At 63.9% G+C, this 57671-nt stretch carries 45 protein-coding genes (1 of these 45 running past the window's edge); 28 read left to right on the top strand and 17 right to left on the bottom strand.

Translation table 11 applies throughout. The annotated features are described in order from the left end of the window. The 3 genes in view from YUA_RS0103135 to YUA_RS0103125 are tightly spaced (each overlapping or abutting the next) and all read left to right on the top strand, a layout consistent with a single transcriptional unit that may run on beyond the window. A protein-coding gene (locus tag YUA_RS0103135; RefSeq protein ID WP_027529345.1) for an FAD-dependent oxidoreductase crosses the window boundary here: on the top strand, positions 1–444 show its 3' end. 1356 nt of this gene lie to the left of the window's left edge; only the last 444 of its 1800 coding nucleotides appear in the window; its start codon lies off the left edge, out of view; it ends in the stop codon at positions 442–444. Further along, positions 414–2261 carry a 2-oxoacid:acceptor oxidoreductase subunit alpha gene (locus tag YUA_RS0103130; protein WP_027529344.1) on the top strand — a complete coding sequence of 616 codons (1848 nt, stop codon included), beginning with the start codon at positions 414–416 and terminating at the stop codon, positions 2259–2261. Before YUA_RS0103135 ends, YUA_RS0103130 begins: the two co-directional genes overlap by 31 nt. After that, positions 2258–3313, top strand: coding sequence for a 2-oxoacid:ferredoxin oxidoreductase subunit beta (locus YUA_RS0103125; protein ID WP_027529343.1), 1056 nt, complete (start codon positions 2258–2260; stop codon positions 3311–3313). The genes YUA_RS0103130 and YUA_RS0103125 overlap by 4 nt, the downstream gene beginning before the upstream one ends. A 205-nt stretch (positions 3314–3518) precedes the next feature. On the opposite strand, the gene YUA_RS0103120 is transcribed toward YUA_RS0103125, so the two are convergent. Beyond that, on the bottom strand, positions 3519–4103 hold the full coding sequence (locus YUA_RS0103120; protein WP_027529342.1) for an STM3941 family protein: 585 nt from the start codon (positions 4101–4103) through the stop codon (positions 3519–3521). Between the two features lie 197 nt (positions 4104–4300). On the opposite strand from YUA_RS0103120, the gene YUA_RS0103115 reads away from it, so the two are divergent. The 6 genes from YUA_RS0103115 (at position 4301) to YUA_RS0103090 (ending at position 7117) form a co-directional block, all read left to right on the top strand. Beyond that, entirely contained in the window at positions 4301–4921 is a 621-nt protein-coding gene (locus YUA_RS0103115) for a hypothetical protein (protein WP_027529341.1), read from the top strand. Between the two features lie 41 nt (positions 4922–4962). Further along, on the top strand, positions 4963–5412 hold the full coding sequence (locus YUA_RS0103110; protein WP_027529340.1) for a DsrE family protein: 450 nt from the start codon (positions 4963–4965) through the stop codon (positions 5410–5412). Positions 5413–5664: 252 nt separating this feature from the next. Next, the gene (locus YUA_RS0103105) at positions 5665–5988 is read left to right on the top strand and encodes a helix-turn-helix transcriptional regulator (protein ID WP_027529339.1); all 324 of its coding nucleotides are present in this window, start codon (positions 5665–5667) and stop codon (positions 5986–5988) included. Next, a complete protein-coding gene (locus YUA_RS0103100; RefSeq protein ID WP_027529338.1) occupies positions 5985–6416 on the top strand; it encodes an SRPBCC domain-containing protein in 432 nt (143 codons plus the stop codon). Before YUA_RS0103105 ends, YUA_RS0103100 begins: the two co-directional genes overlap by 4 nt. Before the next feature lie 45 nt (positions 6417–6461). Further along, on the top strand, positions 6462–6680 hold the full coding sequence (locus YUA_RS0103095; RefSeq protein ID WP_027529337.1) for a hypothetical protein: 219 nt from the start codon (positions 6462–6464) through the stop codon (positions 6678–6680). Beyond that, a complete protein-coding gene (locus YUA_RS0103090) occupies positions 6677–7117 on the top strand; it encodes a DUF1801 domain-containing protein (protein WP_027529336.1) in 441 nt (146 codons plus the stop codon). Before YUA_RS0103095 ends, YUA_RS0103090 begins: the two co-directional genes overlap by 4 nt. 204 nt (positions 7118–7321) lie before the next feature. Here the strand turns inward: YUA_RS0103090 and YUA_RS0103085 are convergent, their stop codons facing one another. The 4 genes from YUA_RS0103085 to YUA_RS49755 form a co-directional block, all read right to left on the bottom strand. Further along, positions 7322–8857, bottom strand: coding sequence for a SpoVR family protein (locus YUA_RS0103085; RefSeq protein WP_027529335.1), 1536 nt, complete (start codon positions 8855–8857; stop codon positions 7322–7324). Further along, on the bottom strand, positions 8854–10131 hold the full coding sequence (locus tag YUA_RS0103080; RefSeq protein ID WP_027529334.1) for a YeaH/YhbH family protein: 1278 nt from the start codon (positions 10129–10131) through the stop codon (positions 8854–8856). The genes YUA_RS0103085 and YUA_RS0103080 overlap by 4 nt, the downstream gene beginning before the upstream one ends. 19 nt (positions 10132–10150) lie before the next feature. Beyond that, entirely contained in the window at positions 10151–12094 is a 1944-nt protein-coding gene (locus YUA_RS0103075; RefSeq protein ID WP_027529333.1) for a PrkA family serine protein kinase, read from the bottom strand. A gap of 285 nt (positions 12095–12379) precedes the next feature. Next, entirely contained in the window at positions 12380–12829 is a 450-nt protein-coding gene (locus YUA_RS49755) for a hypothetical protein (RefSeq protein ID WP_156947042.1), read from the bottom strand. A 211-nt stretch (positions 12830–13040) separates the two neighbouring features. On the opposite strand from YUA_RS49755, the gene YUA_RS0103065 reads away from it, so the two are divergent. The 7 genes from YUA_RS0103065 to YUA_RS0103035 are packed head-to-tail and all read left to right on the top strand — an operon-like array spanning position 13041 to position 21259. Then, positions 13041–15890 (top strand): bifunctional transaldolase/phosoglucose isomerase, encoded by a 2850-nt coding sequence (locus YUA_RS0103065; RefSeq protein ID WP_027529331.1) that lies wholly within the window; start codon positions 13041–13043, stop codon positions 15888–15890. 13 nt (positions 15891–15903) lie between these two features. Next, complete coding sequence (gene gnd, locus YUA_RS0103060) at positions 15904–16902, top strand: phosphogluconate dehydrogenase (NAD(+)-dependent, decarboxylating) (RefSeq protein WP_027529330.1); 999 nt, start codon at positions 15904–15906, stop codon at positions 16900–16902. Positions 16903–16942: 40 nt separating this feature from the next. After that, positions 16943–18454, top strand: a complete 1512-nt coding sequence (gene zwf / locus YUA_RS0103055; protein ID WP_027529329.1) for a glucose-6-phosphate dehydrogenase — start codon at positions 16943–16945, stop codon at positions 18452–18454. Beyond that, complete coding sequence (pgl, locus tag YUA_RS0103050) at positions 18454–19203, top strand: 6-phosphogluconolactonase (RefSeq protein WP_027529328.1); 750 nt, start codon at positions 18454–18456, stop codon at positions 19201–19203. Before zwf ends, pgl begins: the two co-directional genes overlap by 1 nt. Next, positions 19190–19747 carry a gluconokinase gene (locus YUA_RS43390; protein ID WP_051383086.1) on the top strand — a complete coding sequence of 186 codons (558 nt, stop codon included), beginning with the start codon at positions 19190–19192 and terminating at the stop codon, positions 19745–19747. Before pgl ends, YUA_RS43390 begins: the two co-directional genes overlap by 14 nt. Continuing rightward, positions 19744–20556: a Cof-type HAD-IIB family hydrolase gene (locus tag YUA_RS0103040; protein ID WP_027529327.1), complete on the top strand. Its 813-nt coding sequence runs from the start codon at positions 19744–19746 to the stop codon at positions 20554–20556. Before YUA_RS43390 ends, YUA_RS0103040 begins: the two co-directional genes overlap by 4 nt. Positions 20557–20581: 25 nt before the next feature. Continuing rightward, on the top strand, positions 20582–21259 hold the full coding sequence (locus YUA_RS0103035; RefSeq protein ID WP_027529326.1) for a phytanoyl-CoA dioxygenase family protein: 678 nt from the start codon (positions 20582–20584) through the stop codon (positions 21257–21259). A gap of 12 nt (positions 21260–21271) precedes the next feature. Here the strand turns inward: YUA_RS0103035 and YUA_RS0103030 are convergent, their stop codons facing one another. Then, complete coding sequence (locus YUA_RS0103030; RefSeq protein ID WP_027529325.1) at positions 21272–23071, bottom strand: glycoside hydrolase family 15 protein; 1800 nt, start codon at positions 23069–23071, stop codon at positions 21272–21274. Positions 23072–23116: 45 nt separating this feature from the next. Next, positions 23117–25078 carry a 4-alpha-glucanotransferase gene (malQ, locus tag YUA_RS0103025; protein ID WP_027529324.1) on the bottom strand — a complete coding sequence of 654 codons (1962 nt, stop codon included), beginning with the start codon at positions 25076–25078 and terminating at the stop codon, positions 23117–23119. Between the two features lie 205 nt (positions 25079–25283). On the opposite strand from malQ, the gene YUA_RS0103020 reads away from it, so the two are divergent. From YUA_RS0103020 to treY, 6 genes are read left to right on the top strand one after another with little or no spacing between them, the layout of a single operon-like run. After that, positions 25284–27230, top strand: coding sequence for a maltotransferase domain-containing protein (locus tag YUA_RS0103020; protein WP_027529323.1), 1947 nt, complete (start codon positions 25284–25286; stop codon positions 27228–27230). A gap of 10 nt (positions 27231–27240) precedes the next feature. Continuing rightward, positions 27241–30534, top strand: a complete 3294-nt coding sequence (gene treS, locus YUA_RS0103015; protein ID WP_027529322.1) for a maltose alpha-D-glucosyltransferase — start codon at positions 27241–27243, stop codon at positions 30532–30534. Further along, on the top strand, positions 30527–32674 hold the full coding sequence (gene glgB / locus YUA_RS0103010) for a 1,4-alpha-glucan branching protein GlgB (RefSeq protein ID WP_027529321.1): 2148 nt from the start codon (positions 30527–30529) through the stop codon (positions 32672–32674). Before treS ends, glgB begins: the two co-directional genes overlap by 8 nt. Positions 32675–32677: 3 nt before the next feature. Beyond that, positions 32678–34756: a glycogen debranching protein GlgX gene (gene glgX, locus YUA_RS0103005; protein WP_027529320.1), complete on the top strand. Its 2079-nt coding sequence runs from the start codon at positions 32678–32680 to the stop codon at positions 34754–34756. Further along, positions 34753–36507: a malto-oligosyltrehalose trehalohydrolase gene (gene treZ / locus YUA_RS0103000; RefSeq protein WP_027529319.1), complete on the top strand. Its 1755-nt coding sequence runs from the start codon at positions 34753–34755 to the stop codon at positions 36505–36507. The genes glgX and treZ overlap by 4 nt, the downstream gene beginning before the upstream one ends. 1 nt (position 36508) lies before the next feature. Next, positions 36509–39292 carry a malto-oligosyltrehalose synthase gene (treY, locus tag YUA_RS0102995; RefSeq protein ID WP_027529318.1) on the top strand — a complete coding sequence of 928 codons (2784 nt, stop codon included), beginning with the start codon at positions 36509–36511 and terminating at the stop codon, positions 39290–39292. A gap of 3 nt (positions 39293–39295) precedes the next feature. On the opposite strand, the gene YUA_RS0102990 is transcribed toward treY, so the two are convergent. Further along, positions 39296–39613, bottom strand: coding sequence for a polyhydroxyalkanoic acid system family protein (locus YUA_RS0102990; RefSeq protein ID WP_027529317.1), 318 nt, complete (start codon positions 39611–39613; stop codon positions 39296–39298). 180 nt (positions 39614–39793) lie between these two features. Here YUA_RS0102990 and YUA_RS47705 point away from each other — a divergent pair, with 180 nt between their 5' ends. Then, on the top strand, positions 39794–39958 hold the full coding sequence (locus YUA_RS47705) for a DUF3309 family protein (RefSeq protein ID WP_084292022.1): 165 nt from the start codon (positions 39794–39796) through the stop codon (positions 39956–39958). Positions 39959–40081: 123 nt separating this feature from the next. On the opposite strand, the gene ligD is transcribed toward YUA_RS47705, so the two are convergent. Then, positions 40082–42739 (bottom strand): DNA ligase D, encoded by a 2658-nt coding sequence (ligD, locus tag YUA_RS0102980; protein ID WP_027529316.1) that lies wholly within the window; start codon positions 42737–42739, stop codon positions 40082–40084. Between the two features lie 119 nt (positions 42740–42858). Here ligD and YUA_RS0102975 point away from each other — a divergent pair, with 119 nt between their 5' ends. Continuing rightward, complete coding sequence (locus YUA_RS0102975; RefSeq protein ID WP_027529315.1) at positions 42859–43743, top strand: Ku protein; 885 nt, start codon at positions 42859–42861, stop codon at positions 43741–43743. A 139-nt stretch (positions 43744–43882) separates the two neighbouring features. On the opposite strand, the gene YUA_RS0102970 is transcribed toward YUA_RS0102975, so the two are convergent. The 6 genes from YUA_RS0102970 to YUA_RS43385 all read right to left on the bottom strand — a co-directional run bounded on the left by YUA_RS0102970 (position 43883) and on the right by YUA_RS43385 (position 52089). Next, positions 43883–44572 carry a response regulator gene (locus YUA_RS0102970; RefSeq protein ID WP_027529314.1) on the bottom strand — a complete coding sequence of 230 codons (690 nt, stop codon included), beginning with the start codon at positions 44570–44572 and terminating at the stop codon, positions 43883–43885. After that, positions 44569–47292: a sensor histidine kinase KdpD gene (locus YUA_RS0102965; RefSeq protein WP_027529313.1), complete on the bottom strand. Its 2724-nt coding sequence runs from the start codon at positions 47290–47292 to the stop codon at positions 44569–44571. The genes YUA_RS0102970 and YUA_RS0102965 overlap by 4 nt, the downstream gene beginning before the upstream one ends. A 40-nt stretch (positions 47293–47332) precedes the next feature. Next, positions 47333–47938 (bottom strand): K(+)-transporting ATPase subunit C, encoded by a 606-nt coding sequence (locus YUA_RS0102960; protein WP_027529312.1) that lies wholly within the window; start codon positions 47936–47938, stop codon positions 47333–47335. Positions 47939–48050: 112 nt separating this feature from the next. Continuing rightward, positions 48051–50165, bottom strand: coding sequence for a potassium-transporting ATPase subunit KdpB (gene kdpB / locus YUA_RS0102955; RefSeq protein ID WP_027529311.1), 2115 nt, complete (start codon positions 50163–50165; stop codon positions 48051–48053). Between the two features lie 18 nt (positions 50166–50183). Beyond that, positions 50184–51887, bottom strand: coding sequence for a potassium-transporting ATPase subunit KdpA (gene kdpA, locus YUA_RS0102950; RefSeq protein ID WP_027529310.1), 1704 nt, complete (start codon positions 51885–51887; stop codon positions 50184–50186). Positions 51888–51999: 112 nt separating this feature from the next. Beyond that, the gene (locus tag YUA_RS43385; RefSeq protein ID WP_018641117.1) at positions 52000–52089 is read right to left on the bottom strand and encodes a K(+)-transporting ATPase subunit F; all 90 of its coding nucleotides are present in this window, start codon (positions 52087–52089) and stop codon (positions 52000–52002) included. Between the two features lie 436 nt (positions 52090–52525). On the opposite strand from YUA_RS43385, the gene YUA_RS0102930 reads away from it, so the two are divergent. The 4 genes from YUA_RS0102930 (at position 52526) to YUA_RS0102915 (ending at position 55572) form a co-directional block, all read left to right on the top strand. Continuing rightward, positions 52526–52993, top strand: a complete 468-nt coding sequence (locus tag YUA_RS0102930; RefSeq protein WP_027529309.1) for a hypothetical protein — start codon at positions 52526–52528, stop codon at positions 52991–52993. Between the two features lie 46 nt (positions 52994–53039). Next, positions 53040–53174: a hypothetical protein gene (locus tag YUA_RS52270; protein ID WP_256375356.1), complete on the top strand. Its 135-nt coding sequence runs from the start codon at positions 53040–53042 to the stop codon at positions 53172–53174. Between the two features lie 160 nt (positions 53175–53334). After that, positions 53335–53970 carry a uracil phosphoribosyltransferase gene (upp, locus tag YUA_RS0102920; RefSeq protein ID WP_027529308.1) on the top strand — a complete coding sequence of 212 codons (636 nt, stop codon included), beginning with the start codon at positions 53335–53337 and terminating at the stop codon, positions 53968–53970. Positions 53971–54003: 33 nt separating this feature from the next. Further along, positions 54004–55572, top strand: a complete 1569-nt coding sequence (locus tag YUA_RS0102915) for an AMP-binding protein (protein WP_027529307.1) — start codon at positions 54004–54006, stop codon at positions 55570–55572. Positions 55573–55601: 29 nt separating this feature from the next. Here YUA_RS0102915 and YUA_RS0102910 read toward each other — a convergent pair whose 3' ends face one another. Then, entirely contained in the window at positions 55602–56768 is a 1167-nt protein-coding gene (locus YUA_RS0102910; protein ID WP_027529306.1) for an acyl-CoA dehydrogenase family protein, read from the bottom strand. 39 nt (positions 56769–56807) lie between these two features. Next, on the bottom strand, positions 56808–57671 hold an 864-nt coding region (locus YUA_RS0102905; RefSeq protein ID WP_027529305.1), incomplete at its 5' end, for a TRAP transporter large permease.

Below are 57671 nucleotides of genomic sequence, written 5' to 3'. Positions count from 1 at the left end.
AAGGTGCCGCATCGCGACAAGGTGATCGCGCTGAAGGACATCCGCACCGAGGTCGAGCTTGGCTATGACGTCAAGCTCGCGTTGGGCGAAGCCGAGCGTTGCCTGAACTGCGACGTCCAGACGGTGTTCTCGACCTCGCTCTGCATCGAGTGCGATGCCTGCGTCGACATCTGCCCGATGGACTGCATCACCTTCACGCCAAATGGCGAGGAAGACGATCTGCGCCATCGCCTGAAGGCGCCCTCGCCGCATCCCGACCAGGACCTCTATGTGTCCAGCGACCTCAAGACCGGCCGTGTGATGGTCAAGGACGAGGACGTCTGCCTGCATTGCGGGCTGTGCGCCGAGCGTTGTCCCACCGGTGCCTGGGACATGCAGAAATATTTCATCGAGATGACCTACGCAGGTTCGACATGTCCGACAAAAAGCCGATCAGCAGCGTAAACGACTTCGTCGTCCGCTTCGCCAACGTCAACGGCTCGGGCTCGGCCAGCGCCAACGAGATGTTCGCGCGCGCGATCCTGCGCCATGGCGTACCGGTGTCGCCACGTAATATCTTCCCCTCCAACATCCAGGGCCTGCCGACCTGGTATGAGGTGCGCGTCACCGAAGACGGCCATCTCGGCGCCCGTGGCGGCGTCGACATGATGGTGGCGATGAACCCGCAGACCTGGGACAAGGACGTTGCCGGCATCGAGCCCGGCGGCTATCTGTTCTACGATTCCACCAAGCCGATGCCGTCGACCAGATTCCGCAACGACATCACGGTGATCGGCGTGCCCTTAACCGCCATCACCAACTCGACCTATACCGATCCGCGCCAGCGCCAGCTGTTCAAGAATATCATCTATCTCGGCGCGCTGTCAGCGTTGCTCGACATGGACCCGAAGCTGATCGAGCAGCTGATCGGTGAGCAGTACAAGGGCAAGGAGAAGCTCTTGTCCTCCAACGTCCACGCGCTCCACTTGGGGCGCGACTGGGCGCTGCAAAACCTGAAATGTCCTCTCGGACTGCGCATCAAGAAATCCGACAAGGTCGGCGACCGCATCTTCATCGAAGGCAACAGCGCCGCTGCGCTCGGCGCCGTTTATGGCGGCGCCACCGTGTGCGCCTGGTATCCGATCACACCGTCGTCCTCGGTGGCGGAGGCCTTCACCGCTCATTGCAAGAAGTACCGGCACGATCCTGAGACGGGCAAGGCGAAATACGCCATCGTGCAGGGTGAGGACGAACTGGCCTCAATCGGCATCGTGATCGGCGCCTCCTGGAACGGCGCCCGCGCCTTTACCGCAACCTCGGGCCCGGGCATCTCCCTGATGACCGAATTCATCGGCCTCTCATACTTCGCCGAGATCCCGGCCGTAATCATGAACATCCAGCGCGCCGGCCCTTCCACGGGCATGCCGACCCGCACCCAGCAATGCGACATCATCGCCTGCGCCTATGCTTCGCATGGCGACACCAAGCATGTGCTGCTGTTCCCGGAAGATCCGGCCGAAGCCTTCGAGTTCGCGGCCGCCGCCTTCGATCTCGCTGAGCGGCTCCAGACCACGATCTTCCTGATGCTCGATCTCGACATCGGCATGAACCACAGGCTCTGCCGCCCGCTGAAATGGGACGATGCCAAGCAATATGACCGCGGCAAGGTGATGACCGCGGAAATGCTGGAAGAGGGCCGCGACTTCGGCCGCTATCTCGACGTCGACGGCGACGGCATTCCCTACCGCACCTATCCCGGCACGCACCCGACCAAAGGTTCCTATTTTACCCGCGGCACGTCGCGTGATCGTTATGCGCGCTATTCCGAGGAAGGCTCGGTCTATGCCGACAACATGCAGCGTCTCGTGCGCAAGTTCGAGACGGCGCAGGACCTGGTGCCGCGACCGCTCCAGGCCAACGCGGAACGACCGACCAAATACGGTGTGATCTATTTCGGCTCGACCTCGCCCGCGATGGACGAGGCGATCGGATTGCTGGAGGCGCGCGGACATCAGCTCGACCGCCTGCGCATCCGCGCCTTCCCGTTCCACTCCAGCGTCGCGAGCTTCCTCGCCGAGCACGACTTCGTCTATGTGGTCGAGCAGAACCGCGACAGCCAGCTCCGTCAGCTCATCGTCAACGAGAACGGCATCGATCCCGTCCGTCTCGTGCCGATCGTGCATTATGACGGCACTCCGATCACCGCCCGCTACATCGCAAAAGCCATTGGCGACCACCAGGATCACCTCAAGGTGACCCCGCTCCGCAAGGCCGTGTCATGACCTATATTGCCAAGCCGAAATTCCATCATCCCGGGCTGAAGAAGAACGAGCTCGGCTACACGCATCGCGATTACGAGGGCAAGATCTCGACGCTTTGCGCCGGCTGCGGCCATGACTCGATCACGGCGTCGATCATCGAGGCCTGCTACGAGCTCTCGATCGAGCCGCACCGGGTGGCGAAGATTTCCGGCATCGGCTGCTCGTCGAAGACGCCGGACTACTTCCTCGGCAATTCGCACGGCTTCAACTCCGTGCACGGCCGCATGCCGTCGGTCTTGACCGGCGCCAATCTCGCCAACCGCGATTTGATCTATCTCGGCGTCTCCGGCGACGGCGATTCCGCCTCGATCGGCTTCGGCCAGTTCGCGCATTCGATCCGGCGCGGCGTCAACATGACCTATATCGTCGAGAACAACGGCGTCTACGGCCTGACCAAGGGCCAGTTCTCGGCCACCGCCGACCGCGGCTCGAAGTCCAAGAAGGGCGTGACCAACACCGACAACGCCATCGACCTCGTCGCGATCGCGCTGCAACTGGGTGCGACCTTCGTCGCGCGCTCGTTCTCGGGCGACAAGAGCCAGCTCGTGCCGCTGATCGCGGCCGCGATCGGCCACAAGGGTGCGTCCTTCATCGACGTCATCAGCCCCTGCATCGCCTTCAATAACCACGCCGGCTCGACCAAGAGCTTCGACTATGTGCGTGAGCACAATGACGCCGTGAACCGGCTCGACGTGCTGGTCGGCCGCGATCCGATCGCGGTGGACTACGCGCCGGGTACGGTGCAGGTGGTCGAGCAGCATGACGGCAGCAAGATCGCGCTGCGCAAGATCGACGCCGATTACGATCCGCATGACCGGCTCGGCGCCCAGACCTTCCTCGCGAAGCACGCCGCCAAGGGCCAGATCGTCACCGGGCTGCTCTACGTCGATCCCGACGCGGAAGATCTGCACAGCCATCTCAACACGGTCGAGACGCCGCTCAACACGCTGGAAGCGGACACGCTCTGCCCGGGCTCGGCGGTGCTGGACAAGATCAACGCCAGCCTGCGGTGATGCGCGACCTCCCCTCCCCCAACAGAGATAGGGTGCCGGAAGAGTTCGGCCTGCATGGTTCGAGACGCCCGCTTTGGCGGGCTCCTCACCATGAGGGTCTGATATCTTGCCGCAAAACGTGACCTCATCCTGAGGGCCCGCCGGAGGCGGGCGTCTCGAAGGATGGCCGCAGACAAGAGTCTGGGCCGCACCGATCTTGCTAAATCTAGCTGACAGGCTCGGGCTTAGCCTCAGGCTCCGGCACTGAGTGGTCCACATGGGCCGGTCGTCCGGCGCCCCAGTATTGCTTGCATGTCTCGAGCAATGTTTCGATGTTCATGGTCAGGCCGCCCGCATTGACGATCACCCCGTCGGCGCCAAGGGCCTTGTTCATCATCGACAAGGCCTGCGTCAGAAAGCTGCCGGAGAATCGCTGGGCGACAAGGGGATCGACCTTGAGCACCACGAACTTCTGCGCGCGCTGCTCGAAGAGCGTGATCTTCCGCACCGCGCTCCAGGCGATGGTCTCATCGGCGAGCCTGGTGTCGCGAATGCCGACGCGGCTGATGAAGACCACCGGCTGCCTGGCTGAGGTCAGCCTCCAGAGCATCCGGCAGGTGGCAAGGCCGAAAAACACCGCGCCGATATAGCAGGCGGCGACCTGGAACGTGGTGACGTTCTTGCCTTCCTGCCAGGTGAATGCGAGCACGGCACAGAGCAGCGTCAGCAGCAGGCTGCCGCCGAAAAACATCAGCAGCCGGCCCCGGGGATAGCCGATCGCAAGATTGGGCAAGTTCTGACTTTCGGACATTTTTCACCGCCTCCAGCCATTTCAGACAACCCGGGGTTTATCCGCGCCCCTCCTTTGCAAGGGTTAAGCCTGGAACCTTGCGCGAGGCTGCCGGCAGGAATGCAGTTGAACGCGCGGCGCGCGGCTTGCGACTAACGGCAAGTTGGCCCCCACCGTCCCGATGCGGGCCGTCCACGGCTGACATGCCCGGTGCGATCATGAAGCTTGCCCTCATCCTTCCGCTAGCGCTTGCCGCCTTCATCGGCGCCGCCCGGGCCGATGAGGCCGACGACATCCGCGAGGCGAGCAAGACCGAAACCGAGGCCTTCAACGCGCGCATCTATGCGGGCACGCCCGGCAAGACGGCCTATGCCTGCTTCGTGCGCCGCTACGATGCCGAGCACCTGGCGCGGCATCCGAAGCAGAAGGTCGCCGCAATGAAGCTGCTGGTCTCGGCGGAGATCGACAGCGAGGACAAGCAGCTCCACAACTCCTTCCGGCTCGGCTTCCGGTATCGTCACCGCAGCGGCGATTTCGACTCCAGCGGCTCCTGTCACCACGTGGTGTTCACCAAGGACGGCGGCGAGGTCCGCCTCGGCTGCGGCGTCGATTGCGAGGGCGGCGGCATCGGCGTCGCGCTCGCGAAGGACGACAAATCGGCCATCGTGCGGCTCGCGAGCGTCAGGGTCTGGCTGCACAACAGGCCGGACGAGGAGGCCGAGCGGTCGCTGGTCGCAGGCCACGACGACGGGATTTTCCGGCTCGATCGGACCGACAACAGCGAGTGCGCCGCGCTCGTGACCGACCGCAAGGAACTCGCCGCACTCCGCCACAAGTGATAAGCCCAACGGCAAAGCCGGTCGCTGCGAGGGAGGTCGCCATGAACCGCCGGACCATCTTGTGGAGCACCGTCTCGGCGCTGGGCGCAGCGTTTGCGGCCTCGCGCGCCAAGGCTGCAACTGAAGCGACCAGATCAGACAAGCTGAAGGTCGTCTATCACCTCAGCGACGCCGACAAGGTCAATTTCGTGCTGGGCAATATCCAGAACCACATCGACGGCGTCGGCGGCCCCGACCAAGTCACGATCGCGCTGGTGATCCACGGGCCGGCGTTGAAGGCGTTCCACTCCGCGCAGGCCAACCCGGATATCAGCAAGCGGATCGGCGATTTCTCAAAGGACGGCGTCGAGCTCGCCGCCTGCGGCAACACCATGAAGGCGCAGAACATCACGCTGACGGATTTGCTGCCGGGATTCGTCAGTGCGGAGAAGGGCGGCGTGGTTCGTTTGGCCGAGCTTCAGTCGCAGGGGTATCTGTATTTGCGGCCGTAAGGCGCGCGCCGCGAATTCGGTACGCTCCCTCCCCCGCGTGCGGGGGAGAGCTGGGGAGGGGTGTCTCTGCAACCGAGAACCCCCAAGAGGAGAAAGCCCTCACCCGGCGCTTCGCGCCGACCTCTCCCGCAAGCGGGAGAGGCAAGGTAGAGGCCGCGGATAGTCGTCCCAACTCACCTTCATTGCACGCTTGACTTACCCATAACTCCCTGGTTATGAATTAATCCATAACCTACGAGTTATGGATTTCGCATGTCCGCCGCGCACGACCTTCTGTTCAGGACGCTCGCCGACCCGACGCGGCGGGCGATCTTCGAGCGGCTGTGCCGCGAGGGCGAGCAGACGGTCGGGGCACTGACGCTGCGATCCGGCGTTTCCCAACCGGCGGTCTCAAAACATCTCGGCGCGCTGAAGCAGGCGGGCCTGGTGCGCGACCGCCATGAAGGACGCCAGACCCATTACAGCGCGCAGCCGGGTGCGCTCAATCCGCTGATCGACTGGACCAGCCAGATGGCGGGCTTCTGGCAGAACCGGCTCGATGCGCTCGACGATCTCCTGAAGAGGATGGACCAATGACTGACGCTGCGACCGAAACCCGTTCCGTGGTCATCGAGCGGGAATTTAGCTATCCGCCGGAGCGGCTGTGGCGCGCGCTGACGCAGCCGCATCTGATCGAGGAATGGCTGATGAAGAACGACTTCAAGCCGACCGTCGGTCATCGCTTCAATCTTCGCGGCGAATGGGGCGGCGTGCTGGATTGCGAGGTGCTCGCCATCGAGCCGCAGCGCTCGCTCGCCTACACCTGGAATTTCACGCATGAGGATGCGGCCTACGACCTCAAGAGCGTGGTGACGTTCACGCTCACTCCGCAAGGCACAGGCACGCATCTGCGCGTCGAGCAGGCGGGCTTCCGTCCGAGCCAGAAGCAGGCCTATGGCGGCGCGCATGCCGGCTGGAAGCAGTTTTTCACCAAGCTGGACCAGCTGCTGGCGCGGGCGGAATAGCCCGGTCACTGGCGTCCATTCCCGACATACTCACAGGAGACCTAAATGAGTTCGAACATGTGGATTCGACAAATCCATCGCTGGCTGTCGATTGCTTTCACGATCGCGGTGATCGCCAACATCGTTGCGCTGACCATGCAGATTCAGGCGACGTGGATCGGACTGCTGGCCTTCGTGCCGTTGATCCCGTTGCTCGCGACCGGGCTTTATATGTTCGCGCAGCCCTATCTTGGTCGTCGCAGCGTTAACGGGGCGAGATCATGACGAAAGCCGTGACCGCAAAGAAAAGCAGTGCAAGGGACGCGGACGTGCCGTCGCCCTCCAAGATGATCGACGGCAGGATCAAGGAGCTCGGCGACTGGCGCGGCGAGACGCTCAAGCGCATCCGCGCCCTGATCAAGGAGGCCGATCCTGAAATCGTCGAGGAATGGAAATGGCGCGGCGTTCCCGTCTGGGAGCACGACGGCATCATCTGCACCGGCGAGACCTACAAGGCCGTCGTGAAGCTGACCGTTGCCAAGGGCGCGGCGCTGGACGACCCGGCCGGCCTGTTCAATTCCAGCCTCGACGGCAATGTGCGGCGCGCGATCGACATTCGCGAGGGCGAGAAGATCAACGAGAAAGCATTGAAGGCGCTGATCCGCGCGGCCGTGGAGCTCAACGCGTCCAAGGCGAAGAAGCCGGCGAAGCGATCGGCTTAGAGCACCATGGATTCACATTGATCGCTGTTAGCAGCCGCGGGCTCGATAACCTCTCCCGCTTGCGGGAGAGGTCGGCGCGTAGCGCCGGGTGAGGGCTTTCTCCTCTGGGGGAAACCCACTGCGGAGACACCCTCTCCCCAACCCTCCCCCGCAAGCGGGGGAGGGAGGGCACCTCCGTTGGGGCGTTATAGTTGCCCGGTGGCGTCAGGCCGCCGCCGGGATCGGACGCGGGCTCACGACGTATTCGCGCAGCACCTTGTCGTTGGAATCGACCTCGATCAGCGCGACGTCGTAGGTCCAGAGATCGGCGAGATGCTGGAGCACGCGCTTGGCATCGGTCTCGTTGAGCTGCGAGCCCTTGATGACGCGGTGATGCAGGATCAGCCGGCGGTCGCCGGAGAGATCGACGTCGACCACCTCGATATTGGCGTCGATGAAGCCGACATCGTGCTGCCGCGCCAGCTCGCGGCGAACCCGTCGGAAGCCGCGCTCGTCGTGGATGGCGTCGACCCTGATGCCGGCGCGCTCCTCGGGATCGTCGTGCAGATGGAACATGCGGAAGTGCCGCATCAGCTTCGGGCTCAGGAACTGGCCGATGAAGCTCTCGTCGCGGTAGTTGGCCCAGACGTCACGCAGCACGCCCATCACGTCGTTCTTGCCGGCGATGTCCGGGAACCATTCGCGGTCCTCGTCCGACGGACTGGTGACGATGCGCTCGATGTCCTGCATCATGGCAAAGCCCAGCGCATAGGGGTTGAAGCCCGAGAAACGCTGATCGTCGAATTCGGGCTGGAACACCACATTGGTGTGCGATCCCAAAAATTCGAGGAAGTTGCCGTCGGTGATGCGGCCCTGCTGATGCAGCTGGGTCATGATGCGATAGTGGACGTAGGTCGCCGTCCCCTCGTTCATCACCTTGGTCTGGCTCTGCGGATAGAAATACTGCGCGATGTGACGGACGATGCGCAAGAGCTCGCGCTGCCAGGGCGCCAGCCTCGGCGCGCTCTTCTCCAGGAAGTAGAGCAGGTTCTCCTGCGGCAGACCGAGCAGCTTGCGGCGCCGTTCGAGGGAGATCGCGGACCGGGTCTTCGAGGCGCCCTTGGGCACGGTGCGCCAGAGGTCGTTGAAGACCTCCTCCTCGTGCCGGCGGCGGCGCCCCGCCCGCTTCTCCTCCTCGCGCAGATCGAGCTTCTTCTTGCCGGGATAGCGGTCGATGCCGTGCGACATCAGCGCATGCGCGGCATCCAGCGTGCGCTCGACCTCGATGCGGCCATAGCGCTCTTCGCACTGCATGACGTAGTTCTTGGCGAAGTCCAGATAGTCCAGAATGCCCTCGGCATCGGTCCACTGCTTGAACAGATAATTGTTCTTGAAGAAGTGGTTGTGGCCGAAGGCGGCATGCGCGATCACCAGCGTCTGCATCGTCGCCGTGTTCTCCTCCATGAGGTAGGAGATGCAGGGTGAAGAGTTGATCACGATCTCATAGGCGAGGCCCATCAGGCCCTTGCGGTACGACGCCTCGTGATACGCAAAATGCTTGCCGAACGACCAGTGCTTGTAGAACAGCGGCATCCCGACGGACGAATAGGCATCCAGCATCTGCTCGGCGGTGATGACTTCGATCTGGTTCGGATAGACGTCGAGCCCGAGATCCTTCAGCGCCACCTCCTCGCAGGCATCGGTGATGCGCTGCAAGGTGTGGAAATCCCAATCGGCGCCTTCGAACAAGCGTTCCGTCATGGAGCGGCTTTCTCCTGGGCAGCTTCGCGGCGCTGGAACAGGTCGTGGAACACCGGAAAGATCTCGCTGCGCTCGCTGACCTTGCGCATCGAGAGCGATGCGCCGCTGTTGCGCAGGCGATCGTAAAGGGTCCAGAGCGAGGAATCGGAGAGATCGAAGGCGCTGCCGCCTGCTTCCCCGACCTCGAGATAGGCGAAGAACTGGCAGACCGGCAGGATTTTTTCGGTCAGCAGCAGTCCGGTGAGCTCGCCGTCGGAATAGGAATTGTCACCATCGGAGGCCTGGGCTGCGTAGATATTCCAGTCCGACGGATTGAAGCGCTCGCGCACGATCTCGTGCATCGCCTGCAGCGCGCTGGAGACCAGCGTGCCGCCGGAGGCCGGGCCGTAGAAAAAGGTCTGCTCGTCGACCTCCTCGGCGCGATCAGTGTGGCGGATGAACACGATCTCGACATGCTTGTAGCGTCGCTTCAGGAACACGTAGAGCAGCATGTAGAAGCGTTTCGCCAGATCCTTCATATGTTCGGACATCGAACCCGACACGTCCATCAGGCAGAACATCACGGCCTGCGCCACCGGCCGCGGCACCTTCTCGTAGCGGCGATAGCGGATGTCGAGCGGATCGATGAAGGGAATGCGCTTGGTCTTCGCCTTCAGCTTCTCGAGCTGGGCGAGGAGCACCAAACGCTCGTCCTCATCGGTGCAGGCGGCGATCGCGGCTTCCAGCTCCTCGATCTCGTCCTTGCTGGGACGCTTGAGCGCGATGCGGCGGGCGAGCGCGAGCTTGACCGTGCGGCTGACCGAAATGTTGGCGGGTGAGCCTGACGTGGTGTAGCCGGCGCGCTGGATGCCTTCGCTCTCGGTCTGCGCGATCTTGCGCTTGGCGAGATCGGGCAGCTCGAGATCATCGAGGAAGAGGTCGACGAACTCGTCGCGGCTCAGCACGAAGCGGAAGGCGTCCTCGCTGTCGCCTTCGCCCGGACCGGAATCCTTGGCGCTGCCCTGGCCGGAGCGCTGCAGATAGTCGCCCTCGATGAACTTCTTGTTGCCGGGCAGCACCATGTCCCGTGTTCCGCCTTCACGGCGGAACCGCGGCTCGTGCATTCCGTCCAGCGGTATCGTGACCTCACCACCCTCCAGGACGTCCTTGATGTCGCGTTCCTGCGAGGTCTTCTTGACGGCGCCCTGCACCAGGGATTTGGCCCGACGCAAGAACCGCTGGCGGTTCTCAAGACTCTTGCCGCCTGGATTCAGGCGCCTGTCAATAATGTGAATGGCCACTTTCTCATCCGCCTCAACCGGCTTGCTTCACGCGCATGTACCATTCGACCAGTCGGCGAACCTGACGCTCGGTGTAGCCGCGCTCTACCATGCGTGCGACGAACTCGCCGTGCTTCTTCTCGGTCTCGCCGTCCTTCTTCGACCCGAACGAGATGACCGGAAGCAGGTCCTCGACCTGAGAGAATATCCGCTTTTCGATCACATCGCGAATCTTCTCGTAGGAGGTCCAGGTCGGATTCTTGCCGCCGTTCTGGGCCCGAGAGCGTAACGAGAATTTGACCACCTCGTTCCGGAAGTCCTTGGGGTTGGCGATGCCGGCCGGCTTCTCGATTTTCGTCAATTCCTGGTTCAACAGTTCGCGATCCAGCAACTGGCCGGTGTCGGGATCCTTGAAGTCCTGGTCCTCGATCCAGGCGTCGGCATAATCGACGTAACGGTCGAACAGGTTTTGGCCGTAATCCGAATAGGATTCGAGATAGGCCTTCTGGATCTCGTTGCCGATGAACTCGGCGTAGCGCGGTGCGAGGTCCGCCTTGATGAACTCCATGTAGCGCTTCTCGACTTCCTCCGGCAGCTGCTCGCGCTTGATCGACTGCTCGAGCGCGTACATCAGGTGCACCGCATCGGCGGCGACCTCCTGTGGATCGTGGTTGAAGGTCGCAGCCAGGATCTTGAAGGCGAAGCGGGTGGAGACGCCATCCATGCCTTCGTCGACGCCGGCGGCATCGCGATATTCCTGGACGCTGCGCGCCTTCGGATCGGATTCCTTCAGGCTCTCGCCGTCATAGACCCGCATCTTGCCGAACAGCGTCGAGTTCTCGTGCTTGCGCAGCCGCGACATGACCGAAAACCGCGCCAGCGTCTCCAGGGTCGAGGGTGCGCACGGTGCTGCCGCAAGCTCCGAGCCCTGGATCAGCTTTTCGTAGATCTTCTGCTCCTCGGTGGCCCGCAGGCAGTACGGCACCTTGATGACGCAGATGCGGTCGATGAAGGCTTCGTTGTTCTTGTTCGACTTGAAGCTCGCCCACTCCGCTTCGTTGGAGTGCGCAAGAATGACGCCGGTGAACGGAATCGCGCCGATATTTTCGGTGCCGATGTAGTTGCCTTCCTGCGTTGCGGTCAGCAACGGATGCAGCATCTTGATCGGCGCCTTGAACATCTCGACGAATTCGAGGATGCCCTGGTTGGCGCGGTTGAGACCGCCGGAATAGCTATACGCATCGGGGTCGTTCTGCGCGTAGGTCTCGAGCTTGCGGATGTCGACCTTGCCGACCAGCGATGAGATGTCCTGGTTGTTTTCGTCACCAGGCTCGGTCTTGGAAACCGCGATCTGGCGCAGCCGCGACGGCTGGAGTTTTGCGACACGAAACTGAGAAATGTCGCCGCCGAAGGCCTCGAGCCGCTTGTAGCACCACGGGCTCATCAAGCCGGTGAGGCGCCGGCGCGGAATGCCGTACTTCTCTTCCAGCATCGGCCCGAGGTGATCGGGATCGAACAGGCTGAGCGGGCTCTCGAACACGGGCGAGAGTTCATCGCCGGCCTTGAGCACGTAGATCGGCTGCACTTCCATCAGCGACTTCAGCCGCTCGGCGAGCGAGGATTTGCCGCCGCCGACCGGGCCGAGCAGGTAGAGGATCTGCTTGCGCTCTTCGAGCCCTTGCGCCGCATGGCGGAAGAAACCGACGATGCGCTCGATGGTCTCTTCCATGCCGTAGAAGCCGGCGAAGGCCGGATAGGTGCGGATGGTGCGGTTCAAAAAAATACGGCCAAGGCGTGGGTCCTTGGCCGTGTCAATCGTCTGGGGCTCACCAATCGCTGCTAGTAGTCGTTCGGCCGAATTCGCGTATTTCATGGGATCGCTTCGACACGATTCCAGGTACTCCGCCATCGACATGTCGTGCTGGCTCCTCGCCTCGAACGACTTAGCGAAAGCGTTGAATAGAGAATCGTTGTACATGATCCCTCTCCGCGTGAGTTCCGCTACAAGCTGAAACGAAAGCAGTTACTGGACCGTTCCTCAGGCCGCTTCTCGAATCAGCGTGAGCACATGACGATCATTGGACACCCGGGTGCCGACACGACGCAACGCACAAGGTAGGCACTCTGTGAATTACGAACAGGCACTTGCCTGTAATTTGTGCGAATCTATATGTATCTTCGCTCATTTCCAGAAATTGTCACTCGCTCGCAACATCCGGGCAATTCCGGGGACAAGTCCTTCCGGCACTGCAACATAGGGCGATCAGCGAGCGGCAAACTTATGACGCTCATAGGGCAATGCCTTGCGCGCGCGTTCATCTTCCTGCTGCAATGCGGTGCTGCATGCAGCATGACGGTCGCGGCAAGCGCGCAGCGATGTATCAAAATCGGTCGCACCCCCTCCGAATGGATAGATTCGTTCTGCGTGGCGGCTCGGATGCAAAAGAGCAGCCGCGTCTGACTTGACAGCAAAGCTTGCGCTCGGCCGCGTCATCGCGAAGCGCGCCGCGACCCAGCCGCATGACACCTTGACCGATGTCGAGATCATGGAATGTATCGATGCAGTCGGCCGGCGCGTTCGATTGCCGGCGATCGGTGACGGCAAGAGCAACGCCATCAAGACGTGCATGCATGCTTTCCCCCAGCATGGCCATTCGCGACCAATGACGATCAGACGGATCGATAACCGCTGACGACGCTCGACCTCACGCAACAAGACCTCGGCCGAACCATCCCGGCCAAATTATTATTACGCAAAAGCACGATTGCCGCCTGGATCGCCATGATCGCGACGGAGTTACCTTGGGAGAATGACGCCAATACCCTTGATTGGTTCCCTCCCGGGAGCATGTGAGCTAAAGGATAGCGCGTCAGGACCGGCGCGGAAACCCCCTCCGCCCGCAGGCTTGGAGATAAAAAGCATCATGAATCCCGTCAAAGAACTGGAAAAGCACGGACAGGCCGTCTGGCTGGACTTCCTCGCCCGCGGCTTCATCGCCAAGGGCGACCTGAAGCGGCTGATCGACACCGACGGCGTCAAGGGCGTCACCTCCAACCCGTCGATCTTCGAGAAGGCGATCGCCAGCTCGGATGAATACGACGCCCCGATCGGCAAGGCGCTGAAGCGCGGCGACCGGACCGTGGCCGATCTGTTCGAGGCGGTCGCCGTCGAGGACATCCAGAACGCCGCCGACGTGCTGCGTCCGGTCTATGACCGGCTCAAGGGTCATGACGGCTATGTCAGCCTCGAGGTCTCGCCCTATCTGGCGATGGACACTGCCGGCACTGTCGCCGAGGCGCGGCGGCTCTGGAAGGACGTCAATCGCAAGAACCTGATGGTGAAGGTGCCGGCGACGCGGGAAGGCCTGCCTGCGATCGAGCAGCTCACCGGCGACGGCATCAGCATCAACATCACGCTGTTGTTCTCGAAGGCGGTCTATCTGGAGGTCGCCGAGGCCTATCTCGCCGGTCTCGAAAAATACGTCACCGGCGGCGGCGATCCGTCGCATGTCTCGAGCGTGGCGAGCTTCTTCGTCAGCCGCATCGATTCGATGGTCGACAAGCAGCTCGACGAGAAGATCGCACGCGCCAACGATCCATCCGAGAAGGAGCGGCTTGCCGCACTCAAGGGCAAGGTCGCGATCGCCAACGCCAAGGTCGCCTACCAGGATTACAAGCGCCTGTTCTCAGGTCCCCGCTGGGACAAGCTCGCCGCCAAGGGTGCCAAGCCGCAGCGCATGCTGTGGGCCTCGACCGGCACCAAGAACAAGGACTACAGCGACGTTCTCTATGTCGAGGAGCTGATCGGCCCTAACACCATCAACACCGTGCCGCCGGCGACGCTGGATGCGTTCCGCGACCACGGCAAGCTGCGCGACAGCCTTGAAGAAAGCGTCGATGACGCGCACCGGGTTCTGGAAGAGCTGGAGCGCTCCGGGGTCTCGCTCGACGCGATCACCGCGGAGCTCGTCAAGGACGGCGTCAAGCAGTTCGCCGACGCCGCCGACAAGCTTTACGGCGCGGTCGCGCACAAGCGCGCAACGGTGCTCGGGCCGGCGATCGACCGCCAACAGCTCTCGCTCGGCGACGGCCTCGGCAAGGCCGTGGCCAAGAGCACCGAGGAATGGCGCGCTTCGGCCAAGATCCGCAGGCTGTGGCAGCGCGACAAGTCGGTCTGGACCGGGACGGACGAGGACAAATGGCTCGGCTGGCTCGATAGCGCGGCCAAAGCCGACGTCGCCGACTATGAGGACTATGCCAACCGCGTGAAGGGCCAGAAATTCTCCGACGCCGTCGTGCTCGGCATGGGCGGATCGAGCCTCGGGCCCGAGGTGCTGGCCGAGACCTTTGCGCGGAAGCCGGGCTTCCCGAAGCTGCACGTGCTGGATTCCACCGACCCGGCAGAGGTGCGGGCGATGGAGGCCAGGATCGATATCGCCAACACCGTGTTCATCGTGTCGAGCAAGTCCGGCGGCACCACCGAGCCGAACGCGATGAAGGACTATTTCCATGAGCGCGTGGCGCAGGCCCTCGGCCCGAAGGCCAAGACCGGCTTCCGCTTCATCGCTGTGACCGATCCCGGCTCCTCGCTGGAGAAGGCGGCGAAGAGCCTCAACTACGCCCGCATCTTCCATGGCGAGCCGTCGATCGGCGGTCGCTATTCGGTGCTGTCGCCGTTCGGCCTGGTGCCGGCGGCCACCGCCGGCATCGACGTCAAAACCCTCATCAAACATGCACTCTCGATGGCGCGCTCGTGCGGACCGGACGTGCCACCAGCTGAGAACCCTGGCGTGCAGCTCGGCCTCGCCATGGGCCTCGCCGGCCTCGAAGGCCGCGACAAGGTGACGATCCTGTCGTCGAAGAAGATCGCCGATTTCGGCGCCTGGGCCGAGCAGCTCATCGCGGAATCGACCGGCAAGGAGGGCAAGGGACTAATCCCGATCGCCGGCGAGCCGCTGGGCGAGTCCTCGCTCTATGGCAACGACCGCTTCTTCATCGACATCCGCACCGAAGGCGAAACCGACGCCGCACACGACTCGGCGCTCGCCGGGATCGAGGCCGCCGGCCATCCGGTGGTGCGCATCGTGATGAAGTCGATCGACCATCTCGGCCAGGAATTCTTCCGCTTCGAGATGGCGACGGCGGTCGCGGGCTCGATCCTTGGCATCAATCCGTTCGACCAGCCCGATGTCGAAGCGGCCAAGATCAAGACCCGCGAGCTGACGTCGGCCTACGAGAAGACCGGCGCGCTGCCGGCCGAAGAGCCCGTGGTCAGCACCGCGGAGTTCGACCTTTACACCAACGACACCAACGCCGCCGCGTTGCGCACGATGGGAGCCAATGGCGACCTCACCTCCTGGCTCAAGGCACATATCACGCGCTCGCGGCGCGGCGACTATTTTGCCCTGCTCGGCTATATCGCGCGCGACAAGTCCACGATCGAGGCGCTGCAGCAGATGCGGACGGCCGTGCTCGAGAAACGGCATCTGGCAACCGCTGCCGAATTTGGCCCGCGCTTCCTGCACTCCACGGGGCAGGCCTACAAGGGCGGGCCCGACAGCGGCGTGTTCCTCCAGATCACCGCCGACGATGCCAAGGATCTGGCAGTGCCGGGCCAAAAGGCGAGTTTTGGCGTGATCAAGGCGGCGCAGGCGCGCGGAGACTTTGACGTGCTCACCGAGCGCGGCCGGCGCGCGCTTCGGGTGCACCTGAAGGGTCCGCTGAAGAAAGGTCTCGCGGCGCTCAACGCCGCGCTCACTGACGCGCTGAATTAAGAGGAATATCTCAATGCAACTCGGCATGATCGGCCTCGGCCGGATGGGCGGCAACATCGTTCGCCGGCTGATGCGCCACGGCCATTCGACCGTGGTCTATGACAAGGACGCCAATGCCGTCGCCGGTCTCGCCGCGGATGGCGCAGTCGGCTCGGCGACACTCGAAGAGTTCATCTCGAAACTGGAGCGGCCGCGCACGGCCTGGGTGATGCTGCCGGCAGGCCGCATTACCGAGCAGACGATCGACACGATCGCGGTCGTGATGCAGGAAGGCGACGTCATCATCGACGGCGGCAACACCTTCTGGCAGGACGACGTCCGCCGCGGCAAGGCGCTGAAGGCGCGCGGCATCCACTATGTCGACGTCGGCACCTCAGGCGGCGTCTGGGGTCTCGACCGCGGCTATTGCATGATGATCGGCGGCGAGAAGCCGGTGGTTGATCGGCTCGATCCGATCTTCGCGGCACTGGCGCCCGGCGCCGGCGACATTCCGCGCACCGAGGGACGCGACGGACGCGATCCCCGGATCGAGCAGGGCTACATTCATGCAGGCCCGGTCGGCGCGGGCCATTTCGTCAAGATGATCCACAACGGCATCGAATACGGCCTGATGCAAGCCTATGCCGAAGGGTTCGACATTCTCAAGAACGCCAATATCGATGCGCTGCCGACCGATCATCGGTTTGATTTCAATCTCCCCGATATCGCCGAGGTGTGGCGGCGCGGCTCGGTGATCCCGTCCTGGCTGCTCGACCTCACCTCGACCGCGCTCGCCGATAATCCGACGCTGTCGGAATATTCCGGCTTCGTGGAAGATTCCGGCGAAGGCCGCTGGACAGTGAATGCGGCAATCGACGAGGCCGTGCCGGCCGAAGTCTTGACCGCGGCGCTGTACGCACGTTTCCGTTCCCGCAAGGAACACACCTTCGCCGAAAAAATTCTCTCCGCGATGCGCGCGGGGTTCGGCGGCCACAGGGAGCCGAAGCAGCCGGACGCTTCGAAGCCCAAATAAAAAGCCCAAGTAAGAATCAACAAACGAAGGTCAATCGTTCGTGACAAAAGACCCGCAAGCCAAGCGCAAGCCGGAAAATTGCGCCTTCGTCATTTTCGGCGTCACCGGCGACCTCACCCATCGCCTGGTGATGCCGTCTCTGTACAATCTGGCCGCCGAGCACCTGTTGCCGGAAAAATTCTGCGTCGTCGGCGTGGCCCGCAAGGGCCAGTCCGATGACGAACTGCGCGACAGCCTGTTGAAGGGCCTGAAGCAATTCGCGACGCGGCCCGTGGACGACGATATCGCCGAGAGGCTGCTGCAATGTCTCACCTTCGTCGAGGCCGATCCGAAGGACCCGCCGTCCTTCGATCGCTTGCGCGAGCATCTGGATTCGCTGGAATGCGCGCAGGACACCGGCGGCAATCGCCTGTTCTATCTGGCAACCCCTCCCGCCGCGTTTGCACCGACCGCACGCGAGCTCGGCCGCACCGGCATGATGAAGGAGAACGGCGCCTGGCGGCGGCTGGTGATCGAAAAGCCGTTCGGCACCGACCTCGCCTCGGCCAAGGCGCTGAATGCCGAGCTGCTGAAGATCATGACGGAGCACCAGATCTACCGGATCGATCACTATCTCGGCAAGGAGACGGTACAGAACATCCTGGTGCTGCGCTTTGCCAACGGCATGTTCGAGCCGATCTGGAATCGCAACCACATCGACCACATCCAGATCACGGTGGAGGAGAAGCTCGGCGTCGGCCATCGCGGCGGTTTCTACGACGCCACCGGCGCGCTGCGCGACATGGTGCCGAACCATCTGTTCCAGCTGATGTCACTGGTCGCGATGGAGCCGCCCGCGCGCTTCGACGCGCATTCCGTCCGCTCCGAGAAGGCCGAGGTACTCACCTCGATCCAGCAGCCGAACCAGGAGGAAGCGCTGAGAAACTCGGTGCGCGCGCAATATCTCGCGGGCCGGATCGGCGACGACGAGATCACTGACTATCGCAAGACCGAGGACGTCAAGGCGGGCAGCACCACCGAGACCTTTGTCGCGCTGAAGCTGATGATCGACAATTGGCGCTGGGCCGGCGTGCCGTTCTATCTACGTACCGGCAAGGCGCTGGGCCACAAGCGCACGGAAGTCGCGATCAAGTTCAAGCAGGCGCCGCTGTCGATGTTCTCGGGCACCGACGTCGATCGCTTGTCGCAAAACTTCCTGACCATCGGCATCGCGCCGACCGAGACGATCGAGCTTCAGTTCAACGCCAAGATCCCGGGACCGAGCATCACCATCGACGGCGTCGAGATGAAGTTCAAGTACGGGGACTATTTCCGGGCCGATCCCTCGACCGGCTACGAGACGCTGATCTACGACTGCATGATCGGCGACAACATCCTGTTCCAGCGCGCCGACGGCATCGAGGCCGGATGGCAGGCGGTGCAGCCTTTCCTGGATGCCTGGAAGAGTGCAGGCACCAACGGCATCGAGACCTACCCCGCCGGCAGCGACGGCCCGGGCTGCGCCGATGAGCTGCTGCGGCGCGATGGGCGCAGCTGGCGGAAGTTTTCGTGATGGCAGCGGCCGGAGAGCCGAAGCTGATCGTCGTCGCCGACACTGAGGCCCTGGCGCAGGCTGCGGCCAAACGGGTGATGGCCCGGATTGAGGCCAATCCCGACCGCATTGCGATCTGCCTCACCGGCGGCTCGAGCCCGAAGAAGCTCTATCAGCTCCTCGGCAGCGACGCCTGGCGCAGCAAAATCCCGTGGGATCGCGTGCACTGGTTCATCGGCGACGAGCGCTTTGTCCCCGAGAGCGATGCCCTCAACAACACGGCCGTCGCGCGCGCGACCTTCCTCGATCGCAACGCGCCCGCCGGCCATATCCACCCGATTCCAACCACGATTGAAAATCCGGACCGAAGCGCCGAGGCCTATGCGCACGAACTGCAGGCGTTCTACGGATCTGAAAACCTCGATCCGGCGCGACCGCTGTTTGATCTCGTTCTGATGGGCGCGGGCCCTGATGGACACACCGCCTCGCTGTTTCCCGGCTATCCGGCCATCGAGGAGAGCGCGCGCTGGGTCGTCGGCGTCCCCAACGCCAATGTGGCCCCCTTTGTGCCGCGGGTTTCGCTGACGCTCCCCGCACTGGCGTCCTGCCACGAAATGCTGTTCGAGATCGCTGGGCATGACAAGCAGCCGATCTTGACGCGCCTCCTCAATGGCGAGACTTTGCCGGCTGTACGCGCGCGCTCGAATGGTGAGACCGTCTGGCTGGTCGACCAGGCCGCGCTTCCGGAGGGAATTCGTGGCGGGCGTTAAAGCACCTTGTGCGCTGATCGTGATGGGCGTGTCGGGCTCGGGCAAGAGCACAGTTGCGGAACTACTCGGCAAGCGGCTCGGCTGGCGCTTCGAGGACGGCGACAGTTTCCACCCCGCGAGCAATGTCGAGAAGATGAAGGCCGGCCATCCGCTCACCGACGAGGACCGCTGGCCCTGGCTCAACGCCATCGCCGACGAGATTGCGCGGGTCTGCGGCAAGGGCGGGCACGTCATCATCGCCTGTTCGGCGCTCAAGCACACCTATCGCGACGTGCTGCTGCGCGGACGCGACGACGTGCGCTTCGTATTCCTGAAGGGTACGCAGGAGCTGATCGCCGACCGGCTCGCGCATCGCAAGGGCCATTTCATGCCGCCCGGGCTGCTCACCAGCCAGTTCAACACGCTGGAGCCGCCGGAGGCGAGCGAGCACGTCATCACCGCGTCGATCGACGAGACCGTCGAGGCGATCGTCGACGGCATCGTGCGGCAGCTGAAATTCGACGGCGGGACAAGCAAGGCCAAGGAAACCAAGGCTCAGCCATGACGAAAATCTCATTGGTCGTCTCCGACGTCGACGGCACGCTGCTCACCAAGGACAAGACGCTGACGGACCGCGCGAGGTCCGCGGTACAGAAGCTGCACCAGGCTGGCATCGGCTTCACCATCACCTCCAGTCGCCCCGCGATTGGCATGCGCTTCCTGATCGAGCCGCTGGCGCTTTGGCTGCCGGTCGGCCCGTTCAACGGCTCATCGATCGTCGATCCCGAGATGAATCCGGTCGAGCAGCATTTGCTCCCGAAAAGCGCGGCCGAGCGGTCGATTCAGATCCTCCGTGAATTCGGCGCCGACGTCTGGCTCTTTACGTACGACAAATGGCTGATCGATAACCCGAACGGCGGCTACGTCGCGCATGAGCAGCACACGATCCGCTCCGAACCAACTGTTGTAGGAGACTTTTTGCCGTATCTCGCCAGCGCCTGCAAAATCGTCGGCGCGAGCGCAGATGCCGCAGGCCTGGAGCGTTGCGAGAAAGCGATGCAGGAGGCGCTCGGCAGCCAGGCGACCGCGGTGCGCTCGCAGACCTATTATCTCGACATCACCCCGCCCGGCTTCGACAAGGGCACGTTCGTGCAGGCCATGGCCAAGCGTTTGGGCATTTCCGCCGACGCAGTCGCCACCATCGGCGACATGCAGAACGACCTCGCCATGTTCCGCGTCAGCGGCGTCTCGATCGCCATGGGCAACGCCACCGACAACGTCAAGGACCAGGCCACCAACGTCACCGCGACCAACGAGCAGGACGGTTTTGCGGAAGCGATGGAAATGATCCTGAAGCGGAACGGGGTTGGTTGAGCGATTGGCCTATCGGTGCGCGACCTTGGGAATTGAACAGCTAACTTTTCTAGCCGATGGCGCGCAGCTGTTCCGCCAGGCGCTGACCTTAGATCAATTGCACCAGCTCAAGGCAATCCTGCCCCATTTGCCGCCCGATCACGCAGGGCTGAGGCTCCGAGGCATCGAGGGCCTTGCGCCCTTCTTAGCCGCGAGCGGGCATGTCGGAAGCCGCGCAGCGTCGGTGCTTGGCGAAGCTTGTCGTCCGGTCAGGGCCATCCTCTTCGACAAGACCCAAGCAATGAACTGGGCCCTGGGCTGGCACCAGGATCGCACCATCGCCGTGAAGGAGCGCATCTCCGTCGATGGTTTCGAGACCTGGAGCGTCAAGAACGGCATGCAGCACGTCGAGCCGCCCTTTACGTTGCTCTCGGGCATGGTGACGTTGCGGGTTCATATCGATCCGGTCCCGGCAAGCAATGCGCCGCTGCTGGTCGCGCCTGGGTCGCATGAACTTGGGCGGATTGCCGAGGAGGACGTAAAGGACGTTGTCCGCCGGTGCGGCACGGTCGCATGTCTGGCCGATCGCGGCGACATCTGGCTCTATGCGACGCCAATTCTCCATGCATCGGATGCCGCTGACGCTCCGATGCATCGCCGCGTCCTGCAGGTGGACTTTGCCGTCAGCGAACTCCCCGGCGGCCTGGAGTGGCTCGGGGTCTAAAAAAGGCCGTCACTACTTCGACCGCTGCATCGCGGGCTTCTCGCTCGCGTGCCGGGCCGCCGAGAGATTATGCGCGGTGTTGATCAGCGCGATGTGGGTCAGCGCTTGCGGGAAGTTGCCGGTCTGGCGGCGTGCGACGGGATCGTATTCCTCGGCCAATAGCCCGACATCGTTCGCAAGTCCCGCAACGCGGTCGAACAGCTCTTGCGCCTTGTCGAGATTGCCCGCCAGCACATGGGCGTCGGCCAGCCACAGCGTGCAGGCCAGGAACGCGCCCTCGATCGGCTGCTCTTCCTCAGAGACCTCGCGCGGATCGTGCCGCAGCACGAAACCGTCGCGCATCATGTATTTCCCGACGGCCGCGATGGAGCCGCGGATGCGGGGATCCGACGCCGGCAGGAAGCCGACAGCCGGCAGCAGCAGCAGGCTGGCGTCGAGCAGCTTCGACCCGTAGGACTCGACGAAGGTATTCTCCTCCGCGTCAAAGCCGCTGTGGCAGACGTCGCGATGAATGGCGTCGCGTAGCGCGCGCCAATGCAGGAGCGGCGCCTTGAAACCGAAGGTCTCGGCGCTCTTGATGCCACGGTCGAAGGCGACCCAGGTCATGACCTTGGAGAAGACGTAGTGCCGGGGCTGGCCGCGCCGCTCCCAGATGCCGTGATCGGGCTGGTCCCAGACCTCGGCGAGATGGTTGAGCACGTTGCATTCCAGCGCCCAGGTCTCGTCGTCGAGCTTCAGCTTGGCCATGCGCGACTGATGGAAGGCGTCGATCAATTCGCCGTAGACGTCGAGCTGGAGCTGCGCGTGCGCGGCATTGCCGATGCGCACCGGCTGCGCGCCCTCGTAGCCATCGAGCCAGCCCGCCTCCCATTCCAGCAATCGCCGCTGGCCCCAGATGCCGTACATGATCTGCATGCTCGACGGAGAACCGGCGGCCGCGCGCAAGAGCCAATTGTGCCAGGCCGAGGCTTCCTCGGTATAGCCGGAATTCATCAGCGCCAGCAGCGTGAAGGTGGCGTCGCGCAGCCAGCAGAAGCGGTAGTCCCAATTCCTGGCACCGCCGAGCTTTTCCGGCAATGAGGTGGTGGGCGCGGCGACGATGCCGCCTGTGGGCTCGAACGTCAGCGCCTTCAACGTGATCAGCGAGCGCAGGATGAGATCGTGGTACTCGTCGTCGCGCGTGCAATGGCTGCACCATTCCTTCCAGAATGTCTCGGTCTCCTGGAGCGCGATCTCCGGATCGATCGGCTCGGGCGGGTCGAGATGCGAGGGGCCGTAGGTCAGCACGAAGGGCACGGTCTCCCCCGCCCTCACCTCGAAGTCGGAAACCGTGGTCATGTCCTCGCCGCGGGTCTTGGCCGGCGTCCTCAGAACCGTCATGTCCTGGCCGGCGATCGCCAGCAGCGAATGGTCGATCCGGCGCACCCAGGGAATGTCGACGCCGAAGCCGAAGCGGATCACGAGCTCCATCCGCATCTTCACCGAGCCCGTGAGACCGCGCACCAGCCGCACGATGTCGGAGGCCTTGCCGCGCGGCGGCATGAAGTCGACCAGCGCGACGGTGCCGCTCTTGGTTTCAAAACGCGTTTCGAGGATGAGGGTATTGCCGAGATAGCGGCGCGACGTGGCGGTGATGTCCTCGCTCGGCGCAACCAGCCAGCGGCCGTTCTTGCGCGTGCCGAGGATGGCGGCAAAGCAGGCGTCGGAATCGAAGGCCGGCCAGCACAGCCAGTCGATCGAGCCGTTGCGCCCGACCAGCGCCGCGGTCTCGCAATCGCCGATCAACGCATAATCCTCGATCTTCTGAGACAATGTCGTGCGAGCCTTGGTCGTACAAGCCTTGGAAATCCCGGCTGATCAACTCCCGCCAGTCAGCGAACGTTCCCGCGTCGCGGCCTTCAAGGCCGCGAGATCGATCTTGGCGGCGATCTTGTCGAGCGCAACGGGCAGGCGCTGGCGCCAATTCGGATGCTCATCGATCGTGCCGGGAATGTTTGGCTGGTCGATCACGCCGAGCAAATCCTCCATCGACACCGCAAGCAGCCGCGACGGCGTGCGCGACAGGAAGCCGAGCACTGAATAGAGATCGTTGGCGGTGATGCCGTTCTGACGCAGGATCTCATCGAGCGCGCCGAGCGCGCGCCAGCGCGCCTGGTCGTCCTCTCCGGGATCGAGCCCGAGCGACTGCTTCATCCTGAGATCGCTGAACGAGCGCCATCCCGCATAGGTGCAGAGATCGTGCGTGTTCAGCGTCACCAGTGCGTTCGGCCGGTAGTGGTCGGTGTTGCGGAAATGACCGGCATCGTCCCGCTCGAACATCATGACGAGGTACGACCAGATGCCGAAATCCTGCATGGTCTCGCGAAAACCTTCCGGCACGGTGCCGAGGTCTTCGCCGATCACGATGCATTTGTGTGTGACGCTTTCGCGCACGACCGCGGCCAGCAGCGCCTCGAGCGGCATCTGCACATAGGCGCCGTTGTCGGGCTTGAAGCCGCGCGGCACCAGATAGAGCCGCTTCAGTCCCAGCACGTGATCGAGCCGGATCGCGCCGGCGTGCCGCATCGAGGCGGCCACCATGTCGGCGAACGGCACGAAGGATTGCGCCTCCAGGCCGCCCGCGTTGAAGCCAGCGAGGCCCCAGTCCTGCCCAACGGTGTTGAGCACGTCGGGCGGCGCGCCGACCGCAAGGTGGCGCGAGATCGCCATCTGCTCGTTCCAGGCATCAAAACCGTTGGACTGCACGCCGACGGCGACGTCGAGATAGAGCCCCACGCGCATGCCAAGCTCGGCGGACAGCGCCTTGGCGGCGCCCAATTGCGCATCAGCCGTCCATTGCACGAATTCGACGAACTCGACCTCGCGGCTATCAGGACCCTTGCGCAAGGTGGCGCATTTGGCATCGTCCGGTTGCCGCCATTCCATCGGCCATTCCCACCATGGCGTTGTGAAACGATGCCGCAGCACCTCGAAGCAGGCGAAGCGCGACAGCAGCGGCCCCCGGTCGGCGCGGAAGGCATCAAACTGGTTGCGGCGGACACCGCTCGCGGTTTTCACGAAACTGTCAAAGGCGGCGCGCAGACCCAGCCATTTCAGCGCCGCCATATCGGCATAAGGGACACGATCGCCTTCGCGCAGCCGCGCGGCGGTCGCGACCGCGTCCGGGATGAAGTCCGCTGAAAATTCGGGGACGGCCTCGACGTCGATATAGAGCGGATTGAGAAACAGCCGGCTGTTCGGCGAATAGGGGCTGCAGTCGGCCGGATGATTGTCGAACAGAACGTGAAGCGGATTGAGTCCGACGCCATCGGCTCCCAGTTGCTTTGCGAGCCTGAGCAGGCCGGCCAGATCGGTGAAATCGCCGATGCCCCAATTGCGGTCCGAGCGAACGCTGTAGAGCTGCACGGCGAGCAGCCAGCCGCGGTCGAAATCACCACCAAAAGCCCGCTCGGGTGCCACGATCATGGGCACCTCTTCCGACACGCCTGCGGCATCAGTCAGCGTCAGCCGGTGATAACCAAGCGGGAGGCCGGCGGGCCAGGCGATCACGGGTTCGCGCGTCTCGCCCTGCGCAATCACATTGCCGTTGCCCCTGATTTTCCATTGCAGCGGCGCGGTGCCGATGGCCGCGAGCTCCGTGCGCGGATTGCCCAGCGCGCGAACCACGACAGGCCCGCTGACGAAGCGGTAGACCCGCTTCTCCGGCAGGGCATCGAGGATGGATTTGAGCGCCTCGGGTGCGGTGACCCGCAGCTTTCCGAGGGCATCTGTGAATTCGGATTGAACGCCCTTGATCCGGGCTTGAGCTAAAAGGTCCATTCGGCACGCAGCTTGCAGGCCATCAATCGGCCCGGGGGCATCGATTTTAGTGAGGTCGCGGAAGAGGTTAGTCGGGCTTAACTCACAAACCGCGCCTGCCGTTCCCAGGGGAACCAATGACACACAAGCGGCTTTCTATATAGGTATCAAGCGTAGGTTCCCGACAAGGGAAACGGGCTCCTGCTTTCTTGTCAATGGCATCACCGTGAACAAGACAATTCAAACTGTCGAGAGTGCCGCTGCCGGCAGCGCTTTCCTGATCGAAGACGTCTATCCGTCGATCGATGGCGGTCGCTTTGCCGTGAAGCGGATCGCCGGCGAACGGGTCGAGGTCTGGGCCGACATCTATCGCGATGGCGACGCCACAATCGGCGCCGCGCTGATCTGGCGCGGCGAGCAGGACCGGGAATGGCGGCGCGAGAGCATGACCCATCATAGCGACGACCGCTGGTCCGGCACGTTCGTGCCGGCCGAGTCCGGCCAATATGTCTATGCCATCGAAGCCTGGACCGACGAATTCGCCACTTGGCGTCACGGGGTCGAGCGCAAGCAGCTGTCCGGCAGCGACGTCACGCTCGATGCCATCGAGGGTGCGGGCCTGCTGACCAAGGCGCATGGCGCGCGGCAGGACGCCGCGGCCGTCATTGTCAGGCAATGCGAGGACTATCTTCAAAGCGGCGATGTCGCCTCGCTGTTGGCAACCGATCTCGGTGAGGCCATGGCCGAGAGCCAGTCCCGGCCTGACCTCACCCGCTCGCCGCCCTTCCCGCTGATCATCGACCGCGACAAGGCCCGCTTCGGTGCCTGGTATCAGATGATGCCACGCAGCCAGAGCCGGGTTGCCGGCCGGCACGGCACGCTGCGCGACTGCATCGCGCGCGTGCCCGATATCGCCGCGATGGGTTTTGACGTGCTCTACTTCACGCCGATCCACCCGATCGGCCAGACCCACCGCAAGGGCCGCAACAATGCGCCGGTGGCGACCGAGGGCGAGCCCGGCTCGCCCTACGCGATCGGCGCGGCCGAGGGCGGGCACGATGCGGTGCATCCCGAGCTCGGCACCGTCGAGGATTTTCGCGCGCTGGTCGCGACCTGCCTCGAATACGGCCTCGAGCTCGCGCTCGATTTCGCCGTGCAATGCTCGCCGGATCATCCCTGGCTGACGCAGCACCCGGAATGGTTCAAATGGCGGCCCGACCGCTCGGTGCGGACGGCGGATGGTCCCTATTCGGATATCGTCATCCCCGATTTCGCCTCCGTCGACCGGGTCGGGCTGTGGAATGCATTCCGCGACGCCATGCTGTTCTGGATCGACCATGGCGTGACCATTTTCGCGATCGACAATCACGACACCGCGCCGCCGCCGTTCTGGGAGTGGCTGATCCGCGACATTCGTCTGCGGCATCCCGAGGTGATCCTGTTCTCCAAGACGTTTGCACGGCCGAAGCTGATGAAGGGTCTCGCCAAGCTCGGTTTTTCGCAGTCCTTCACCTATTTCCCATGGCGCACGGCGAAGTGGGAGCTGGAGCAATATCTGGGTGAGCTCACGCGCTATCCCGAACGGGACTTCTATCGTCCGAATCTGTTCGTCAACACGCCGGACCTGCTGCCCTATCATCTCCAGAGCGGCGAGGCCTGGGCCTTCAAGTCGCGCGTCGCGCTGGCCGCAATGCTGTCGGGCAATTACGGCCTCTACAGCGGGTTCGAACTGCTCGAGCACGAGGCCATCCCCGGCCACGAAGAATATCAGGATTCCGAGAAGTACCAGATCCGCCAGCGCGACTGGGACAAGCCTGGCAACATCAAGCCCTACATCACCGCGCTCAACCGCATCCGCAACGACAACGCGGCGCTGCAGCAGACGACCAATTTGCGCTTCCTCGGCATCGAGGACGGCGAGACCATCGCCTTCGCCAAGGAGGCGGCTGAACCGGCCAACACTGTCGTCGCCGCCATCGCCCTCTCGCGCCATGTGCGCGAATTCTGGTTGCTGCTCGGCGACCTCACCATCGGCGTCGGCGGCGAACGCCGCCACGTCACCGCCCTCGAAAATCTCATGACAGGCGAACAGTCCCGCATCGAATGGGGCGGAGTCAGGTTGCGCATCGATCCTGACCGCGATCCGGCGCTGCTATTCCGCTGTCTGGCGTAAGGATCGCGCCATGAATGTATTGTCTTCCGTCGACACCAAGAAGGCTGAGGCTGCCGAGGTCGTGGATGAGCTCTGGTACAAGGACGCCATCATTTACCAGCTCCACGTCAAGGCCTTTGCCGACAGCAACAATGACGGCATCGGCGATTTTGCCGGACTGACCGAGAAACTGCCTTATCTGCAGGATCTCGGCGTCACCGCGCTATGGCTGCTGCCGTTCTACCCCTCGCCCGGCCGCGACGATGGCTATGACATCGGCGACTATGGCTCGATCAATCCCGATTTCGGGACGATGAAAGACTTCAAGCGCTTCATCCAGGAAGCGCAGAAGCGCGGGCTTCGCGTCATCACCGAGCTCGTCGTCAACCACACCTCCGACCAGCACAATTGGTTCAAGCGCGCACGCCGCAGCCCGGCCGGTTCGAGCGCCCGCGACTGGTATGTGTGGAGCGATACCGACCAGAAATACCAGGGCACGCGCATCATCTTCACCGACACCGAGAAGTCGAACTGGACCTGGGATCCGGAGGCCGGTGCGTTCTACTGGCACCGCTTCTTCTCGCACCAGCCCGACCTCAATTTCGACAACCCGCGCGTCGTCAGCGCCATCATCCAGGTGATGAAGCGCTGGCTCGATGCCGGCGTCGACGGCTTCCGGCTGGACGCCATTCCCTATCTCTGCGAGCGCGAGGGCACCTCGAACGAGAACCTCCCCGAGACACATGCCATCATCAAGCGCCTGCGCCATGAGCTGGACGCCTATTCCAAGGGCAAGCTGCTGCTGGCCGAGGCCAATCAATGGCCCGAGGACGTGCAGGAATATTTCGGCCGCGGCGACGAATGCCAGATGGCCTATCACTTCCCGCTGATGCCGCGCATCTACATGGCGATCGCGCAGGAGGATCGCTTCCCGATCACCGACATCTTGCGCCAGACGCCTGACATTCCCGCGAGCTGCCAATGGGCGCTGTTCCTGCGCAACCATGACGAGCTGACGCTGGAGATGGTCACCGACGTCGAGCGCGACTATCTCTGGACCACCTACGCCAACGATCCCCGCGCGCGCATCAATGTCGGTATCCGCCGGCGTCTCGCGCCGCTGATGGACAATGACCGGCGCAAGATCGAGCTGATGAACTCGCTGCTGCTGTCGTTCCCCGGCACGCCGATCATCTATTACGGCGACGAGATCGGGATGGGCGACAACATCTATCTCGGCGACCGCAACGGCGTGCGCACGCCGATGCAATGGAGCCCGGACCGCAATGGCGGCTTCTCCCGCGCCGATCCCGCCCGCCTCTATGCGCCGCCGATCATGGATCCTGTCTACGGCTACGATTCGGTCAACGTGGAGGCGCAGTCGCGCAGCCTGTCGTCGCTGCTGAGTGCCACCAAGCGGCTGATCTCGGTACGCAAGTCGACGCTGGCCTTCGGGCGCGGCACCATGACCTTCATCCGCCCGGCGAACCGGGCCGTGCTGGCCTATGTCCGTCAATATCACGACGAGGTCATCCTCTGCGTCGCCAACCTCTCGCGCGCAGCGCAGGCGACCGAGCTCGATCTGTCGCCGTGGAAGGATCGCATCCCGCAGGAGATGCTCGGCCGCACCCGCTTCCCGGCAATCGGCGAGCTGCCCTATATGATCACGCTCGGGCCTTACGGCTTCTACTGGTTCCAGCTCCAGGAGCGCGATAAGTCCGAGCCGGTGACGCCACGCGCGGTGCCGGAGTTCGAAACGCTGGTGGTGCCAGTGAACTCGAATTGGGTGTCGCTCGCGCGCGAGCGCGGCGTGTTCGAGCGGGACGTGCTGCCGGGCTTCCTGTCGCGGACACGCTGGTATCCCGAGCACAATCCCAAGCTTATCAAGGCCACGTTGACCTCGGCAGTGCCGTTCAGCGACATCGGCGACAACAGGCCCTGGATCGCGTTCTTCGAGACGGCGCAGGACGACGTCACGACGCGCTATGTGCTGCCAATGCAGATCGAGTGGGTGCGGTTCGATCGCGAGCGCTTCAACCCGAAGGCGCTCGCCGCGGTACGCCAGGGCGCGCGCGAAGGCACGCTGCTCGACGTCGCGACCGACCAGATCTTCATTGGACTGTTCCTGCGAGGCTTGTCGCAGAACCTCGTGGTGGACGAGAACAATCTGCGGCTCGAATTCAAGCCGACCAGCAGGTTCGCCGAATACACCATCAAGGAGCCCGCGCGCATTCGCGCGGTCGAGCAGTCGAACAGCACGGCCCTGGTCGACAACCAGTATGTCGCAAAAATCCATCGCCAGATCGAGAGCGGCATCAATCCCGAGATCGAGATCGGCTGTTACCTGACCGAGGTCGCCCGCTTCGCCAATGCGCCGGCGCTGCTTGGCAGCGTCGAACTGGTCGAAGGCGATAGAAGCAGTGCGGTCGGCGTTTTGCACGCCTATGTCGAAAACCAGGGCGACGGCTGGGCCGTGACTACTGGCTATCTCGACCGCTACATCGATGAGCAGCGGTTGGGGCCGGTGGACGAGATGCCCCGGGCAACCCAGGAGCAGGCGCCCTATCTGCACTTCATGGCGCAGACCGGCCGGCGGCTTGCCGAGTTGCATGTGGCGCTCGCCGCAGCAAAGTCCGCCGATCTTGCCCCTGAAGCGATTGGTCCTGCGGATGTCAAACGCTGGGCGTCCGACCTCAAGGGACGGGCCGAGCGACTCTTCGACCGCCTGGCCGACAGCCGCGACGGCCTGCGTGAGGGCGACCGGCCTCTGATCGACCAATTGGTCGCGGTGCGCGCGACCCTGCCCGACCACATCAACGCGCTCTTGCCATCCGACATCGGCGGGTTGAACATCCGTCATCATGGCGACTTCCGCCTCGGGCAAACTCTGATCGTGAAGGACGACATCTTCATCATCGATTTCGACGGCGATCCGCATCTCGCGCTGGCCGACAAGCGGCGCAAGCTGCCTGCCGCGCGCGACGTCGCGGGCCTGGTCCGCTCGATTGATCTTTCGGTTAACGCCGCACTTAACAGGGCGGTCTCCGGGGGCAGCGACGAGCAGGGCCGGCTCACGGCCGCGCTCGACGAATGGCGCGAACGCGCCACCGCGACCTTCCTGTGCGCCTATCGCGAGGCCATGACCGATCGGCGGCTCTGGCCGGAACAGAAGCATTCCGCGGAAAGCATGTTAAGGTTTTTCCTGCTTGATCAAGCGTTCGACGAGGTAGAGTACGAGCTGTCCCACCGGCCGGAGGGGCTCAATGCGCCGCTGACCGGCCTGCTTCGCATTCTGTCCAGTGCCGGGAGCGAAGCCCATGCCTAAACTGCCAGCCGAAGCCTACGCGATCATCGAGGGCCGCCACTCCGATCCCTTCCACTATCTCGGGCTGCACCCCGAGGGGGGCAAGAGCGTAGTGCGCGCCTTCCTGCCCGAGGCCTCCAATGTCGAGGCCGTCGGCGAGCATGGCGAGGTGGCGAAGCTCGACCGCGTCCACGATTCCGGCCTGTTCGTCGGTGCCCTGCCCAACGGCTCGAAGCACTACCAGCTCCGCGCCAAATTCGGTGACAACGTCGTCGAGTTCGAGGATGCCTACCGCTTCCCGCCGATTCTGACCGATTTCGATCTCTATCTGCTCGGCGAAGGCACACATCAGCGCATCTACGACAAGCTCGGCGCGCATCCGATGCGGCTCGAGGGCATCGACGGCATCGGCTTCGTCGTGCTGGCGCCGAATGCGCGACGCGTGTCCGTCGTCGGTGATTTCAATTTCTGGGACGGGCGGCGTCACCCGATGCGGGTGCGCGGCGCCGGCTATTGGGAATTGTTCATCCCGAACGCCAAGGCCGGCGACCACTATAAATTCGAGATCATCGGGCCACACGGCCATCTGCTGCCGCTGAAGTCCGATCCGATGGCGTTTGCGAGCGAGGTGCGGCCGAAGACGGCATCCATCGTCTTCGACGAGGCGCATCTGCCACGGCCACGTCCGGCACCGGATGGCATCAACGCGCTGTCGGCGCCGATGTCGATCTACGAGGTCCATCTCGGCTCATGGCGTCGCAAGAACGGCAACGAATGGCTGACCTATCGTGAGCTCGCCGAGCTGCTGCCGGCCTATGCCCGCGACATGGGCTTCACCCATCTCGAATTCCTGCCCGTGAGCGAGCATCCGTTCGACGGCTCCTGGGGCTACCAGCCAACCGGCCTCTACGCGCCAACCAGCCGCTTCGGCACGCCGGAGGATTTTGCCGCGCTGGTCGATGCCTGCCATCGTGAAGGCATTGGCGTTCTGCTCGACTGGGTGCCCGGCCACTTCCCGGACGATCCGCACGGGCTCGGCAGCTTTGACGGCACCTCGCTCTACGAGCACGCCAATCCGCTCCAGGGCCGGCACCTCGACTGGGGCACGCTGATCTACAATTATGGCCGCACCGAAGTGACAAACTTCCTGGTGTCAAACGCGCTGTTCTGGCTGGAGCGCTACGCCATCGACGGCCTGCGCGTCGATGCGGTCGCGTCCATGCTGTATCTCGACTACAGCCGCCCGCCCGGCGCCTGGATTCCGAACCAGTATGGCGGCCGCGAAAACATCGAAGCCATCAACTTCCTGCGCCGCTTCAACACAGAGCTGTTTGCGCGCTTCCCGCAGGCGACCACGGCGGCCGAAGAATCCACCGCATGGCCGCAGGTCTCGCGCCCCGTCGAATTCGGCGGGCTCGGCTTCGGCTACAAGTGGAATATGGGCTGGATGCACGACACGCTGAACTACATCAGCAAGGATCCGATCCACCGCAAGCATCATCACGGCGAGATCCTGTTCGGCCTGCACTACGCGTTCTCGGAAAACTTCATCCTGCCGCTGTCGCATGACGAAGTGGTGCACGGAAAGCGCTCGCTCCTCGGCCGCATGCCGGGTGATGAGTGGCAGCGCTTTGCGAACTTGCGCGCCTATTACAGCTTCATGTTCGGCCATCCCGGCAAGAAGCTGCTGTTCATGGGCGCGGAGATCGCACAGAGCCGCGAGTGGAATCACGATCAGTCGCTCGACTGGCACCTGCTCGAATACAAATATCATTCCGGCATCCAGGCGCTGATCCGCGACCTCAACCGGCTCTATCGCGCGGTGCCGGCGCTGCACCAGATGGATTGCGACCAGGCCGGCTTCGAATGGCTGATCACGAACGATGCCAACCGCAATGTCTTCGCCTGGCTGCGCAAGGGGTTCGACGAGCACGCGCGGTGCCTGGTGATCGTCAACTTCTCCCCCAACGTCTATCGCAACTACCGCGTCCCCGTGCCCTTTGCCGGCAAGTGGAAAGAGGTGTTCAATTCGGACTCCGCCCATTATGGCGGCACCAATGTCGGGAACATCGGCGAGGTCCAGACCGTTGACGGCAAGACGCCCGAGCTTCGCCTCACCATTCCGCCGCTCGCCGCGATCTTCCTCGTTCCGGAAAGCTGACCGATGCGCCTGACTGCTGGATCGCCCGCACGCCTCGGTGCAAGCTGGGACGGACGCGGCACCAACTTCGCGCTGTTTTCCGCCAACGCGCAGAAGGTCGAACTGTGCCTGTTCGACAGCCAGGGCCGTCGCGAGCTCGAACGCGTCGAGCTGCCGGAGCGAACAGAGGATGTCTGGCACGGCTATCTGAACGACGTCTCGCCGGGCCAGCTCTACGGCTATCGCGTGCACGGCCCCTACGAGCCCGAGCACGGCCACCGCTTCAACGCCAACAAGCTGCTGCTCGACCCCTACGCCAAGCGGCTTTCGGGGCGGCTCGTCTGGAGCGATGCGCATTTCGCCTATCGCACCGGCTCGGCGCGTGAGGATCTGTCATTCGACCGGCGCGACAATGCGCGCGGCATGCCCAAGGGCGTGGTGGTCGACGAGACTTTCAACTGGGGCCGGCGCGAGATCCGGCCCAACATCCCCTGGGAAGACACGATCATCTACGAAGCCCACGTCAAGGGTCTGACGCAGAAGCGCGACGACGTGCCGCCGAATTTGCGCGGCACCTATGGCGGGCTGTCATCGCCGGCGATGATCGAGCATCTGAAGAAGCTCGGCGTCACCACCGTCGAGCTGTTGCCGATCCATAGCTTCGTCGACGACCGCATGCTGGTGGAGAAGAAGCTCGCCAATTATTGGGGCTACAACACGCTGTCCTTCTTCGCGCCCGAGCAGCGCTACGCCCAGGACAATGCGCTCGATTCCTTTCGCACCATGGTGGCGCGGCTGCACGATGCCGGCATCGAGGTGATGCTCGACGTCGTCTACAACCACACCGCCGAAGGCAACCACCTCGGGCCGACGCTGTGCTACCGCGGCATCGACAACGCCTCCTATTACTGGCTGAACCGCGAGAACCCGCGCTATTACGACGACTTCACCGGCTGCGGCTCGTCGGTGAATCTGACCCATCCGCGCGTGCTGCAGATGGTGATGGATTCGCTGCGCTACTGGGTCGAGGTCTGCCATGTCGACGGCTTCCGCTTCGACCTCGCCACCACGCTCGCGCGCGGCCCGACCGGATATGATCGCGGCATCTCGTTCCTGACCGCAATCCGGCAGGATCCGGTGCTCGCCGCGGTCAAGCTCGTCGCCGAGCCGTGGGACCTCGGGCTCGGCGGCTACCAGGTCGGCGCCTTCCCCTCGCAATGGTCGGAGTGGAACGATCGCTATCGCAGCGCCATGCGCCGCTACTGGAGCGGCGAAGGCAGCCTGATCGGCGACATCTCCAGCCGCATGACAGCGTCCTCCGACCTGTTCAACCATGACGGGCGGCGGCCGCGCGCCAGCATCAACCACATCACCGTGCATGACGGCTTCACGCTCGCCGACCTCTTCAGCTACAACGAGAAGCACAACGAGGCCAACGGCGAGGACAATCGCGACGGCTCCAACGACAACCACAGCAACAATTGCGGTGTCGAGGGCCCGACCGACGATCCCGCGATCCTCGGGCTGCGGCGGCAGCTGCGCAAGAACGTGCTGGCCTGCCTCATGCTGGCGCAGGGCATTCCGCTGATCCTCGCCGGCGACGAGGTCGGCAATTCTCAGTCGGGCAACAACAACGCCTATTGCCAGGACAACGAAATCGGCTGGGTCGGCTGGGACAATCTCCGCAAGGACGACGACGACATGGTCGATTTCGTCGCCCATCTTGCAGATATCCGCCGCCGCTTCTCGCAGCTTCGCAGCCATCGCTGGCTCGACGGCCGGCCAAAGGACGGCATCTCCTACGGCGCATTGTGGCTGACCCCTGCGGGCGACGAGATGACGGAGAACGACTGGAAATTCCCGGAGGGCCGGTTTCTCTCTTATGTGATGGGGCCGATGGAACCGGGTAGCGCGGCGATCTTTATCGTATTGAACGCCGCCCCCGAAGAGATCGCATTCAAATTGCCGAAAATGCCCGAATACCAGAGCTGGCAGCAGATCCTGAACACGACGGATGCCAAGCTGAACAGCGTTGATTTCCTGCCCGGAAGCGACAGCAAGGCGCCGCCGCGCTCCGTGCTCGCCTTCGCGGGGGCGCTATGAGGCCATCCTTCGGGGCGAGGCCGACCAAGGACGGCGTGTCGTTCCGACTGTGGGCGCCCGGTGCGCGTCGCGTCGATCTCCTGCTCGAGAGACGGCACGCCATGCAGCGACGGCAGGATGGCTGGTATGTCGCCGACATCGCCGCCCTGCCCGTCGGCAGCCCTTACAAGTTCAGAATCGACGACGAGATCGACGTGCCCGATCCGGCCTCCGCCTTCCAGCCCGCGGACGTATCCGGCCCGAGCGAGGTGATCGATCACGACGCGTTTGCGTGGCGCGCGAAGGATTGGCGCGGCCGCCCCTGGGAAGAGACCGTGCTGATCGAGACCCACGTCGGCACCTTCACGAGCGATGGCACCTACCGCGCCATGATCGCCAAACTCGATCATCTCGTCGCGACCGGCATCACCGCACTCGAACTCATGCCGCTTGCCGATTTCGCCGGCCGCCACGGCTGGGGCTATGACGGCGTGCTCTGGTACGCGCCCGACAGCGCCTATGGTCGCCCGGAAGAATTGAAGACGCTGATCGACGAAGCCCATCTGCGCGGGCTGATGGTGTTTTTGGACGTCGTCTACAACCACTTCGGGCCCGAAGGAAACTATCTCGGCCGCTACGCGCCGACCTTCTTCACCGACGCGCACACGCCGTGGGGCAGCGCGATCGATTATCGCGTGCCGCAGGTGCGGGCCTTCGCGGTCGAGAACGCGCTGTCTTGGCTCACAGACTATCGCTTCGACGGCTTGAGGCTGGATGCCGCCAACCACATCATGGCGATTCCCGGCGAGCAGTCGATGCTGCAGGACCTCAGCGCCGCCACCGGCGAGCTCGCCAAGGCCACCGGACGCCACATTCATCTCGTGCTTGAGAACGGCGACAACCGCGCAAGCCTGCTCGACGCCGCGCAGGAGCCGCCGAACGGAAAGTATCGCGCGCAGTGGAACGACGACTATCATCACGCCTGGCACGTGATGCTGACCGGCGAGCTCGCCGGCTATTACGCCGATTATCAGACGCCGCGCATGGACCTCGCACGCGCGCTCGCCTCGGGCTTCGTCTATCAGGGCGAGATCTCGGAATTCTGGGGCAAGAAGCCGCGCGGCGAGGCGAGCGGCGAGTTGCCGCCGGCGACCTTCGTCAACTTCCTGCAAAACCACGACCAGATCGGAAACCGCCCGCTCGGCGACCGGCTCGAAAGCCTGGCATCGCCTCAGCAGATCGAGGCCGCGCTGGTGGTAACGTTGCTCGCACCGATGGTGCCGATGCTGTTTCAGGGCGAGGAATGGGGCTCAAAAATCCCCTTCCCGTTCTTCTGCGATTTCCAGGGCCGGCTGGCCGATGCCGTGCGCAAGGGGCGCAAGCAGGAATATGCCTGGGCCTACGAGAAGTACGGCGACGAGGTCCCCGATCCGCTCGATCCGGCCACGCCGCAATCGGCCGTGCTTGACTGGGCCGGCCGCACGGCGGAGCAGGATGCACGGCTTACACTGGTGCGCGAGCTGCTCGCACTTCGTCGCAAAGAGATCATGCCGCGGCTGAAGGGGGGGCGCTTCGGCGATGCCGCGGCGGCCGATAACGGCCTGCTCACCGCGCATTGGCGCATGGGTGACGGCACGACGCTGCGGCTAGTCGCCAATCTGTCGGACAGCGAAATTATACATTCCAACAGCAATGCGGGCACGCCGCTTTGGGGCGCCGCAAGTGGCGACCGGCTCACGCCGTGGTCGGTGATCTGGCATCTCGGAGGTTGATATGCCTTCCGCGATTCCTCTCGCGACTTACCGGCTCCAGCTCACCGCGGATTTCAACTTCGACAAGGCCACCGCGGTGGTGCCTTATCTGAAGGCGCTGGGGATCACGCATCTCTACACCTCGCCAGTGATGAAGGCGCGCAAGGGCTCGACCCACGGCTACGACACCGTCGATCATAGCCAGTTCAATCCCGAACTCGGCGGCGAGGCCGGCTTTGCGCGGTTGAGCGATGCGCTCAGGCAGCACGACCTCGGCCTCATCATCGACTTCGTGCCGAACCATGTCGGCGTGCATTTTGCTGACAATCCCTGGTGGCTGGACGTGCTGGAATGGGGCCAGGCCTCGCCGCACGCAGCCTCCTTCGACATCGACTGGGATCAATTGGCCTTCCGTGCCCGCGGCGGCGTGCTGCTGCCGATCCTCGGTGCATCCTATGGCGAGGCGCTCGAGCGCGGCGACATCGAGCTGCGCTACGATCCCGACGAAGGCAGTTTTTCCGCCTGGTATTTTGAACATCGGCTGCCCATCGCGCCGGAGCGCTACGGCGAAGTGCTGCGCATGATCGTGAAAGAGGCGGATGCTACCGAGACCGAAGCCGGCAGGCGCCTGCTCTCGCTCGCCACGCGCTACACCGGCTTGCGCCGGCCAAACCGCAAGGAAGCTCCCGCCTTCAAGGCGGAGCTGAAGGAGATCGCCGGCGCCGCCGACATCGTCACGCACGGCCTCGCCGCCTATCGCGCGGCAAAAGATCGGCCGGCGCAGACGCTGGCGCTGCACCATCTGCTCGAACGGCAGAACTACAAGCTCGGCCATTGGCGGCTGGCATCCAGCGACATCAACTATCGCCGCTTCTTCGACGTCAACGGGCTTGCGGGCCTGCGCGTCGAGGACGCGAGCACCTTCGCTGCCACGCACCGGCTGGTGAAGCAGCTCATCACTGAGGGCAAGCTGCAAGGCATCCGCCTCGATCACATCGACGGCCTGCGCGATCCCGCGCAATATTGCCAGCGGCTGCGCCGGCTGGTGCGCGATGCGCAAGGCAACACAAAACCGTTCTACACGGTGATCGAAAAGATTCTGTGCGAGCACGAGCGCCTGCCGCACTTCGCCGGCGTCCAGGGCACCACCGGCTATGAGTGGATGAACGCCATCACGCAAGTTCTGGTCGACGCCAAGGGGCTGGAGGCGCTGGACGAGACCTGGCGACAGATCAGCAACCGGCCGCCGCGGCTCGCACCGTACGTCAAGGACGCCAAGCGGCGTGTGCTGGAGACGCTGCTGACCAGCGAATTCACCGTGCTGACGCGGCTGCTCGCCCGCATCGCCAATGGCCATTACTCGACCCGCGACTTTTCCGCCGACAGCCTGCGGCAGGCGCTGGAATTGTATGTGCTGCATTTCCCGGTCTATCGGACCTATCTGACCCACAGCGGCCCGACCGCACTCGACCGCAAGCTGATCGACGACACCATCGAGCGCGCCCGCGCCGAGTGGTTCGCCGCGGACGAAGGCATTTTCGACTTCCTGCGCGATGCGCTGACCATGGACCTGCTCAAAGCCGGCCGCCCGCCGCACAGCGCCCCGCGCGTGCGCCGTTTTGCGCTGAAGGTGCAGCAGTTCACCGGGCCGATGATGGCAAAGTCGCTGGAGGACACCGCGTTCTACCAGTTCCACCGGCTGCTGGCGTTGAACGAGGTCGGCGGCGATCCCGCGAGCCGCGGCCTCACCATTCCCGCCTTCCACGAGGCGATGCGGGCGCGCGCCAAGGAGTGGTCGCAAGGCATGACGGCGACCGCGACCCATGACACCAAGCGCGGCGAGGACGCCCGCTCGCGGATCGCGGCACTGAGCGAGATTCCCGGCGAATGGACCAGCGCGGTTTCGCGCTGGAAGGTGCTGAACGCGCCGCACTTGGCGCTCCACGGCAATCTGCGCGCACCCTCGGCGACGTTCGAATACATGCTCTACCAGACCCTGCTCGGCGCCTGGCCTCTTGAGGGGCCGGACGCCAGTTTGGTCGAGCGCATCCAGGCCTATGCGCTCAAGGCCGCGCGTGAGGGCAAGGAGGAGACGAGCTGGCTCAACCCGCATGAGGCGTATGAGAGCGGCATAAAGGGCTTCATCGAGAAGATCCTCGACCCCGCGCTGTCAGGCGAATTCCTACAGGCGCTGCAAACACTGGCCCGCCGCATCGCCCTGCTCGGCGCGCTGAACTCGCTGAGCCAGCTCACGCTGAAGGCGACGCTGCCGGGGGTTCCCGATTTCTATCAGGGCACCGAATATTGGGACCTCTCGCTGGTCGATCCCGACAACCGCCGACCGGTGGATTTTGCTGCGCGCAGCGCAGCTCTTGCGTCACTGGAAACGCCGGATTGGCGTGGCCTGATCGAGACCTGGCCGGACGGCCAGCTCAAGCTGGCCTGGACGCGGCATCTGCTCAAGCTGCGCAATGAACTCGCTGACGTCTTCGCGCGGGGCGAATATCAGCCGCTGGACGTGCGCGGCACACACGCGGATCATGTCATCGCCTTCTCGCGCCGGCATGGGCGTGCTACCGCGATCGTCGTGGTCGGACGTCAGTTCGCTCCCCTCACGCAAGCGGGCCGCCAATGGCCCGCGCTCGAAGGCTTTGACGCAACCGTCGACATCAGCGGCTACACCGCGCCGGGTCTTGCGGGCAACGAATTGCCGCTCGCCCAAGCTTTCCGGGATTTTCCTGCCGCGGTCATCGAGGCCCGCGCGGCGAGCGCCATCAGGCCTCCGAGACAGCGCGTAAGCGCTTGACGCTTACTTCCCTTCGTCCTTGGTGAGCAGCAATTGTCCGCGCTTACGGATGGTCGCCTGTGCCATCTCCGCAAAACGCTGCAGCAGCCACGGCAATACCACCTGGACCTTGACGTGGTCGTCGGCGACGTCGACCTGACCGCTCGCGATCTGCCCGAGCGCGCGGATGCGGAAATTCATGCTGTCGCCACTCCAGCGCTCCTCCTCGACCTGCATCACGGGAATGCTGGCCGCCGCGCGGCCAAGCCCGGTCTTGAGCCGGCGCACCGCCTCCTCGCGGCCGAGACGATGCGGAATGGAAACGACAAGCGGTGCTGACATGACTCTGCCCTGTGCTGGCTGATCCCCACTTAGTCATGCCGGACGGAGCGGCAAAGGTTCCATGCAACTGGGACCTGTCGCCCCGTTTCAAAATCGGAACTTTAAAACATGCGGCAAGTTGCCTCCGCACAACGGGACAGGTGCAACGACCCTTTCGACAAAGGGCTGGAGGAGATTCGCATGTCTATCGGTACGATCATTCTAATCATTTTGGTCATCGCACTGCTCGGCGGCTTCAGCGGCATCGGCGGCGGTCCGTTCTACGGCACCGGCTATTACGGCGGCGGCGGCCTCGGGCTCGTCATCATCATCCTGCTGATCTTGCTGTTGCTGGGACGAATCTAGTCGAGATCTCGTAGGGTGGGCAAAGGCGCAACGCGCCGTGCCCACCTTCGCATCGCCGCAAAAAAGATGGTGGGCACGCTTGCGCTTTGCCCACCCTACGAGCGCAGCGCCTGTAGCACCGACCTACTTCATTTTCCCCGCAAGCTTCTTCGCCGCCGCCTTGATCGACGCGGCCGCATCGTCATAGCCCTCCCACGCCTTCGATCGCGCCAGCAAGCCCGGCACAGTCCGCACCGTATATTTCTTCGGATCGAGATCGCCCTTCACCTGCGCCCAAGTCACCGGCATCGACACCGTCGCGCCATCACGCGCACGCGGTGACAGCGCCGCCACTGCCGTGGACATGCGATCATTGCGCAGGTAATCCAGAAAAATCTTCCCGTTGCGCAACTTCTTCGACATGTTGAGCAGATAGCGCTCGGGATCGTCGTCCGCCATCCGCTGGCAGACGCCTTGCGCGAACGCCTTGGCCTCTTTCCAGTTCACCTTGTCCCGTGCACCGTAGAGCAGCGGCACCACCACATGGAGGCCTTTGCCGCCAGTGGTCTTGCAAAAGCTCTCCATGCCGACATCGCTGAGCCGCTGCCGCATCTGCTTCGCCGCTTCGACGACATCGGCAAACCTCACGTCCGGCGCGGGGTCGAGGTCGAATACCAGCCGGCCCGGCGTGTCATAGGCATCCGGCGCGCAATTCCAGGGATGCAGCTCGACGCCGCCGATCTGCGCGACCGCGGCGAGGCCTTCGACGCGATCGATCTGGAGATACGGCTTACGATCGCCGGACACTTTGGCGAGTTCGAGCAGGTTCGACATCCCCTGCATGGCATGACGCTGGAAGAATTTTTCACCGCCGATTCCGTCGGGCGCGCGCAGGATCGAACAGGGGCGGCCCTTGATGTGTTCGATCATCCACTCGCAGACAGCCTCGAAATAGCGGGCGAGGTCGAGCTTTGTGACAGCCTCGCCGTCGCCGCCATCCGGCCACAGCTCCTTCTCCGGCTTGGAGATGACGACGCCCATCACCTCGGCGGTACCCCTGCCTTTCCCGGGCTTCGTCACAACACGCTTTTTTGCGGAGGGCTTGGCGAGTTCGGTATCCGCAGGCGTTTCCGCCTCAACCTCCTCGGCCGGCTTGTCCTGCCGCAGGCCCTTGAATGCTGCCTGGCGGATGTTGCCGTCGGCGGTGAAGCCCGCGAACTCGATCTCGGCGACGAGCTCGGGCTTCAGCCAGTGCACGTCGCGCGTCTTCTTCGGCGCATTTTTGCCGCCGAACGGGCTTTCGCTCGACGCCGCCTCCTTCAGGAACGGCATGACGCGCTTGACCTTGTCGGCACCGAAGCCGGTGCCCACCATGCCCACAAAAGCGAGGTGATCTCCCCGGTGTACGCCCGCCATCAGCGAGCGGAATTTCCCGGCCGTCGTCTTCCAGCCGCCGATCACGACCTCATGCCCGGCGCGGCACTTTGCCTTGGTCCAGCTCTCGGTACGGCCCGAGCGATACGGCGCATCGAGCTTCTTCGAAACGATGCCTTCGAGCTCGAGCTTGCAGGCCGATTGCAGCACGGCGTCACCGCCGCTCACAAAGTGCTCGACATAGCGGATCTGGTTCGTCTTCTTCTTGCGCGCCTCCAGCAGTTCCTTGAGGCGGTCTTTGCGCTCGCCCAGCGGCAGACGGCGATAGTCGAGGCCTTCGGAGAACAGCAGGTCAAAGGCGAAGAAGATGAGATCTTCCGTCTTTCCATCCGACAGCGCTGCCTGCAGCGAGGAAAAGTTCGGGGCGCCGTTGTGATCGAGCGCGACGATCTCGCCGTCGATCAACGCGTCCGGCAGGGCACCGGCCTCTTGCGCAATCGCCGCGAACTTCTCGGTCCAGTCGAGGCCCTTACGCGTCTTCAGCGTCGCCTCGCCGTGCTCGACGCGAAGCTGCACGCGGTAGCCATCGAACTTGATCTCGTGGCACCAGCCATCGGCCGCGGGCGGCCGCTCGACCGGGGTGCAGAGCTGCGGCGCCACGAAGTCCGGCATCTCCGAGACCTTCCGGGCCGTGGTCGCAGTCGTAGCCTTCTTTTTCGAAGTTTTGCCGCTCTTCAACGCCGTGCGAGGCGCGGGCTTGACGGTTCGCCCCTTGGTCTCCTCGACCCGGTTGGACTGCCAGACCGCATCGGCCTTGCCCTTACCCTTCGCCAGCATGAACGGTTTTGGCGCGCGGCCCTTGCCTCCGGCGATCTGATCCATGGCGCGGCCGGAGGCCACCGATTTATCCTCGCTGAGGATATCCTCGTCCTCGCTAGCGTATTCGTCGCGGTGCTTGATCAGCAGCCAGTTGGTGCGCTTGCCGCCGCTGCGGTCGTGCCGCATCCGCACCAGCACCCAGCTTCCGTTCAGCTTCTCGCCGTGGAGGGTGAACTTCAGGTCGCCCTTTTTGAAACCGCCTTCCGGATCGTCCGATTCCCAGGTGCCGCGGTCCCACAGCATCACCGTGCCGCCGCCATATTGGCCTTCCGGAATCGTCCCTTCGAAATCGCCATAGTCGAGCGGATGGTCCTCGACCTCCACTGCCAGCCGCTTGTCATGCGGATCGAGCGAGGGGCCCTTGGTCACGGCCCAGGACTTGAAGACGCCATCGAATTCGAGGCGGAAATCGTAATGCAGGCGGGTCGCGTCGTGCTTCTGGATCACGAAGCGTCGCTGCGTTGACGGCGCCACTGCCGTCTTGCCCGACGGCTCCGGCGTCTTCTCGAAATCACGCTTCTCACGGTAGGTGGAGAGTTTTCGCAGCACGACCGGTCCCGCATTCTCTGATCAGAGTTGAAGCCTATCACGGCAAAAGTCCTACCCGGAACCAAAACCCTATGGGGCGGTTGGGGTTCCAAAACGCCTTGAGAACGCTGGAGAATAGAATGGCCCCCCGTGCCTATTGGAAGGGAACGTTGAAACTGTCGCTGGTCAGCTGTCCGGTCGTGCTCTATCCCGCGACCACGGCGGCCGAGAAGACCCGGTTTCACATGATCAACCGCGAGACCGGCAACCGGCTCAAGCAGCAGATGGTTGATGCCGAGACCGGCGATGTCGTTGAGAGCGACCAGAAGGGCCGCGGTTATGAGCTGCGCAAGGGCAAATATGTCGAGATCGAGCCGGAGGAGCTCGAGGCGGTGCAGATCGAGAGCAACCACACCATCGATATCGAGAGTTTTGTGCCGAGTGAGGAGATCGATCAGCGTTATCTCAACCACCCTTATTACATCGCCCCGGACGGCAAGGCCGCGATCGACGCCTTTGCCGTGATCCGCGACGCCATGAAGGACCAGGACCGCGTCGCGCTCGCAAAAATCGTGCTCACCAACCGCGAGCACATCATCGCGATCGAGCCGCTCGGCAAGGGTCTGCTCGGCACCACGCTGCGCTTTCCGTATGAACTGCGCGAGGAGGACGAGTTCTTCGACGACATCAAGAGCCCGAAGATCACCAAGGACATGGTCGAGCTCGCCGGCCACATCCTGCACACCAAGGCGGCACATTTCGATCCGAGCAAGTTCAAAGACGAGTACGAGACCGCGTTGAAGGCGCTGGTGAAGCGCAAGGCGAGCGGCAAGACAATCGAGCTGCCGGAGCCCGAGGAGCGCCCGAGCAACGTCGTCAGCCTGATGGATGCGTTGAAGCAAAGCCTGAAGGGACGCGGCGGGAAGAAGACGGCGGCGAAGTCGCATGCGCGGCGCGCAACGGGGCGGCACCGTCCTGCGAAGAAGGCGCACCGGTCGACAGCGCGGCACAGGAAGGCGGGTTAGCTTCCCGCCGCGCGCCTCTCTCCCCTCATGGTGAGGAGGCGCGAAGCGCCGTCTCGAACCATGCAGGCCTCGCTACCTACAGCCGGGCCTTCATCCTTCGAGACGCGCGTTCCGCGCTCCTCAGGATGAGGAGACGGAGCTAATCCCCCGCCTTCAGCCGGTACCCGATCCCCGTCTCAGTCAGCACATATTGCGGACGCTCCGGATCGGCTTCGATCTTCTGGCGGAGCTGGCGGACGTAGACGCGCAGATATTGCGCGTCGGTCAGCTCATCCCAGAGCTCCTTGAGCAGGAAGCGGTGGGTCAGCACCTTGCCGGCGTGCTGAACCAGCACGCGCAGCAGGTCGTATTCCTTCGGCGACAGCTTTATCTCCCGCTCGCCGAGCTTGACGATGCGGCGGACGAGATCGACCGAGAGATCGCCGGTACGAAACACCGGGCGTTCGCCCTGGACCTGAAGCTGGTGACGGAGCGCGGCGCGCAGCCGTGCCAGTAGCTCGTCCATGCCGAATGGCTTTGTCAGATAATCATCGGCACCGAGATCGAGCGCCTGCACCTTGCCGGCCTCGTCGCCGCGGCTTGACAGCACCACGATCGGCACGCTCTCATTGCGGGCGCGGATGGTCCGCAGCAGCTCGTGGCCCTGGATGTCGGGCAGACCGAGATCGAGGATGATCAGCGCGGGCTCCTCGGTCAGCTTCTCCAGCGCGATCCTGCCGCTCGACGCCTCCAGAATCTCGTAGCCCTGCGTCGAAAGCCCCATCCGCAGCAATTTGCGGATCGGCGGCTCGTCGTCGATCACCAAGACCTTGATCGGGGCAGCACTCATGCGGCGGTATCCAATGCGTGGGTCTGTGCCGGAACCGGCAGGCGGATGGTAAGGACAGCGCCGCTCCGGTCACTGCGATTGGCGGCCGAGATCGTGCCGCGCATCGCCTCGACGAAGCCGCGAGAGATGGCAAGGCCGAGCCCGGTGCCAGGGCGAACATGGTCGCCTTTCTGCACGCGATAGAATTTGTCGAACACGCTCTCGAGCTCGTCGGGCGGAATGCCGGCGCCCTCGTCGGCGACCTCCAGCACCACCTGATCGCGATCGCGCCCGCTCTTGATCGCGATCGTGGTCTCGGGCAGCGAATATTTCGCGGCATTGTCGAGCAGGTTGAACAGCACCTGCTCGAACAGCACGGCATCGAGCTCGAGCATCGGCAGATCGGCGGCCAGAACCAGCTCGACCTTGTGCGCGGCCAGGATCTTTGATGCCCGCCGCAGCGCGCTGCCGACGATCTCGCTGAGATCGTGCAGCGCCGTGTTGGGCACGATGGCGCCCGATTCGAGCTTGGTCATGTCGAGCAGATTGGCGATGAAGCGGTTGAGCCGCTCGGACTCGTCGATCACGGTGGCGAGCAGATCGCGCTTCTCGGTGTCGGACAGCGCGCCGGCCAGATCGCGCATGGTCGAGGCCGCGCCCAGCACCGAGGCGAGTGGCGTCTTCAAATCGTGCGAGATCGAGGTCAAGAGCGCGGAACGCAGCCGTTCGGACTCAACGGTACGCTTGACCCGGTCCATGTCCTCGACCAGCAGCACGCGCTCGATCGCGAGCGCGCCCTGATCCACCAGCGCGTCCAGCAGCCGGCGCTGGTCCGGCGTGAGCAAGGGGCCGGTGCGGTCGTTGTCGATGCCGATGACGCCGATCGGGCCGCGCCCGGTGCGCATCGGCAGGAACAGCCGCTTCGCGCCCGGCAGCGTATCGGAACCGCGGCCGGCGGAGCGGTCATTGCTCCAGGCCCAGTTGGCGGCGGCTAGGTCAGCCTGGTCGAGCTGGTCCTCCGGCGGATAGCCGGATTTCACCGTGAGAAGTCCGTCCTCCGGCAGCAGCAGCACCACGCGCACCTTCAGCATCAGCGCGATCTGGTAGGCCGAGGCCCACAGCACGTCGTCGAGCGTGGCAGTGCCGGCGAGCTTGCGGCTGAAGGCATAAAGCTGCTCGGTGGTCCGGATGCGGCCAATTGCGGTGTCGGCTTGCGTGCGCACGCGAGCCGCGACATTGGAGACAATCATCGCCACCACCATGAACAGGATGAAGGCGGCGACATTGGTCGGATCGGCGATAGTGAACGTATGGACGGGTGGCATGAAAAAGAAGTTGTAGCAGAGCGAAGCCGCGACGGTGGCGAGCAGCGATGGCCAGATGCCATAGCGCACAGCGACCGTCACCACCGCAGTCAGCAGCACGAGATCGACGTTCTCGATCCCGAACCGGGGCTCGATCAGCTCAGCGGCGCCGAGCCCCATCAGCACGATGCCGAGCGCCTTCAGATAAGGCAGCGGATTGAACGGCTCGGACCGCGCCGCGGTCTGCACCCCCGTTTTGGGCGCCGCCTCGTCCAGCAGCTTGTCGCCGGGAATGACGTGAACGCTGATATTGCCGGCGCGGCGCACCAGATCGTGCACGACAGAGCCGCGCGTCATCTCGAACCAGCGCGAGCGCGTCGACTTGCCGATCACGATCTGGGTGACGTTGTTGCCTTGCGCGAAATTGATGAGGTCATCGGCGATACGGCGGCCGACCGCGGGGATGGTCAGCGCCTCGCCGCCGAGCGACTCCGCAAGCCGCAGCGTATCGGCCAGCCGGTCGCGTTCATGGTCCGAAAGCTGAAGTGCGCGCCGCGTCTCGATCGAGATCGCGGTGAAGGGCGCATGCAGCCGGTCGGCCAGCCGCTTGGTGTAGCGCACGAGCCCGGCCGCGCGCGGGTCCTCGCTGACGCAGACGAGGATGCGCTCGCCCGCGGCCCAGGGACCGGCGATGGCGTTCGCCTGCATGTGAGTAAGCAGCTGCTCGTCGACCCGCTCGGCGGTGCGCCGCAGCGCAAGCTCGCGCAGCGCGGTCAGATTGCCGGGCGAGAAATAATGCTCCAGCGCCCGCTCGGCCTGCTTGGGGACGTAGACCTTGCCCTCACGCAGGCGCTGGATCAGATCGTCGGGCGTGAGGTCGATCAGCTCGATCGCGTCGGCACGATCGAAGATCGAATCCGGCACGGTCTCGCGCACCCGCACATGGGTGATCTGGGCGACGACGTCGTTCAGGCTCTCGATGTGCTGGATGTTGACGGCGGTGTAGACGTCGATGCCGTGGGACAGCAGCTCCTCGACATCGAGATAGCGCTTGGGGTGGCGGCATAGGGACGCGTTGGTGTGGGCGAGCTCGTCGACCAATGCGATCTTCGGGCGCCGCGCGATCACGGCGTCGAGGTCCATTTCCTCGACGATCTGGCCGCGGTAATCGAGCCGCTTGCGCGGGATCACCTCAAGTCCGCGCACCAGCGCCTCGGTCTCGGCGCGGCCATGGGTCTCGACGAAGCCGACCACGACATCGATGCCGGCCTTGCGCCTGGCATGGGCGCTTTGCAGCATCTCGTAGGTCTTGCCGACGCCGGGCGCGGCGCCGACGAAGATCTTCAGCTTGCCGCTCGCGCCCTCCTCCCGGCGCGCGGCTTCCAGCAGCGCCTCGGGAGACGGACGTTGTTCGGGATCGCGGCGCTGTTGAACCATCGGGCCAATATAATCATCCGGGCATTCGCGGCCTAGAGCGCTACTTCGCGGATGCACGATCCAGTGCGAGGTTCAGGGCAAGAACGTTAACCCGAGGTTCGCCGAGCAGGCCGAGCAGACGGCCCTGGGTGTTGGCGGCGACGAGCTGCTTGAGCTGGTCCTCCGATATATTCCGCGCCTTGGCGACGCGCGGCACCTGGAATTGCGCCGCTTCCGGGGAAATATCGGGATCGAGCCCGCTTGCCGAGGTCGTGACCAGATCGACCGGCACGGCGGCGTTCGGGTTCTCGGCTTTCAGCTTGTCCACATCCTCCTTCAGCCGGTCGGCCAGCGCCTTGCTGGTCGGGCCGAGATTGGAGCCGCCCGAATTGGCGGCGTTGTAGGGCGCCGGGACCGTCTTGGTCGAATCATTCGGGTCCGGCGCCAGCGTCGCCGACGGGCGGCCGTGGAAGTATTTGTTGTCCTTGAACTCCTGCCCGATCAGGGCGGAGCCGATCACCTTGCCGTCCTTCTCGATCAGGCTGCCTTGCGCCTGTGCGGGAAAGATCGCGCCGGCAATGCCGGTCATGGCGAGCGGATAGGCCAGGCCCGTGATGGCGGTGAGCACCAGCAGGAGGACGATGGCGGGGCGAATTTCTCTGAGCATGTGTTTTTCTCCAGTTTCTCCCGTCATTGCGAGGAGCAAAGCGACGAAGCAATCCAGGCTGTCAACCGTGGAGACATTTCTGGATTGCTTCGCTTCGCTCGCAATGACGGCGCTAGGCCAGGTGCAAGGCAACAACGACGAGGTCGATCGCCTTGATGCCGATGAAGGGAATGACGATGCCGCCGAGCCCATAGATCAGCAGGTTGCGGCGAAGCAGCGCGCCGGCACCGACCGCGCGATAGGCGACGCCCTTCAGCGCCAGCGGGATCAAGCCGATGATAACAAGCGCGTTGAAGATGATCGCTGACAGAATGGCGCTCTGCGGGCTCGACAGGTTCATCACGTTGAGCACGTTGAGCTGCGGATAGAACGCCAGGAACATCGCCGGGATGATCGCAAAATATTTTGCCACGTCGTTGGCGATCGAGAACGTCGTCAGCGCCCCGCGCGTCATCAACAGCTGCTTGCCGATCTCGACGACCTCGATCAGCTTGGTCGGGTTGGAATCGAGATCGACCATGTTGCCGGCCTCGCGCGCGGCCTGCGTACCGGTGTTCATGGCGACACCAACGTCGGCCTGCGCGAGCGCCGGTGCGTCATTGGTGCCGTCGCCGCACATCGCGACCAGCTTGCCCTTGGCCTGCTCGTCACGGATCAACTTGAGCTTGTCCTCAGGGGTTGCCTGCGCCAGGAAATCGTCGACGCCGGCCTCCGCCGCGATCGCGGCCGCCGTCATCGGGTTGTCGCCGGTGATCATGACGGTGCGGATGCCCATGCGGCGCAGCTCGGCAAAGCGCTCGCGTATGCCCCCCTTGACGATGTCCTTGAGCTGGATGACGCCGAGCAGCCTGCCGTCCTTGGCGACCGCAAGCGGCGTACCTCCAGCCTTGGAGATTTCGTCCGCGATGGTCTGGATCTCGCGGCCGATGTCCGAAAGCACTGCGGGTTGGATGGCCCGAGCGGTATTGCCGGAGGCCACGGCCAGCGGCGCGCCGCCGCCGACATAGTTGAGCATGGCGTCGACCGCGCCCTTGCGCACCGACGACCCGCCGGCGTCGACGCCGCTCATGCGGGTCTGCGCCGTGAACGGAATGAAGGTCGCCCCCAGCTCGGCCATGTCGCGGCCGCGGATGCCGTACTTTTCCTTGGCCAGGACGACGATGGAGCGGCCTTCCGGCGTTTCGTCGGCGAGCGAGGCGAGCTGGGCGGCGTCCGCCAGCTCCTGCTCGCTGACACCACGCACCGGGCGAAACGCCGTTGCCTGGCGGTTGCCGAGCGTGATGGTGCCGGTCTTGTCGAGCAGCAGCGTATCGACGTCGCCGGCGGCCTCGACCGCGCGGCCCGACATTGCCAGCACGTTGAAGCGGACCAGGCGGTCCATGCCGGCGATGCCGATCGCCGACAGCAGTGCGCCGATCGTGGTGGGGATCAGCGTCACGAACAGCGCGACCAGCACGACCACCGAGATCGAGCCACCGGCATAGGCCGCATAGCTTGGAATGGTGACGGTGGCGAACACGAAGATGATGGTGAGGCCGGCCAGCAGAATATTGAGCGCGATCTCGTTCGGCGTCTTCGCCCGCTCGGCGCCCTCGACCAGCTTGATCATGCGGTCGATGAAGGTCGAGCCTTGGGCTGCCGTGATGCGGACGCGGATCCAGTCGGACAGCACTTGCGTGCCGCCGGTGACCGCCGAGCGATCGCCACCGGACTCGCGGATCACGGGCGCGGATTCGCCGGTGATGGCAGCTTCGTTGACGGACGCAACGCCTTCGATCACCTCGCCGTCGGAGGGGATCGTATCCCCTGCCTCGACCAGCACGACGTCGCCGACCTTCAAGCTCGTGCCCGGCACGAGATTGAAGTCCCGGCCCGCGCCTGTCAGGAGCTTGGCCTGGCTTTCGGTGCGGGTCTTGCGCAGCGAATCGGCCTGTGCCTTGCCGCGGCCTTCGGCCACGGCTTCAGCAAAATTCGCGAACAGTACCGTGAACCAGAGCCAGAGGATGATCTGGAAGGTAAAGCCGAGATTCGCACCACCCGTGACGAGGTCGCGTAGAAAAATCACCGTGGTGAGCGCGGCCACGATCTCGACCACGAACATCACGGGGTTCTTGATCATCAGCCGCGGATCGAGCTTGGTGAAGGACGCGCGGATCGCGGGCACGACGATCTTTGGGTCAAGCATTGCCGAGACGGACGCGCGCTTTTGCAGTTTCATGGTTTCCATGGAGGTCACTCCAAACAATCAGAACACTTGACCGGCGTTCATCGCGAGATGCTCGACGATTGGGCCGAGTGCGAGGGCCGGGAAGAAGGTGAGGCCGCCGATGATCAGGATCACGCCGACGACGAGGCCGACGAAGAGACCGCCGGTGGTTGGGAACGTGCCCGCCGACGGCGGGATCGATTTCTTGGCGGCGAGCGAGCCTGCGATCGCCATCGCCGGCACGATCATCAGGAAGCGGCCGACGAACATCGCCACGCCGCCGCTGATGTTGTAGAACGGCGTATTCCCGGTGAGACCTGCGAAGGCCGAGCCGTTGTTGCCGGTCTGCGACGAATAGGCGTAGAGCACCTCCGAGAAGCCGTGCGGGCCCGCGTTGTTCATCGAGGCCACGGCCGAGGGCAGCACCACCGCCACAGCCGACCAACCGAGGATCATCAACGGCAGGATCAGAATGGCGAGCATCGCCATCTTGACCTCGCGCGCCTCGATCTTCTTGCCGACATATTCCGGCGTGCGGCCGACCATGAGTCCCGCGACGAAGATCGCCAGGATGACGAATAGCAGCATGCCGTACATGCCGGCGCCGACGCCACCGACGATGATCTCGCCGAGCTCGATATTGATCAGCGGGATCATGCCGCCGAGCGCGGTGAAGCTGTCATGCATGGCATTGACGGCGCCGCAGGAGGCGGCGGTCGTGATCACGGCGAACAGCGAGGATGCAGCGATACCGAAGCGCACCTCCTTGCCTTCCATGTTGCCGCCGGTCAGACCCAATGCCTGCAGGGTCGAGGTGCCCTGTGCTTCAGCCCAATAGCAGACGGCGACGCCGGCGATGAACAGCACGCCCATCACCGCGAGGATGGCCCAGCCCTGACGCTGGTTGCCGACCATACGGCCGAACACGTTGGTCAGCGCCGCGCCGAGCACAAAGATCGACAGCATCTGCACGAAGTTCGACAGCGCGGTCGGGTTCTCGAACGGATGGGCCGCGTTGGCATTGAAGAAGCCGCCGCCATTGGTGCCAAGCATCTTGATCGCGACCTGCGAGGCCACCGGGCCGACCGCGATGGTCTGCTTGGCACCCTCGAGCGTGGTGGCCTCGACATATGGCCCGAGCGTCTGTGGGATTCCCTGCCAGATCAGGAACAGCGTGTAGACCACGCAGATCGGCAGCAGCACATAGAGCGTGCAGCGGGTGACGTCGACCCAGAAATTGCCGACGGTGCGCATCGACGCCCGCGAGAAGCCGCGGATCAGGGCGACCGCAAGCGCGATGCCGGTGGCCGCCGACAGGAAGTTCTGGTGCGTCAGGCCGAGCATCTGCACGAGATACGATAGCGTGCTCTCACCGCCGTAGTTCTGCCAGTTGGTGTTGGTGATGAAGGAGATGGCGGTGTTGAAGGAGAGATCCTCGGCGACCGCCCCCTGCCGCGCCGGATTGAAGGGCAGCACGGCCTGCAAGCGCATCACGCCATAGATGATGAGGAAGCCGCCGACATGGAACAGCAGCATGGCGACCGTGTAGGTCAGCCAATGCTGCTCGCGCTTCTCGTCGACGCCGGAGACCCAGTAAATGCCGGCCTCGACCGGACGCAGCACCGGCGAAAGAAACGTCTTCTCGCCATTGAACACGCGCGTCATGTACCAGCCGAGCGGCTTGGTCAGTGCGACGATGATGGCACAATAGAGAATGATCTGGAGCCAACCGGTCACAGTCATGGAATCAACCCTTCAGGCTTTGTGTCCGGCGCAGAATCGGCAGGACCAGCGCAAGCAGGCCGGCGACGAGCGCGACGTCCGCCAGCAGCAATTCGAGAAGCAGCAGCACGGCTCAGAACCGTTCCGGCCGCAGCAGCGCATAAGTGAGATAGACCAGGAGGCCGAACGAGACGGCGCCGGCGAGCGCATAATCGAAGATCATGATCCGCTCCGTCACAGCCGTTCGCAGGCATAGGTGTAGCCGATCGCAACGGCGAAGAAGGCGAAGCCCAGCGCCAGCATCAGAATGTCCATCATGGGATTTCTCCTCGTTGCGTCCCTTTCTCGGAAGCAACACTCTCTCGGGGGCCGGTGGAGTTCATGGAGAGAAGCGCAACGCATTTCCGCGAGCTCCAGCCGGGACTTTTGACCGTGCTGAAGTGCCACCATGGGCATAGGTTTTCGAGACGGGGGCTATGGCGAAGTTATAGGAATCTCATAAAGGGTTGCCGTCTCGCAACGCGTCGCGTTCCCCGGGGCATGCCACACTTATGAAATCCCTATATTTCGCAGCCCTTTCCCATCTCGTTTTCAAATGCCTGTCCCGCCATCCTGAAGAGGCCGGCCGACTGACCGACGCCAATTCCAGGAGGCCTGACATGAGCGTCGCTTTCCGACACTACGATCCACCTTCACTCGGCGACCGCTTGCGCAATGCGCAGGCGATGACGCAGCCGTTGATGCTCCAGATCATCGACAAGGCCTGCCGCCGCTTTCCCTCGCTCGGCCAGAGCGAGCGCACCGCACGCGTCATGCGCCTGATTGATGCGGAGGCCTGGACCGATGCCGCGCTGACGCTGATGGAGCTGGAGCTGCCGCTGTGGCGGGTCCGCCGCATCGCCTATGACGAGGGCGAATGGCACTGCGCGCTCTCGCGCAAACGCGAATTGCCGGATTGGCTCGACGCCGCGGTCGAAGGATGCCATGACGACCTTGCGATCGCCCTGCTGTCAGCCTTCGTCGAGGTCCAGGCACTCGCCGTGGAGGCGTCTCGGCCGAGCGTTCCCAACGTGCGCCCCGCGCCGGATTCGCTCTATGAGCCGGTCGCATGCGAGAACTTCAGCTGATCGGCCTGGCCGGTCCGGCGTTGTTACAGTTTCGAACATACCGCGCATGCTGATCCCGACACCCAGGAAAAATCTCGAACACGGGGTCACCACGACGATCCTGACCATGACGTTGAGCCTGGTCTGGGGAGCGGTCCTGACGATCGCGATCACGCTCGCCGCGCGCGGGCTCGGGGTTTAAAGCCTCGGCACGGCGATCGACCGCGAATTGACCATGGCTGCCTACGAGGCGAGCAGCCGGGCGCGAACGGCGGTCGCACAGCCCGGCAGGCCGCATCGCGGTTTGCGGAAAACGCCCGGCCGATCTGGCGCCGTTTCACGGAACCGTGTAGAGCGGTTGCATGAGCACAAGCAGCGTCAACGTCGTCGCCCACCCCCTGGTCCAGCACAAGCTTTCCCTGATGCGGGAGAAGGACCGCTCGACCAAGAGCTTTCGCGAGATCCTGAACGAGATCGGGATGCTGCTCGGCTACGAGGTGACGCGCGATTTGCCGCTGGAGCTGGTCGAGATCGAGACCCCGATCTCGCCGATGCAGGCGCCGAAGATCGCCGGCAAGAAGCTCACGCTGGCGCCGATCCTGCGCGCCGGCGTCGGCTTCCTCGACGGCATGCTGGCGCTGATGCCATCGGCCCGCATCGCCCATATCGGGCTCTACCGCGATCCCGAAACATTGCAGGCCGTGGAATATTACTTCAAGGCGCCGCAGGACCTGTCCGACCGCACCGTGATCCTGATGGACCCGATGCTGGCGACCGGCAATTCGGCCTGCGCCGGCGCGTCGCTGCTCAAGGACCGCGGCGCCCGCGATATCCGCTTTGTATGCCTTCTGGCGGCGCCCGAGGGCATCTCGAAATTCCAGAGCGAGCATCCAGACGTGCCGGTCTGGACCGCCGCCATCGACGAGCGGCTCAACGATCACGGCTACATCGTGCCGGGCCTGGGCGATGCCGGCGACCGGATGTTCGGCACCAAGTAGACAGGTTTGCGCGATCGGGCTACTCCGGTTGCCATGCGCGCCGATGATGTTTCATTGCATTCGCTGATCGGATCCGAGACCGCCGCCGATCCCGCCTTCGTGTTCGACGGCACGCCCGCCTCGCGCGCAGAATTTTTGGGGAAGATCGAGCAGACCACGGCCTGGCTTGCCGCTGAGGGTATCGGCAAGGGCGACGTGGTGGCGGTCTGGTTGGTCAACCGGGTCGAATGGATCGCGCTGCTGTTTGCCGCCGCCCGGCTAGGCGCGATCGTGGCCGCCGTCAATACGCGCTACCGCAGCACGGACGTCGCGCATCTCCTCAAATTGTCTGGCGCGAAGCTGCTGGTGGTCGAGGCGACGTTTCGTTCGATCGATTTCGCGGCCATTCTCGCCGACATCGCCAGGGCGGATGTTCCCGCGCTGCAAAAGCTCGCAGTGGTCGGCGCGGATGCGATCCCCGCGCAATGGCCCTGCGTTCGGTTCGATGCGTTCGACAAGCGCTATCCGCTAGCTCCCACTCAGGACGACATCGACCTGCCCGTGCTGCTCTACACCACGTCGGGCACGACCAAGGGGCCGAAGCTGGTCGCGCATTCGCAGCGAACGCTGGCGATCCACGCCAACGCCGTTGCCGCGGCGCTCCAGCTCTCCCCGCAACGTCATTCGCTGTTGGCGATGCTGCCGTTCTGCGGCACCTTTGGCATGACGAGCCTGCTTGGCTTCATCGCCGCCGGCGCGACCGTCCATGTACTCGACGCTTTTGAAGCCGCGCCGGCGCTGAAGATCCTCGGCGAGCACAAGATCACTCACACTTTCGGCTCCGACGAGATGTTCCGCCGCATCCTTGCGCTGACCGACTCGCAGCGGCCATTCCCGCACCTCGAAGTCTGCGGCTTCGCCGCGTTCCAGCCCGGTTGGCGCGAGCTGGCTGCGGAGGCCGAGGCGCGTGGCCTGACGTTGTTTGGCCTCTACGGCTCGAGCGAGGTGCAGGCCCTGTTCTCGATAGCCCGCGCCAGCGACGCCTTCGCCGATCGCATCGAGGGCGGCGGCTGGCCGATGTCCCCCGACGCGAAGGTCCGCGTGCGTGATACCGAGACCGGCGAGCTTGCGGCACGGGACGTCTCCGGCGAGATCGAGATCAGCGCGCCGTCGCGCTTCCTCGGCTATTTCAACAACCCCGATGCGACGCGCGATGCGATCACCGCGGACGGCTTCTTCCGCACCGGCGACATCGGCCGGCTTCGCGGCGGCGCCTTCGTCTATGAGACCCGCGCGGGCGACGCCATGCGGCTCGGCGGATTCCTGGTCGCGCCCGGCGAGATCGAGGACGAGCTCAAGTCGTGCGCCGGCGTCGCCGATGCCCAGGTCGTCGCGGTCGACCTGAACGGCCAGGCGCGCTGCGTCGCCTTCGTCATTCTGGCCGGGACTTCACCGCAACAGGAGGTGCTGACCGCACGCCTGCGCGAGCGGCTCGCCGGCTACAAGGTCCCGGCGCGGATCTATGTCGTGGACGCCTTCCCGGTCACCGACAGCGCCAACGGCGTCAAGATCCAGCGGGCAAAACTCCGCGCCATGGCGATGGAGCGGATCGCGACCGAATAGGGCTTGCCTATTTCAGATAGCTCGCCAGCCTAGTACGACTTGGCGAGGCCCAGCACCTTTTCCGCAATGAAGCTGAGCGCGAGTTGCGGGCTAACCGGCGCGATACGCGGGATCAGGACTTCGCGCAGGTAACGCTCGACGTGGAATTCCTTTGCGTAGCCGAAACCACCATGAGTCATCACCGCCTGCTCGCAGGCGTGGTATCCGGCTTCGCCTGCGAAATATTTCGCGGCGTTCGCGCCAGCACCGCAGGGCAAGCCCTTGTCGTATTGCCAGGCCGCTTGCATCACCATCAGCCAGGCCGCCTCGAGTTCGACCCAGTTCACCGCGAGCGGATGCTGGATGCCCTGGTTCTTGCCGATCGGGCGGTTGAACACGACGCGCGTCTTGGCGTATTCGGTCGCACGCGACAGCGCGAGCTTGCCGAGGCCAACCGCTTCCGCAGCGATCAGGATGCGCTCGGGGTTCATGCCTTCGAGGATGTACTGGAAGCCTTTGCCCTCTTCGCCGATCCGGTCCTCCATCGGGATCTCGAAATCCTCGAAGAACAGCTCGTTGGAATCGACGACCTTGCGGCCCATCTTCTCGATCTCGTGGACCTTGATCTTCTTGCGGTCGAAATCGGTGTAGAACAGGCTGAGACCGTGGGTCGGCGAGCGCACCTCCTCCGGCGGCGTGGTGCGCGCCAGCAGCAAAATCTTGTGCGCGACTTGCGCGGTCGAGATCCACACCTTCTGGCCGTTGACGATGTAGCGATCGCTCTTGGCGACGGCGCGGGTCTTGAGTTGCGTGGTGTTGAGGCCGGTGTTGGGCTCGGTGACGGCGAAGCAGGCTTTCTCGCGGCCCTCGACCATCGGCGGCAGCATGCGCTTGCGCTGCTCCTCGGTGCCGAACACGACGACGGGATTGAGACCGAACACGTTGATGTGCACCGCAGACGCACCGGACATGCCGGCGCCGGATTCCGCGATCGTGCGCATCATGATCGCGGCTTCGGTGATGCCGAGCCCCGAGCCTCCATATTCCTCCGGCACGCAGATGCCGAGCCAGCCGGCGTCGGCCAGCGCCTTGTGAAAATCGTGCGGGAAGCCGCCGTCGTGGTCCTTCTTCAGCCAGTAGGCATCGGGAAAGCCTTCGCAGATCTTTGCGATGGCGTCGCGAATGGCTTCCTGCTGATCGGTGAGCGCGAAATCCATGTTCTTGATCTCCTTACTGGGAGCCGCACGGCTCCGATCTTAGCGTCCCATCTGCGAGGGCAGCCAGAGAATGATCGACGGAAACGCGACCAGAATCGCGATCGCAATCAGGTGCGCGATGAAATGCGGGAAGGTGCCATGGAACACCTCCGCCACCGGCCGCTTCGCATAGCGGGCGACGATGAAGCAGTTCAGGCCGACCGGCGGCGTGATCATGCCGACTTCGGCGGTGACGATCTTGATGACGCCGAACCAGATCGGGTCGAAGCCGAGCGTCTTGATCAGCGGCAGCACGATCGGCACGGTCAGCACCAGGATCGCGATCTGGTCCATGAAGGAGCCGAGCACGATGTAGCCGCACAGGATCAGCGTGATGATGACCCAGCGCGAGGTCGGCAAGGAGCCGATCCAGGCGACTAGATCCTGCGTCACGTGGGTGAGCGTGAAGAAGTAGCCGAAGATCGAGGCACCGACCAGGATCATGATGATCATGCAGGTGCCGTGGCTGGCGCGCAGCAGCGTCTTGTACAGCGAGGTCGGCGTGATCTTGCCCTTGACGATCGCCAGCAGAAAGGCGCCGAACGCACCGAAAGCCGACGCCTCCGTCGGTGTCGCGACGCCGAGATAGATCGTGCCCGTGACGATCGAGAACAGCACCACCATCGGCGAAACCTGCCACAGCAGTGCGAATTTTTCGCGCCACGGCACCGATTTCGCGGCGGGTGCACGCGACGGATCCTGCCAGACCAGGAAATAGATCGTGGCCATGATGGTGAAGGTAACGAGGATGGCGGGGATGATGCCGCTGATCAGGAGTTTTCCGATGTTCACCTCGGCGAGCAGGCCGAAGATAACGAGCGCGACGCTGGTCGGCAGCAGCATCGACAGCGTGCCCGAGATCGC

It is taken from the genome of Bradyrhizobium sp. WSM3983, assembly GCF_000473045.1.
Classification (GTDB): Bacteria; Pseudomonadota; Alphaproteobacteria; order Rhizobiales; family Xanthobacteraceae; genus Bradyrhizobium.
This window is presented reverse-complemented; position numbering and strand designations above follow the sequence as displayed.

What these genes read in the sequence shown, in the direction of transcription:
- gnd (WP_027529330.1), top strand. Translation starts at nt 15,904, where the DNA reads ATGCAACTCGGCATGATCGGCCTCGGCCGGATGGGCGGCAACATCGTT.
- YUA_RS0103065 (WP_027529331.1), top strand. Translation starts at nt 13,041, where the DNA reads ATGAATCCCGTCAAAGAACTGGAAAAGCACGGACAGGCCGTCTGGCTG.
- YUA_RS0102930 (WP_027529309.1), top strand. Translation starts at nt 52,526, where the DNA reads ATGAGCGTCGCTTTCCGACACTACGATCCACCTTCACTCGGCGACCGC.
- kdpA (WP_027529310.1), bottom strand. Translation starts at nt 51,887, where the DNA reads ATGACTGTGACCGGTTGGCTCCAGATCATTCTCTATTGTGCCATCATC.
- treY (WP_027529318.1), top strand. Translation starts at nt 36,509, where the DNA reads ATGCCTTCCGCGATTCCTCTCGCGACTTACCGGCTCCAGCTCACCGCG.
- YUA_RS0103085 (WP_027529335.1), bottom strand. Translation starts at nt 8,857, where the DNA reads ATGACGGAACGCTTGTTCGAAGGCGCCGATTGGGATTTCCACACCTTG.
- YUA_RS0103090 (WP_027529336.1), top strand. Translation starts at nt 6,677, where the DNA reads ATGACGAAAGCCGTGACCGCAAAGAAAAGCAGTGCAAGGGACGCGGAC.
- YUA_RS0102970 (WP_027529314.1), bottom strand. Translation starts at nt 44,572, where the DNA reads ATGAGTGCTGCCCCGATCAAGGTCTTGGTGATCGACGACGAGCCGCCG.
- YUA_RS43385 (WP_018641117.1), bottom strand. Translation starts at nt 52,089, where the DNA reads ATGATCTTCGATTATGCGCTCGCCGGCGCCGTCTCGTTCGGCCTCCTG.
- upp (WP_027529308.1), top strand. Translation starts at nt 53,335, where the DNA reads ATGAGCACAAGCAGCGTCAACGTCGTCGCCCACCCCCTGGTCCAGCAC.
- YUA_RS0103095 (WP_027529337.1), top strand. Translation starts at nt 6,462, where the DNA reads ATGAGTTCGAACATGTGGATTCGACAAATCCATCGCTGGCTGTCGATT.
- YUA_RS0102910 (WP_027529306.1), bottom strand. Translation starts at nt 56,768, where the DNA reads ATGGATTTCGCGCTCACCGATCAGCAGGAAGCCATTCGCGACGCCATC.
- malQ (WP_027529324.1), bottom strand. Translation starts at nt 25,078, where the DNA reads ATGGACCTTTTAGCTCAAGCCCGGATCAAGGGCGTTCAATCCGAATTC.
- YUA_RS47705 (WP_084292022.1), top strand. Translation starts at nt 39,794, where the DNA reads ATGTCTATCGGTACGATCATTCTAATCATTTTGGTCATCGCACTGCTC.
- YUA_RS0103120 (WP_027529342.1), bottom strand. Translation starts at nt 4,103, where the DNA reads ATGTCCGAAAGTCAGAACTTGCCCAATCTTGCGATCGGCTATCCCCGG.
- YUA_RS0102960 (WP_027529312.1), bottom strand. Translation starts at nt 47,938, where the DNA reads ATGCTCAGAGAAATTCGCCCCGCCATCGTCCTCCTGCTGGTGCTCACC.
- YUA_RS0103130 (WP_027529344.1), top strand. Translation starts at nt 414, where the DNA reads ATGTCCGACAAAAAGCCGATCAGCAGCGTAAACGACTTCGTCGTCCGC.
- pgl (WP_027529328.1), top strand. Translation starts at nt 18,454, where the DNA reads ATGGCAGCGGCCGGAGAGCCGAAGCTGATCGTCGTCGCCGACACTGAG.
- YUA_RS0103100 (WP_027529338.1), top strand. Translation starts at nt 5,985, where the DNA reads ATGACTGACGCTGCGACCGAAACCCGTTCCGTGGTCATCGAGCGGGAA.
- treS (WP_027529322.1), top strand. Translation starts at nt 27,241, where the DNA reads ATGAATGTATTGTCTTCCGTCGACACCAAGAAGGCTGAGGCTGCCGAG.
- treZ (WP_027529319.1), top strand. Translation starts at nt 34,753, where the DNA reads ATGAGGCCATCCTTCGGGGCGAGGCCGACCAAGGACGGCGTGTCGTTC.
- YUA_RS0102915 (WP_027529307.1), top strand. Translation starts at nt 54,004, where the DNA reads ATGCGCGCCGATGATGTTTCATTGCATTCGCTGATCGGATCCGAGACC.
- YUA_RS0102990 (WP_027529317.1), bottom strand. Translation starts at nt 39,613, where the DNA reads ATGTCAGCACCGCTTGTCGTTTCCATTCCGCATCGTCTCGGCCGCGAG.
- YUA_RS0103115 (WP_027529341.1), top strand. Translation starts at nt 4,301, where the DNA reads ATGAAGCTTGCCCTCATCCTTCCGCTAGCGCTTGCCGCCTTCATCGGC.
- YUA_RS0103125 (WP_027529343.1), top strand. Translation starts at nt 2,258, where the DNA reads ATGACCTATATTGCCAAGCCGAAATTCCATCATCCCGGGCTGAAGAAG.
- YUA_RS0102965 (WP_027529313.1), bottom strand. Translation starts at nt 47,292, where the DNA reads ATGGTTCAACAGCGCCGCGATCCCGAACAACGTCCGTCTCCCGAGGCG.
- YUA_RS0103040 (WP_027529327.1), top strand. Translation starts at nt 19,744, where the DNA reads ATGACGAAAATCTCATTGGTCGTCTCCGACGTCGACGGCACGCTGCTC.
- YUA_RS52270 (WP_256375356.1), top strand. Translation starts at nt 53,040, where the DNA reads ATGCTGATCCCGACACCCAGGAAAAATCTCGAACACGGGGTCACCACG.
- kdpB (WP_027529311.1), bottom strand. Translation starts at nt 50,165, where the DNA reads ATGGAAACCATGAAACTGCAAAAGCGCGCGTCCGTCTCGGCAATGCTT.
- YUA_RS0103075 (WP_027529333.1), bottom strand. Translation starts at nt 12,094, where the DNA reads ATGTACAACGATTCTCTATTCAACGCTTTCGCTAAGTCGTTCGAGGCG.
- YUA_RS0103110 (WP_027529340.1), top strand. Translation starts at nt 4,963, where the DNA reads ATGAACCGCCGGACCATCTTGTGGAGCACCGTCTCGGCGCTGGGCGCA.
- YUA_RS0102975 (WP_027529315.1), top strand. Translation starts at nt 42,859, where the DNA reads ATGGCCCCCCGTGCCTATTGGAAGGGAACGTTGAAACTGTCGCTGGTC.
- YUA_RS0103105 (WP_027529339.1), top strand. Translation starts at nt 5,665, where the DNA reads ATGTCCGCCGCGCACGACCTTCTGTTCAGGACGCTCGCCGACCCGACG.
- glgX (WP_027529320.1), top strand. Translation starts at nt 32,678, where the DNA reads ATGCGCCTGACTGCTGGATCGCCCGCACGCCTCGGTGCAAGCTGGGAC.
- glgB (WP_027529321.1), top strand. Translation starts at nt 30,527, where the DNA reads ATGCCTAAACTGCCAGCCGAAGCCTACGCGATCATCGAGGGCCGCCAC.